Here is a 57,671-nt window from a genome sequence, read left to right as displayed (position 1 = left end):
AAATCTTGCTTGGAGATATTTAAAATCTCGCCGAAAAACAACTATTCGTAATTTAGAAGTCTGCTTTCCCGAATGGTCAGCCGAAAAAGTACAGCAACAAGCTAAGCAAGTTTTTGTAGATATGATGCTTGGTGTGTTTGAGACATTAAACGCATGGTATAAGCCTTACTGGTTTAAAAACCGTGTCACCATTGAAGGTTTAGAACACATTACCAATGCTCAAGCTCAGGGCAAAGGTGTTTTATTATTGGGTACTCACAGCACGCTTCTTGATGCTGGCGGCTATGTTTGTGCTCAGTATTTTGAACCAGATGTTGTCTATCGACCTCAAAATAACCCATTGCTCGATATGCTGATTTATCGTTGCCGTGGCACCATTTATAAAGCACAAATCGACCATGATGATATGCGTGGTTTAATTCGTCACCTTAAAGATGGCGATGCCATTTGGTATAGCCCCGATCAAGACTTTGGACTCAAGCAAGGGGTGATGGCACCATTCTTTGGCGTACCAGCGGCCACAGTAACTGCTCATCGTCGTTTACTAAAAATCTCTAAGGCAGTTGCCGTTCCTTTATATTTTTATCGTCACGGTGATGTACAGGACCCTAAATATCATATTTTGATTGAACCTGCGGTAGACAATATGCCAACTGAAGATGAAGTCGATGATGCAACTCGAGTTAATAAAATTATTGAAAATCAGCTTCGCATCGCACCGACTCAATATATGTGGTTCCATCGTCGTTTTAAGACACGTCCTGAGGGATATGAAGAGATTTATTAAGATAACGCTGTAATGATTTTAAATTGATGACAGACACAGCCTTAATTTAAAGTGAAATTCAAATACTATCCAATAGGCAGACCTTACTTTTTAAGGATAAAAAGTAAGCAAAAATCCTTTGTTCCGCTGATGTTACCTCCTTGTAACACAGCGAAACAGCGACATCCATGTCGCTAGCACGATAGTAAATTCCGGATAATGATTTAGTTTGAAATGATGTATCTATAGATGGTACATCTTTTATAAATGTATAAGGCAAAAAACAATGAAAGTGATGCAACTTCTCCCAGAACTCAATAGCGGTGGCGTAGAACGCGGCACACTAGAAATTGCACGTGCACTGGTTGCACAAGGCCATCAATCTCTGGTTGTGTCTAATGGCGGACGATTAGTGTCTCAACTTGAAGCTGAAGGTTCTATTCACTTAACGCTACCAATTCATAAAAAATCACTTTCAAGCTTGTGGCAAATTCGTTCTTTACGTCGGCTGATTGAACAGCATCAACCTGATATTGTTCATGTGCGCTCTCGTGTACCAGCTTGGCTTACTCACTTTGCCTTAAGAAAAATACCTGCAAACAAACGCCCTCACCTCATTAGCACTGTACATGGTTTCTATTCGGTTAATCGTTATAGTGCCATTATGACTCAAGCTGAAAAAGTGATTGCTGTTTCTGACAGCGTGGTTAAATACATCACTGACCATTATAAAAACTGTCCACCGCAAGATATTGTGCGGATTTATCGAGGCATTGACCCTGCCGCTTTTCCACATAATTACCAGCCCTCAGCACAGTGGTTTAACCAAGTTTTTAATGACTTTCCTGAGCTTGAAAATAAGTTTTTACTTTGCTTACCTGGTCGTATTACACGCTTAAAGGGGCATGAAAGTTTAATTGAACTGATGCAACAACTTCAGTCGCAATATCCTCAGCTACATGCGGTTGTTGTCGGTGGTGCTGATGCCAAAAAGCAAGCTTACTTAAGTGAATTGCAAAGTACTATTCAAAGTAAAGGGCTCGCAGATAAAATTACCTTCGTAGGTCATCGCTCAGATATTCGGGAATGGCTCGCTTTTAGCGATATTGTGCTCTCTCTATCCAATCAAGCCGAAACATTCGGTAGAACAGCCTTAGAAGCACTTTCAGTGGGTTCGCCAGTGGTTGGCTGGAACCGTGGCGGTGTTGCCGAGATTTTATCGAATGTATACCCCCAAGGTCTTGTTGAAGCAGAAAATGAAAAAGCATTAATCGAGACTGTGAAAAAGCATATTGAACAACCTCAAATCGTTGCTCCTGTCACTATGTTTAGCTTAAAAGATATGTGTGATCAAACACTAGAACTTTATCAACGCGTTTTGAAATAACCCAATAAAAAACCCGCGATATTCGCGGGTTTTTTTACAACTAAAAGAAAGCTATCTTATTTAAATGTTGCTTCATAAGCGGCAGCTTTTTCAGAGTCGTATTGTTTTTCCCATTTACTGATTACAAGTACAGCAAGTGCGTTACCAACAACGTTCAAAGCAGTACGAGCCATATCCATAATACGGTCAACACCAGCAATAAATGCTAAGCCTTCAAGCGGGATACCAACAGTATGTAAAGTTGCTAATAGGACAACAAATGATACGCCAGGAACACCAGCAATACCTTTAGAAGTAATCATCAAAGTAATAACCAAGATTACCTGTTGACCGATTGACATATCTATACCATAAAGCTGTGCAATAAAGATTGCTGCGATACTTTGGTAAAGTGTAGAACCGTCGAGGTTAAATGAATAACCTGTTGGGATCACAAAACTGGAAATTGCTTTTGGCGCACCGTAAGCTTCCATTTTTTGCATAATACGTGGTAAAACTGTTTCCGAGCTTGCTGTTGAGAATGCTAAAATCAATTCATCTTTTAAAATCTTAAACAAGATAAAGATGTTGATTCCAAACATTTTTGCGGTAATACCCAAAACCACAAAAGCAAAGAAAAAGATAGCGGCATAAACCAACACTACCAATTTAGCTAATGGAATGAGTGAAGTAAAACCGAAGTTAGCAACAGTTACTGCGATTAAACCAAACACACCCACAGGTGCATATTTCATGATGATGTGCGTTACACGGAACATCGTTTCTGAAACTGCATGAAACACATTTAACAATGGGTCTTTAGTAGTTGCTGGCAATGAAGACAGACCAATACCAAACAACACAGCAAAGAAAATCACAGGCAACATTTCACCGTGTGCCATAGAGTTAACAATATTGGTTGGAATCATGGACAAAATTGTCTGTACCAATCCATGTGACTGAGAACCAACTTCTTGAGCTGTATGCTGATATTGCGAAATATCAGTCGTCACTAACATCGCTTTATCTACACCAGCACCTGGTTGGAAAATATTTGCCGCAACCAAACCAACTAAAATAGCGATAGTCGTAATAATTTCAAAATAGAGAATGGTTTTAAAACCAAGTCGCCCTAAACTTTTCGTACTGCCAACACCTGCAATACCTAAAATCAAGGTAGAGAAAACAATTGGAATAACAATCATTTTAATCAGGCTAATAAAGATCTTACCGAGTGGGGCAAGAACATTATTCACAATACTGTCTCTGATTTCAGGCTGGTTATGTAAAACAGCCCCGACAACTATCCCTAGGATTAAAGCAATTAAAATTTGCCAAGCAAGGCTAAATTTAAAATTCTTCATAAGACAATCCTTATGCACCGCAAAGTATCAAATATGAGAGGGAGAAGACCACTAACTAAGAGTGAAACCTCAACATGCACACTAATTCCCAAACAGAAATTTAAATGTACAAACAAATCACAACCCGCCGATCCGGCGAAGTAAAAAACAATGCCTGTTGACGATCCAACATGTCAACGATCGGCACATTCTATTGAGATTTATTAATTAAACAACCCCAATTTATCTTTAAATAAATCAAAGCCTATATTTATTCCTTAATAAACTATAAAAACAAAAACTTAGATAAAAAAAATTTTATATCTTTTTTCACTAAAAATTGCGCAGATGTATATGAAAACATATGGAGGCTTAACGCGAATTAAATAGATTTTAAAAATAAGATAAACTTGGAAATATTTATGTGATTTGCAATAAATTTAATAAGGTATATAAAAATATCAACCCGAGTTCTGCGTCCTGCAAAACTCGGGTAAATGAGGTTGTGCTTTCAGGTTAATAATTATTTTTATCGTTTCCGTTCCAACATCTGATCCGTGATGCTATTCCATATCAGCGTTATGTATCCTTACGTGGGATTATCCATTCCCGGTTCCGTGTGCCGATGAATGTAGAATAAGGTTTTTATAACCCTCTGCCTATTCGCCCTAGACTCAAATCTTTGTACGATATTGCTTACATCACTTTTTATATTCTTTTTATTTATAAGGCTGTGCAATTTTATCAGTTACTACTTTTTCTTCAGCTTCAGCCTTTGCAATTCCTTCTTGGATGGCTCTTTGCGCCTCTTCTTCATCATCTTGAGTTTGTTCCAGTTCCTCTTGAATATGCTCAAATATTCGACCAGTCTGCAAAACCACATAGACAGGAAAATGATCAGATCCAATATGAGGTAAACGCTGCATCTTCACTAAACCGAAGTCTGTACTATGGAAAATATGGTCTAAAGACCAGCGCAATAAAGGATAGTCCGCATGAAAAGTATTAATAAAATGTCGCCCAACACGCGGGTCAAGCAATCCACTAATCCGTTGAAATAACCGTGTAGTACGTGACCAAGCTACATCGTTTAAATCTCCCATCACAATACAGCTTTCATCTAGATCTTTAATTTGGTCGCCCACAATTAAAAGTTCAGCATCGCGTAGAGTTGAATCCTTCGCCTCAGTTGGACTAGGTGGCTTAGGATGCAAACAATAGAGTTGAACTGGCATACCAGATCGTAAAGTCACAGTTGTATGAATAGAGGGAATTTCATCACTGAGAATAAATTTAACTTCAGTATTTGATAAAGGTAGACGGCTATATAAATGCATGCCGTAGAGGTTATCTAAGGGTACAGGAACGCGATAAGGATAGTCACTTTCAATCTCTCTTAAAGCATTTTCCCATGTCGTATCGCTTTCCAATGTAAGTAGTAAATCTGGTTTTAATGTCCTGATCTGTTCAAGCAATAAATGATACTTATCATTAGGAGTAAGGACATTCGATACGATTAATGAAATCTGCTTTTGTGGATCTAATTGAGACGTCTTCACCTGTTTAACCTGTTTTTTCCAAAACAAGGTATAGGGCAAAATCATTTTAAGCTGATAGGCAATGGCAGCAATGAGCGCAGCCAGCACGACTTCACGCCAGAGATTCCATTCGGTTGGCCAAAACAGCATTCCTATAAAAGCTAAAAGACCAACAAATAGAATCTGCAACCTAGGAAAATCGGCACCACGAAACCACCACTCATCACGAGGAATAAGTGACCAGAAACTTAACCAAATCACCAGACCAGCTAGAACTTCGATATAAATCATTGAATTTTCTCTTTTAAGATGATTTGTTTTTTAAAGTTTTTGTCATCTTTATCAATTTTGTATGTAACATAAACAAGATATTCTACTCAATAAAGATGGTGTTTTGTTTCTGTAACGCTTGCAGTTGTGGACACTTTTGATACACTCAACTCCCCCTAACAATTTTAACGCACCGAGGCAAAATGACATGAAAGTAGGTCTGGTCGGTTGGCGCGGGATGGTCGGTTCCGTCCTTATGCAACGTATGGTTGAAGAGAATGATTTTGCTCATATTGAGCCATTTTATTTCTCTACCAGTAATGCAGGTGGTGAAGCTCCTTCATTTGGTGGTAAGACTGCCCCAGCACTTATGGAAGCTACAGACATTAATAGTCTGAAGCAAATGGATGTCATTATTACCTGTCAAGGTGGTGACTATACGTCTGAAGTTTTCCCACAGTTAAAAGCGACTGGTTGGGATGGCTACTGGATTGACGCAGCTTCAACTTTACGTATGTCAGATGATGCGATCATCGTTCTTGACCCAGTAAACCTTAACGTTATTAAAGACGGCTTGGTTAACGGCACCAAAACTTTCGTAGGTGGTAACTGTACAGTATCGCTTATGTTGATGGGTGTAGGTTCACTTTTCCAAAATAATTTGGTGGAGTGGATGACTGCTATGACTTATCAAGCAGCATCAGGTGCTGGCGCACAAAACATGCGTGAGCTAATTACTGGTATGGGCTACTTATATAACAATACTAAAACATTGTTAGATGATCCTAAATCTGCAATTTTGGATATTGATCGTCAAGTTGCTGAGTTACAACGTGGTGAAGGTTTCCCATCTGCTAACTTTGGTGTGCCATTAGCGGGTTCATTAATTCCTTACATTGATAAGCAACTTGAAAACGGTCAATCAAAAGAAGAGTGGAAAGGTCAGGTTGAAACCAACAAGATCTTGGGTAACTCACAAATTGTTCCTATCGACGGCCACTGTGTCCGTATTGGTGCGATGCGTTGCCACTCTCAAGCGCTTACTATCAAGTTGAAAAAAGATGTGCCGCTTGATGAAATCGAAGATATGATTTGTACTTCAAGCCAATGGGCGAAAGTTGTACCAAACACTCGTGAAGCGTCTATGACTGACCTTACACCTGTTGCTGTAACTGGTACCTTAACTGTGCCTGTAGGTCGTCTACGTAAACTCAACATGGGTAAAGAATATCTAGGTGCATTTACAGTGGGTGACCAGTTACTCTGGGGTGCTGCTGAGCCTTTACGTCGTATGTTACGTATTTTAGTTGAATACAAAAGCTCATAATTTGATTTGAATTATTCAGTCAAAATAAAAAGCCGATCACATTAGATCGGCTTTTTCGTAACTGGTTTGTGAAAATTTTACAATTTATTTACATTTCATTATTGTATAATTTTGAATGACTTTACGACTTATTAGGTCATGGATTGAGATGACTGTTTATAACAAATTAAAAATTGCCATTTTCACCATTATGTCTTCGCCTTCTATTTATGCGATTACATTAGACCCTATACAAATTCAGTCCGCACCTGGCGATTTGTTATATGCCGAAATGAATTTTCAACAAGCTGACCCCAACGCTAATCTACAAGTCAGTCTAGCGACTCCTGAAGATTTAAGCGCGTTAGGCGTAACTCATCAGCCGCCCGGAAATCTTAATTTTTATACACGCCAAAACGGTCAAGGCTCAGGGGTTATTGTAATTACCTCATCTCGCCCTGTGATTGATCCTGAACTAAATATTGTAGTAAAAATTAGTGAAGGTTCTGCCACACGTTTGCAGCATATCAAAACCGTAATTAAGCCTTCTTCTATAAAAAAGACTGAAAATAACGAAAGTACTTTGTCACCTCAGTTTATTGTCAATGAAAAAGACATTGCTCTAAATCTGCCAGAAAGTACTAGATATGCATCACCAACTTCGGCCTCAACTACAAATAATTCAAATGATGAACACAGTCTTAGTATTAACGTTGGAACTGCTCCAGCAATAAACACAAATTCATCCAATACACTTAGTGCAAATCCTTCTACTCAGGTTGCTCAACAAGTTACAACAGCTACTACTCCAGATCAGACAGAAATTAAACCAACCAGCGCTAAGACAGCTACAAATAATTCACCAAAAACTCCGGTCAAAAATCTAACAGCGCAAAAGAAATCTGTATCTCAAAAAGCGCTTAACCAAAATCCTGCGAAGAAACAATCGTTAAGTTCCTACAAAGGACCAGCATCATCAGGTAAATATGTGGTACAGCGAAATGAGTCTTTATGGAGCATTGCTAATCGTATTGCCGCGAAAACAAAACAACCTGTTGCGAAAGTCATGCATGATATTCAAACACAAAACCGACATGCTTTTATTCAAGGTGATGTAAATCGTTTGCGTCAGGGAATCGCACTTAACCTAGCTCACTCTCCTGCAGCTAAACCTCATCAAAACAAGTCAAAAACAGATATCGCACATACTGCAAAATCAACTTCTGGCAAAGCAAAATACCGTTTACAACAAGCCGAAATGAGTATTGTGGCTGAAAACAGTCAAAATTCTACACATGGAAGTGCTAAAAAGAGCACACAACAAAGTCAAAACAATACTGAGTTAGCAGTAAAAGTTATGACAACAAGAGAAAAAACCGTTACATTACAAAGGAATGTAACCAAACTAAATCAAACTTTACGTTTAAAAGACCAACGTATTCAACTTCTGAATGCACGTTTGGCAGAGTTACAACAGCAGTTACAAGCACAGCAACAGACTCATAAGCAAAAGCATTAAGTTAAAACCAGAGTCAGCTCGCTTTATATTGCAAATATTTATTTTTTAAGGGGAAAGTAATGTTATATGTGATTCCATTCATCATATTGCTCGTGGTCGCTGTCATTTTAAAAAAACGCGAAAATAGCCAAAAGCAAGAGTCGAATTCCCCTAAAACAATAAATAGAAAAACCAATAAAAAAGCGAACTCTAAATCAAGTAAAAACTCGCGTGAAAAAACTAAAGTAAATGTAGTTGAAGAATCTATTCCCTCTACTCCACAAAGCAGTCCTGTTCCAGACGCTGTTCGTCAGAAGATTCAGCTACTTATTCAAGAAAAACAATTCTCAGCCGCTGAAGCTCAAGTCAATCAGGCGCTCAAAAAAGATAATACGCAACATGAACTTTATTTATTGCTACTTGAGATTCATATTGCACAAAAAGATGAGTTTGCAATAACTCAACTGATTAGCCATATTCGTAGCTTAGCGCTCAATGAAATAGCCATTCAAGCAGAAGCCAGACAAAAAGAATATGAGTCATCAAGACAACCAGATGCGATCGATTTTCCTCAAGCTCAAACATACCAAGAGCCAAAAAATACATCTGATGCAACAGCTCAGTTTGATCAATTAACAACAAGTTCTTCTGAAACTTCTTTTTTTGATGAATTGCAGCAAGACTATACCCCTGTAAAGCAAGAACCTGCTGTTGAAGTTGAACCTTTAGAGTTTAACTTTTCATTTGAGCAAACCACGACTACCGAAAGTACCAGCCAACCAACACACAAATCAGAGTTATCGCCATCTCAAGAAACAAATGAGCTAGCTGACCTAGAGTTTTCTTTTGACTTGGCACCTCTGCATGAATCTGAGGAAAAAAACCAGACAATAGCAGCACCAGCAGCTCAAGAGAACACCAATGCTTTGGATTTTAATCTTGAATTAACCCATGAAGATCCAGAAGTAAAACCTAATGAACAGATCTCATCATTAGATGAGCTTAAATTGGTAGAACAAGCGCCATTAGACTCGAATTCAATCGCACCTCTTGAGTTTTCGCTAGACGAGCCTGCATTAGTTACAGCACCAGAGATTGAAACTCAAAACCTTGTAGACTTAGTACGTGAAGAAACTACCCCAGATCAAACCAAAGATCCCCTTGTAGAAGCTTTTCCAGAATTAAAACAGTTAGATGAAAATGAACTTGATCTAAAACTAGCTGAGCAATACATCAAGTTAGGAGCCTACCCAGCAGCTCAAGCCTTATTGGCAAGCAATGAGCAAAAATTCAACACAGAACAACAACAACGCGCGAAAAACTTACTTAATCGCATAGCTTCTTAGAACTGTTCGATTTACCATAAGCAGTCAGAGATGACTGCTTTTTTATGCCTGCAAAAATATGAAAAAAATAGCCTTATTTTATATGGGTGGTACTTTTGGTTGCATTGGTGAACCTCTAGCTCCTATGCCTTATGAGCAATTCTTACCTCAACTTGAAAAAGTGATTCCCCCACACTTAACAGTTGACTGCTTTGCTGCACCCAATATTGTTGATAGCAGTGCATGCACGGCACCTGATTGGTTACGCCTGATTCAACGTATACAACAACTACAACTTGAAGGTTATCAGCATTTCGTTGTTATTCATGGTACAGACACGCTCAGTTATGCGGCTGCGACCCTAGCCCGCTTTTTGGGCCAAAGCTGTCATATTGTGATCACCGGTAGCCAATACCCGTTACTCAATATTCAAGGCGATAACACCCGTGAATTTACTGATGCAATTGAAAACTTATATCTTGCACTAGAACAAGTGATTGCTTTACCTGTGGGTGCTTATCTCGCATTCCACCATCAAGTATTCCACGCGCAGACTGCATTAAAAACGCATACGACTGAACTCGATGCATTTTCAGGGTTAAGTAGTGAAGCTGAGTTTACGCCTCAGCAAAATGAATTGATCGTACAAGATGCCCAAATTGAACGAGCTGCTTCCTTCCAGATTTTAAACTGGATGATGCAACCCATTGCAACACAGCACTTAGTACAGCAATTACGTCATTTACTTTCAGCCCCACCACACTTTTTAGTGTTACAAGGTTTTGGTACTGGCAATATTGCAGTAAACCAAGAATTACTTGCAACATTAGATGAGCTTTACACACGTGGCTGTGTTCCGATTCTTACCACTCAGGTGACATTCGGTGGTATTGATCAACGTTATGCGATTAGTGCATGGACCAAAACTGCAAAAATTGTCATCAGTGATGCACATAGCCATGCAGATCTCTATGCAAAAGCACTTCAAATCTATTTAAAATACCCAACCCCAGAACAATGGCTAAGCCATTGGAACGAAAATTTGCATTAAACAGAGGTAAAGCCATGCAACGTTATGCAGTCGGTATTGAATTTAGCGGAGTTCAATACCGAGGTTGGCAAACACAACAGCCAGGCGTTGCCAGCGTTCAGGAAACGATCGAGCGTGTACTGAGTAAAATTGCAGATGAGCCCATTGCACTTCACGGTGCGGGTCGTACTGATGCGGGAGTACATGCAACAAATATGGTGGCGCACTTTGACACGAACGCTATTCGTCCAGAAACGGGGTGGTTAAGAGGGGCAAATAGTCAACTACCTAAAGATATTTCCATTCAGTGGATTAAACTGATGGATGAAAATTTTCATGCCCGCTTTAAAGCGACTGCTCGACGTTACCGCTATATCATCTATAACGCACCGCATCGCCCAGCACTATTACACAAGCAAGTTACGCACATTTACCAAAAGCTAGACGTGCAAAAGATGATTAAAGCTGCTAGTAAATTTGAAGGAACGCATAACTTTGAAACTTTCCGTGCAGCAGCATGTCAATCAAACCAGCCTGTTCGACATGTAAAACATTGCCGTTTATTTGAACATGGACGCTATTTAGTTTTAGATATTCAAGCAGATGGTTTTTTACACCATATGGTGCGTAATATTGTCGGTTGCTTACTCGAAATTGGTCAAGGTATGTATGAGATTGATCATATCGATGCAATGTTTGCGGCGCAGGATCGTAAGGCGGCTGGGGTAACAGCCCCACCCGACGGTCTTTATTTTATTCAGTGTAATTATCCTGAACAGTTTGATTTGCCGCAGCCACCACTTGGGCCACATTGGCTAAACTTACCGGAGTAAGCTTAGCCAACTTTACATATACTTATCTAGCGATGCTGCTTACGCTTACGGTATTCCACAGGTGTTTCATTCGTCCAACGCTTAAATGCACGATAGAACGTACTTGGTTCAGAGAAACCTGTTAAATACACAATACGTTCAACACTCTCATTGGTATTTGCCAGAAGCTTTTTAGCCAAACGACAACGATAGTCAGAAAGTATTTGTTGAAAACTGGTATTTGCCTCACTGAGCTGAGTACGTAAGCGACGTGGAGTAATATTCAACTGAGCAGCAACCGTTTCTAGCGTCGTTTCTCCACTTTCAAGTGTTGAACCAATCGCACGGCGAACTTCGCCCACTAAATCATAGCGAGCCAATTCCTGTAGTTTTTCAATCGCGAGCTGCTCATGCAACTGCAATAACTCAGGCTCTGCTTGCCAAAGCTGAAAATCTAGAATAGCTGGATCAAAATATAAACGTGTCTCTTTCTGACCTAAGCTAACTGGGCAACCAAATACACGGAAATATTCATCCTCAGAAGCTCCTTCGCTAAAATTAAAATCGATGAAGATAGGATGAAATTGTCCTTCAGTAATGAACTTAAAAAATCTAAGCACGCCCGAAATTGCACATTCAGAGAAATGACGATTGACGAGATTGTCAGCACCAATCTGTTCACCATTGGTTAAATAACAACGTCCTTCTTCAACTACTAGTTTTGCATCAAATGCATCACTAATCAGTCGCTGATAAGCTAAGGCACGTTTTAAGCCTTCACCAAAGGTTTCACTACTAATAAATAGATGTTCAATCACCTGCCCTCGATACAAAGGCAAATGCTCACCTAAATGCAGACCGATGTCTGGATCTTTACTGACTTCCTGAGCGGCAGTCCAAAAGGCGTACTGTGCACTTAACGGTGTACGTGCATTGGTATCGACCTGATTTAAAGCAACTCCCGCTTTGGTTAATATTTCTTCTGTTGGCAAACCCGCACGACGAATCGCTTGGTAGCCAAAGCGTAATACAACTGATGCATCTGTTAGCTGACCCACGCAGTGCCCTTCCATGTAGATACTTCATTGATATTTAGGGCTGTTGACCTTTATGCAATTAACAGTCCCTAATAACTATGATTTTAGATTAGCGTTGATTGACCAAACTGACAACAGAATTACACTTCTTTTGTGAAAAAAATTACATCTTTTTTTATTAGTCATACTTTAACCAGATGCTTTAGCAGAAGTGTGTCTATCTTGTTTTTTTTAAAAAAATTGACTATAATTTGCGCCTTTCCAATTTGATCATCAGGTAGGCTATGGCCAATAAAGAGGAACTCATTGAGTTCGAAGGCGTTGTCACCGAAACGCTTCCTAATACGATGTTCCGTGTACGTCTTGAAAACGGTCACGAAGTTATTGCACACATTTCTGGTAAAATGCGTAAACACTATATTCGTATTCTTACTGGCGACAGTGTAAAAGTCGAAATGACTCCATATGACTTAACTAAAGGTCGTATTACGTACCGTGCTCGCTAATTAGTGAATGCAAAAAAGCCACTTTATGATGTGGCTTTTTTATTGCGTTATTTATTCACTTAAGCGACTGGTTTTACATCCCACCGTTTGGCATTCACGCAATCTTTCTTGCAGCCAATGGTTTCTTTCTTGCGTTGTCTGTAAACGACATTGCACGTCTACACTATTCCTATTTGAATCTGTACACTCGGCGTCACGTTGACGTATCCATGCAAGCTGAGACTTCTTAAGAATATTTTTCTGCGCGGTGTTTAACTTTACTCGCAGTGCTTGATAATTCTTATTCAAATCTGCATCAGCACTCGCATAAATTTTATTTGTACAGTAAATATCATCGTAAGTATTGCGGGCACTATCACAGTTATCTGCATAGACTGAAGTCATGCCAAAGCTGCATAAAAAAGCAAAAACTATTTTTCTCATACTATTCGTCCTTAAGTTTTCTATAAAATTATTATTAAAGTAGTTCGGAAGTAATTGATAAATCGAAAGACAAATTTACCTTCCATTTATCATAATCCTCCTTTTTTACTTTACAAGCTTGTAAATACAACCTATTGTTCTTTAATAATAAATATAATTTCATATAGTGAGAAAAATGAACATATATACCCGCTGCCAAATTGGCTTATTATCTTTCATCATTATTTGTCTTAACGGTTGTGCTAGCCACCCACGTCAATCCGTAGATTTACAGGAATATTTAAAAGGCTTTTTAGGAAAATCATCGGCGACCATTCAACAAGATATCAATCTACGTAGTCTTGGTTTTCAAGTCGCCAATACACCGCAAAAAACACCCAATCAGCTCATCTATACGATTTTGCGTCCTTTAAGCATTCCTATTCCGATGGTGAGTAATGTTGATATGAGAGGAAGCTCTATTCCTGTCCAATCAGGAAATCTGAGCGGCAATTCTTATGATATTAATTTCAATTGCAAAGTGATTTTCCAGCTTAAAAATGACATTGCCGAGTCAATTCAATATGAAGGTAAAGCCTGTTAAAACATAGGCATAAAAAAACGCAGCTCAACGCTGCGTTTTTTTATAATAAGCTTTTAAGCAAGAGCAGCTACAACAGCCTCACCCATTTCAGCCGTACCTACTTTTGTCATACCTTCAGACATAATATCTGCTGTACGCAAACCTTGATCAAGCACTTGACCTACTGCATCTTCAATTGCTTTTGCAGCAGCTTCTTCACGGAATGTGTAGCGAAGCATCATTGCAACTGAAAGAATAGTTGCTAATGGGTTTGCCACATTTTGACCCGCGATATCAGGTGCAGAACCATGGCAAGGCTCATACATACCTTTGCCATTTTCATCTAACGAAGCCGATGGCAACATGCCGATTGAACCTGTAAGCATTGCTGCTTCATCAGATAAGATGTCGCCAAACAAGTTACCCGTTACGATCACGTCAAACTGTTTCGGTGCACGTACAAGTTGCATTGCAGCGTTATCAACATACATATGTGAAAGCTGAATATTTGAATAATTTGCTTGCTGTAAATCAGTAACTGTTTGCTTCCAAAGCTCTGTAACTTCCAAAACGTTAGCTTTATCTACAGAACAAACCTTTCCACCACGTAAGCCTGCAAGTTCAAAAGCTACTTTTGCAATACGCTTAATTTCGCTTTCAGAATAAACGTCGGTGTTATAACCTTGCTTTTCACCGTTTTCGAGTTCACGGATACCACGTGGCTGACCGAAATAGATACCGCCAGTCAATTCACGAACAATTAAAATATCTAAGCCAGCAACAATTTCAGGCTTTAAGCTCGAAGCATCTGCTAATTGCGGATATAAAATCGCTGGGCGCAAGTTAGCAAACAAGTTAAGTTCACTACGAATTTTTAAAAGACCACGTTCAGGGCGAATAGAACGCTCAATGGTGTCCCATTTTGGTCCGCCTACCGCACCTAATAAAATTGCATCAGCTTTTTTTGCTTGTTCACTTGTTACTGCTGGGTACGGTTCACCATGCGCATCAATTGCCGCGCCGCCTAATAAGCCATGTTCCCAAGTTAACGATAAATTAAATTTTTCATTTACTGTATTTAATACTTTTTCTGCCGCCCCAACAATTTCAGGACCAATACCATCACCAGCTAAAATTAAAATCTGTTTAGACATGAACTTTTTCCATTTTCCAAAGACAAGCAGTGCTACAACTACCGCGGTGTTAGTTTTTTCTGCTCAAGGAATTCACCTAGTCCTGTTGTAACATCAAATGGTCGACAAAAACGGCGAATGACATGCCCATCTTGTTCTAAATCGACACATAATGGATCTGGTACAGAAACATTCAGCAAACTACCCGAACGGTTAGATTTGTCTCGGTACATTTTAAATGTATAGCGATGGTTAGCATTAAACTGGTGAATCACATGAAATGTTTCTGCACGATCCGGAGAGATCGGATAGAAACGAATCACCACTTCATATTGTTTAGCAGGCACTGATAAATATAAGCTGTTAGTTTGGCTAAGCACTGAACCTTGTAATCTCACAATCCCTTGATGAATTGCCTGATTACTAATTCTTCGTGTTTGCGCATCCACTACAGTAATATCATTTAGTCGTTCAAATTCACAACTCTTCGCGCCCGAACAATATATTGCTGCATTCTGCCCCAAATTTTCTTGTTCAGCCTGCTTAATGCGGACAGTATCCACTACATTGTAAGTGCTTTGACAAGCACTGAGTGTTATTGCGCACAGGCTCAACAAAAAGCTATGAGTAACGTTCCTCTTCATTGTTCAAGCCCAATCCTCATCTAGTGCATAATTCTAAGGTGTTTTTATGCTTTAGCATGTTAGCAAGAGTTTGAACGCTACGCCATGGCTATGTTTAAAATGTACCGAAAGGTTAATTCAACTCTTGGAATACCCAAGGACGAACTTGTTTAGTTTTTTCTTCATAAGCGCGAATTGCGTCCGCATTTTGAAGAGTTAAACCAATATCATCCAATCCATTTAACAAGCAGTGCTTACGAAATGGATCAACTTCAAATTTAAACGCTTCACCTGTTGGAGTACGTACTTCTTGAGCGGCTAAATCAATTGTTAATTGATATCCCTCATTAGCAGCACATTCTTTAAATAACTGCTCAACTGTTTCTTCTGGCAAAATGACAGGTAACATGCCATTTTTGAAACAGTTATTAAAGAAAATATCAGCAAAGCTTGGTGCAATAACCGTACGGAATCCATATTCATTTAATGCCCAAGGCGCATGCTCACGGCTTGAACCACAACCAAAGTTAGTACGAGCAATTAAAACTGTTGCTCCTTGATAACGAGGCTGGTTTAAAACGAAATCCGGATTTTTTGGACGTACTGAATTGTCTTGTCCTGGATAACCTTCATCTAAATAACGAAGTTCATCAAATAAATTATCGCCAAAACCAGTGCGTTTAATCGACTTTAAAAACTGTTTTGGAATAATTAAATCTGTATCAACATTGGCACGATCTAATGGTGCAACGATACCTTGTTCAACTGTATAAGCTTTCATGGTTTGCTCCAGATCGAATTAAAATGAACGAACATCAACGAAGTGACCAGCGATTGCAGCCGCTGCCGCCATTGCTGGGCTCACCAAGTGAGTACGACCACCATTGCCTTGACGGCCTTCAAAGTTACGGTTAGACGTCGATGCACAATGTTCACCTGGTTGTAACTTGTCTGCATTCATTGCTAAACACATTGAACAACCCGGCTCACGCCATTCAAAGCCAGCTTCCAAGAAGATTTTATCCAAGCCTTCTTTTTCAGCCTGTTGCTTAACTAAACCAGAACCCGGAACAATCATGGCTTGTTTAATGGTAGATGCCACTTTACGTCCCTTAACCACCTCAGCCGCAGCACGGATGTCTTCAATACGAGAGTTCGTACAAGAACCAATAAACACACGATCAAGCTGAATATCAGCTAATGCCTGACCTGCATTTAAACCCATATATTGATAAGCACGTGTCCAATCATTACGTTGTACGTCATCTTTCGCTTGTTCTAAAGTTGGCACAGCTTCAGTAACTGGAATAACCATTTCTGGTGAAGTTCCCCAAGATACTTGTGGTTCAATTTCTGCGCCATTTAACTCAACTACAGCATCAAACACAGCATCTTCATCTGAATGCAATGTGTTCCAGTAAGCAACTGCTTGTTCCCATTGCTCACCTTTTGGTGCATAGCTACGACCTTTCACGTATTCAATAGTTTTGTCATCAACAGCCACCATACCGACACGCGCACCTGCTTCAATCGCCATGTTACATACCGTCATACGTCCCTCAATCGACATATCACGGAAAACTTGACCACCGAACTCGATTGCATAGCCCGTACCGCCAGCGGTACCAATTTTACCGATAATCGCCAACACCACATCTTTTGGTGTTACGCCTTTACCCAATACGCCATCTACGCGAACCAACATATTTTTAGATTTTTTCTGAATCAAGCATTGTGTTGCTAAGACATGTTCAACTTCAGATGTTCCAATACCATGCGCCAAGCAACCAAAAGCACCGTGAGTGGCTGTATGTGAATCGCCACATACCACCGTCATGCCCGGTAAAGTTAAGCCCTGTTCAGGCCCAACTACATGCACAATCCCCTGACGAATATCATTAATACTAAATTCAACAATATTAAAGGCCTTACAGTTGTCATCTAAAGTTTGAACTTGAATACGAGATGTATCATCTTCAATACCAGCGATGCCTTGGTCACGTTCCTTTTTAGATGTTGGAACGTTGTGGTCTGGTGTAGCAACGTTTGCACTTAAACGCCATGGTTGACGATCCGCAAGTTGCAAACCTTCAAATGCTTGTGGACTTGTCACTTCATGCAATAAATGACGGTCAATGTATAGTAAACATGAGCCATCATCACGCTGTGAAACAACGTGGTCATCCCACAATTTGTCATATAAAGTTTTGCCTGCCATGTCGTCTTGCTCCATTGGACTGGGTAATTCTGATCTTTATTCGATTATAGCCAGAGTTTCACATAAATCTAATTTATCATTTTTATAAATTAGAAAACTTTTTGGAATAAATTATAACTTCCATAAGGTGCATCAAATTTAATAAATCGTTTTTGTTAATGATTATCATTTGCATAATCAATTTTTAATCTTATACTCTAATGCCTATACTAAAAATATCTAAAGTGGCTAAAGAGAATGATCATGGCTAATATCCAAAAATTCGTTATAAATAATCAACGTACCTTAAAGAAAACCTTAAGCTATTACATTATGCATATTACTGTCGCAATGCTAGTCGCATACTTTGTAACAGGTAATATCTGGATGGCTTTAACATTAAGTATGCTTGAACCAACCGTACAAGCTTTTGCTTTTTTCTTCCATGAAAAAGTTTGGGCTGCTAAAGATCGCCGCATATCAGCCTTAGCTGAAAAAGAAACAACAGCTTAGGCTAAGATTAGTGCGGTAATTCATAACTTTCTCACTCGTTTTGCTGCAAGCATGATACGATTTTGGCTCGGCAACTTTAGCCCCTCGATTTTTCTATTCCAAGTTGAGTTGTATTATGAATCTTGCAGCCTTTGAAGCTTTTGTAAAAGTTATGGAAACAGGGTCTATCTCTGTGGCAGCAGATCAGTTATTTATTACTCAACCTGCCGTTACCAAACGAATTCACAGTTTAGAAGAATATTTTGGCGTAAAACTATTTGAATCTGCAGGCCGAGGTGTTCAGGCAACTCATGCTGCACATTCATTACTTCCTAAAGTTAAAAACTGGTTAAATGAGCTGGGTGATATTCACCATACGCTGAGCCATGAACAAACTCAGGTACAAGGCCGCTTAAAAGTCGGTACGAGTCATCATATTGGTTTGCATCATTTACCTGCACCACTTAAGCATTTTGTTCAGCAATTTCCTCAGGTTACTTTAGATGTGCATTTTGTTGATTCAGAGCAAGCTCATGAACAAGTACTGGCTGGTGATCTAGAACTCGCATTTTTAACGCTTCCTCCTTCAGGAGATGAGCGTCTTAACTATATTACAATTTGGAATGATCCTTTAGTTTTTGTTGCGGCCCCTTTTCATCCGTTGGCACAAAAAAAGAATCTCACCTTACAAGATTTAATTGAATATCCAAGCTTATTACCCGCTGCACAAACTTATACTGCTCAAATCACTTTAGCTGAGTTTGAAAAACAAGGACTTAAACCCAAAATTACCATGAGCAATAACCCTCTTGAGTCTATTCGCATGTTGGTGTCAATTGGTTTGGGTTGGTCAGTTTTACCAAAAACTCTGTTGAATCAGGATATGCAGCAGCTTGATTTGAATGTTGAGATGAATCGTCAATTAGGTATGGTTTGGCATCCTGCACGCACTCAATCTAGAGCCATGCAGGAGTTGATTAAAATGATGCAGGATGCATAAAAGACTCTCATCTAAGCATCTACTCGAATTTAATTTATCCAAGCTTTAAGAGGCTTCTAATTTGTTGCACCATTTGGTTTTCATCAAGCATATGATGGGGAATCGTCATCGTTAATAGCTGATCTGATCGAAAATGGCGGTCTACTTCAAGCATAACGTGAGTTTGATTAGGTTCAGCAACGAAAGAAACTTCAACCTCATTAAATCCGCTAAACATATGTGAAGAGACAAATTCAAGCTCTTGGTAACAACCAATCGTTGATCTAAAATTTCGCGCAGTCAGCTGCCCTTTTTCTACATCTACTGTCGATAAAACAAAGCCACATCGCTGCATAGCCTGTAGAAACATTTGCATGGCTGGAGTTGGCAGAACCTTTAGATAATCACGATCAGTTGCATCTAATCCCCAATCAACATCCATATGGGTTTGAATCCAAACACGTGCACCATTTCTTCGACAAGCAACCTCAGTAATCGGTGTCTCAAATGGTAGTTGAATACTAAAAGGGAAAGAATGCGCTTGATGTGCTGGCAAAAGGAATCGAGAGTTCACTAACCACTCTTGTAAAACTAAAGGTTGGTTAAACTCATGATCACCGGATTCGACTTCTGCCATCGTCACTAATTGCAAATAAAGACCATTAATCTCTTTATCAGATGCTCCACCTTTAAAGCTAATTTCTCCATGCAATGTGCTGCCTGCTTGCAAGCTTGGGTTCTGTAAAACAGTTTCTACCGTCACACCTTGAAGACCCAAACCAGACATAATTTTACTAAACATTTTTTCTCTAACCTTTCGAATTATTTCCTGTCATCTGTAGCAGCATATTTATTATTAAAGTGCATCATCTCCAGCGAGCTGAATCTTACCATCTGCAACTTCATTCATAAATTGGTCATAGTCATTTAGATTACGTTCTGCATATTCTTCTGCATACGTTTGTAATACTTCTACTATCGTATTACCTTCGCCAAGATATCCCATAAGTACATCTGCATTTCCAGATTTAGCGTGGGCATGAGCTAAGGCTAAACCACAACTTTCGGCATACTCATAGAAATACTCATCATCCATGTCACTAAGATCAACCGAAATTTTCATATCACGTAACTGACGTACATGAAAATGTTGATTTGATATGGAAGAGAATCCAAGAAATATATCACTTGCGGCCTGCATGAGCTGCTGACCATGCACTACACGCTCACCTTCGTGATTTACCTTGTCTACAAATAGCGGGCTGAGAATTGATGGATTCGCTTCTTTCATTTGTAAAATTAACGGTTCCCGATCTGCATCTTGAAATAATGCAATCGCTGATCGTGTACCAACACTTCCAACACCCACTACTTTCAAAGCTACATCTGTACGTTGATAACGATCAAAAAGCACTTGGCGATCATATTTCAAAGAATCACGGTATTTTTGAAAAAATACATCAACATCTTTACCAAATGGCTCATCCATACTTGGATGCCATAATAACGGCGCATCATCCACAAAATGACGAAACCCTGTATCTTGATCTTGCTGGGTAAGCTTTGGCAAAACAGAGTACGCAGTTCTTTTCTGTGCTGAATCGAGATGCTTCTCGCGTTTCTTTCTTAGTTTTCGACACTCAGTATTTTCTAATAATGTACTGGCATCAACTTTTTCATACCAAACTTGGAGTGGTGAAAGTTCTGTAATTTCTAATAAGTGCTGACGATAACTATTCAGCATTATTTTAATTGCTTTTAATCCGACTTTCTCTGCAAGATGAATATCACGCGCCGCGATCACAAAACTGGTTGCTAAGCGCTTTACATCCCATTCAAACGAGGCAACTAAAGTTTCGTCAAAATCATTAATTCCAAATAACAAATTACGTTCTGGACTTGCAAAACCACCAAAATTACTTAAATGACAATCACCACAAATCTGTTGAAATAAGCCTGAATTTGTCTGCTCCCACGCTTGGTCAAATAGCATCAAAGAAGGCATGCCACGATAAAATGTAAATGGAGAAACACTCATCCGTTTTGCACGAATCGGCTTGAGCTTTTCTAAACGTCCTTGGTTACTCCAATCATAGACCGTTAAAGCAGTTGTACCTTTTGGTCGTTCAGAAAGCTTTGATAGCTGTTCACGTGGAACTTTTTTACGTTGAGCCTTACCTAATTTGAAACCTTCGCTTTTATTAAGTAATTTCCCCTGATAGCTATGACGTGTTAAATCAATACTTTCATCATTCCAAAGTTGTTTTGGTAATTTAATTTGTGCTGTTTTTGACATTATTTCCTCATTTTTAAATTAAATTTTTTTATATTCTGAAATCTTTGCCAAGATAGAATTTATTTTATTAATCATAGCAATATCTGTTTTTAGCTAAGATTTATAAGAGATATTAAAAAATGATTTTAAATATAATTAAGAGTTGGAAGACCTCAAAACTTTTTAAACTGTTCTTCCAACTCCACAATTTTAAATCGACCAGTCCTGAATGTCCCAATTGTGTTCTTGGGCCAGCTTTTCAAGGCGATCATCAGGGTTTACTGCAATCGCATGAGTTGCATATTCAAGTAAAAAACGGTCATTAATTGAATCGGAATACGCCCAAGACTCAGACACGTTACGGCCTTCCAACCATGCATCTAGACGTGCAAGTTTGCCTTTTTGATAACACGCTAAACCAGCAACTTTACCCGTATATTTTCCGTCAGCCACTTCAGCATTGGTTGCTAAAATTTCGGTAATCCCAAATTCACGGAAAATCGGCGCAGTAATAAAATCACTCGTTGCCGTAATACCCACAATAGTATGGCCTAAATCTTGATGTTTTTTGATTGCATCAAAACCTTTTGGACGCATTTGCGGACGAATGACTTTTTGCATGAACAATTGGTGGAGCTCAGTTAAGTAGTCATTGTCATGCTGCGTTAAAAATCCGAAAACAAATTCATTATAAGCATATGGGTCAAGTTGCCCTGCTTTGTAATCTTCATAAAATTTATCATTCATCTGACGATGATGAACCGGATCAACCAAACCTTCATTGACTAAAAATTCACCCCAAGAATGGTCTGAATCGGTATTTAACAAGGTATGGTCTAAATCAAACAACGCCAGTTTCATGAAAATTCTCGTTTAAACTGAAATTTAAGAAAAAAAATGTAAATCTATCTCCGCTAGTCGATAGAAATTCGTTAAGATCGTAGCAATTTAAACATTTTACTTTGATCTTTTCGAGCTGGACATAAAAAAGTGTTTGTCCCCGCGATTAAAGTCAACGATATAGACAATATTTAGGTAGCCAAATGATCGATTCAGAAGGTTTCCGACCGAATGTCGGGATCATTTTGGCAAACGATGATGGACAGGTTTTATGGGCAAAGCGCATTGGTCACAATGCTTGGCAATTTCCACAAGGAGGCATCCAGTTTGGAGAAACCCCTGAACAGGCACTTTTTCGAGAACTGAGAGAAGAAATCGGCTTATTGCCCGAACATGTCCAGATTATTGCGCAAACCAAAGGATGGCTGCGTTATCGTTTGCCACATCGGTACATTCGGTCAGACTCTGACCCCGTATGTATCGGACAGAAACAAAAATGGTTTTTACTGAAGTTAACTGCACCTGCAAAAAATATTCAGTTAAACCTCTCCGACCCGCCCGAATTCGATGAATGGCAGTGGGTTAGCTATTGGTATCCTCTTGGACAAGTGGTGAACTTCAAGCGTGATGTTTATCGTAAAGCCATGGTGGAGTTGTGTACACAGTTGCCGATGCAACAATTACCCTAAAAATCATTTATCTAGCAAATGATTTTTATTAAAAGTGCTGTTATAAATACATTCATAGTCTAAAAAAATACTGGAGTATACATCCATGTCAAACATGCAACTCGACACTCTACGGCGCATTGTCCAAGAGGTTAATGCGTCCGTCAGTTTGCATGAATCATTAGACATCATGGTTAATCAGGTTGCTGAGGCCATGAAAGTGGATGTTTGCTCTATTTATTTACTCGATGAACGCAATCAGCGTTATGTATTAATGGCCTCTAAAGGCTTAAATCCAGAATCTGTAGGCCATGTTTCTTTACAACTCGGTGAAGGCTTGGTCGGTCTGGTCGGGCAACGCGAAGAAATCGTTAACCTTGACAATGCGCCAAAACATGAGCGGTTCTTGTATTTACCTGAAACAGGCGAAGAAATTTATAACTCTTTCCTCGGCGTACCAGTCATGTATCGTCGTAAGGTTATGGGCGTTTTGGTTGTCCAAAATAAACTTCCTCAAGATTTTAGTGAAGCTGCCGAGTCCTTTTTAGTTACACTGTGTGCTCAGCTTTCTGGCGTTATTGCTCATGCTCATGCAGTGGGTAATATTGACGTATTTCGTAAGCCGAGTAATGGACCTGCCTACAAAACCTTTCAAGGCGCTTCAGGTGCAGGCGGTGTTGCTTTAGGTCGCGCTATTATTTTATATCCACCTGCCGATTTGGGTTCTGTGCCTGATCGTGAAGCAGAAGATATTAGCGATGAACTTCGAATTTTAGATCAAGCCATTTCATCAGTACGTTCAGAGATTCGTTCTCTGGATGAAAAAATGCATGATTCTTTAATGGCTGAGGAACGCGCTTTATTTAGTGTTTTCTTAAGAATGCTAGATGAAAATGCATTACCAGCAGAAATTAAAGAACTTATCCGTGATGGACATTGGGCACAAGGTGCAGTACGTCGTGTCATTGAAAAACACACTGCCCTATTTGCACAGATGGAAGATGACTATCTTCGTGAACGAGTTTCCGACCTTAAAGATTTAGGGCGACGTATTTTAGCCTCTTTGCAAGAAGAAGACTCTAGCCATCGTGACCTGAGTCCAGACAGTATTTTAATTGGTGAAGAGATTAGTACTGCGGCACTTGTAGAGTTGCCAGTAGACAATATTGCAGCGATTGTGACATCCGAAGGTGCAGCCAACTCACATATGGTGATTGTTGCTCGTGCATTAGGTATTCCAACTGTAGTTGGTGTAACTGAACTACCAGTGAACACACTTGATGATGCAGAAATGATTGTGGATGCCTATCAGGGCCGTGTTTTTGTAAACCCTCCACGTCGTTTACGCCAACGCTATAAAGAAATCCAAAAAGAAGATGAGCAAATCGCAAAAGATCTCAAACAATACGAGACCAAAGAAGCGATTACTCCAGATGGTGTGTCTGTTCAGCTCTATGTAAATACAGGCCTCATGATTGACGTAGTACGCGGAGTACAACGTGGTGCTCAAGGTGTCGGTCTATACCGAAGTGAAATTCCATTCATGTTACGGGAACGTTTCCCAGGTGAAGAAGAACAACGCGCAATCTACCGTCAACAGTTGAGTCACTTTGCCAACAAACCTGTGGTGATGCGAACACTGGATATTGGTGCCGATAAAGACTTGCCTTATTTCAGTATTGAAGAAGAAAACTCGGCATTAGGTTGGCGTGGTATTCGTTTCACGCTTGATCATCCCGAGATTTTTTCTTCGCAAATTCGCGCCATGCTCAAAGCCAGTATTGGTTTAAATAATTTGCATATTTTATTGCCAATGGTCACTACAGTCAGTGAAGTCGAAGAAGTACTTTATTTACTTGAGCGTGACTGGATTGCTGTGCAAGAAGAAGAGCAAGTTAAAATTACCAAACCAAAAATTGGAATTATGGTTGAGGTGCCGAGCGTACTGCTACAAATTGATGAGTTTGCTGAACTCGTCGATTTCTTCTCGGTCGGTTCAAATGACTTAACACAGTATTTACTTGCAGTTGACCGTAATAATCCACATGTGGCTAACGTTTACTCACACTTCCATCCATCCATTCTACGTGCGCTAACTCGCTTAGTTAAAGAATGCCATGAATATAAAAAACCTATCAGTATTTGTGGTGAAATGGCAGGTGATCCATTATCAGCAATCCTGCTCATGGCAATGGGCTTTAATACCCTTTCAATGAGCTCGAGTAATATTTTGCGTGTACGAAAAGCAATTTGTCATGTACCAATGACAGATGCACAAAAATTGCTGGATGATGTCATGAAAATGAATAATCCACTCATCGTGAAAAGTTGGCTTGAGTACTATTTTAAAACTCACGGTTTAGCTGATATGGTTAAATCGAATCGAATCGTAAATGTTTAATATATAAACAATAAAGGAGAGCAATGCTCTCCTTTATTCCTTTGAGCTCGCTTCTACTACAATTAAATATAAAAATTTCATCTCACCATTGCTCCCCCATCTTAATCTTTTAAATAAACGTACAATCGGTTTTTTAAATCAATATTGACAGTTTAATCCATTTGAAAAATAAGACTCCTACTCCTAGTATATTTACAGAGCGTTATTAAAAGATCTTACGTTGTTCCAACAATTGAAGAGGTAATTCTATGCATCGTTATTTACAAGTTTCATCTTATTTTTCCTCTTGTTTTTTAACCTTCATGCAGTAAATTGGAGGAATAACAAGTAAAGGAATCTGATGCATTATTAAATAAAATATAATGGCCGACATCTCAGTGAAAAGACTTTTAAACGGTTTCTCTCACCATTTGTTCTCCCATTTCTTTATTTAGTAAACATGAGTTTTTAAACCAGAAGTCCAGGAAAATGAGCCCTAACATTTTTACGAAGAGCTCAATAATTATTACCCAGAGAGAATATAACCATGTCAGATGAATCAAAATGCCCTTTTTCAGGCCCTAAATCAAAACCAGAAGTAACGGTCGGTGGTGGCACGCCTAGTTTACACTGGTGGCCAAAACAACTACGCGTCGACCTACTCAATCAACATTCAGAACGCTCTAACCCACTCGGTAAAGAATTTAATTACCGTCAAGAATTTAAAAAACTCGACTACTACACCCTCAAAGCTGATATCAAAAATGTATTAAACGATTCTCAAGATTGGTGGCCAGCCGACTGGGGAAATTATACAGGCTTATTTATTCGTTTAGCGTGGCATGCTGCCGGTACATATCGTATGGGCGATGGCCGTGGTGGTGCTGGTCGTGGTCAGCAACGTTTTGCGCCATTAAATAGTTGGCCTGACAATGCAAGCTTAGATAAAGCACGCCGCTTGCTATGGCCAGTTAAACAAAAATACGGTCAAAAAATATCATGGGCAGATTTATTTATTCTTGCTGGAAACATCGCACTTGAATCTTCGGGTTTCCGCACCTTCGGTTTTGGTGCAGGTCGTGAAGATGTTTGGGAACCAGACAACGACGTAAACTGGGGCGATGAAAAAGAATGGTTAGCTCATCGCAACTCTGAAGCATTGGAAGGCAGCAATCTAGCTGCAACCGAAATGGGTCTAATTTATGTAAACCCTGAAGGCCCACAAGCCAGCGGTGACCCTAAATCAGCTGCACCATTTATTCGCGCGACTTTCGGCAATATGGCAATGGATGATGAAGAAATTGTTGCCTTAATCGCGGGCGGTCATACTTTAGGTAAGACCCATGGTGCTGCCTCTGCTGACCATGTTCAGGCTGATCCTGAGGGAGCATCAATTGAACAAATGGGCTTTGGCTGGTCAAACAGTTTTGGCACTGGTGTTGGTAAAGATGCGATCACTTCAGGTTTAGAAGTGATTTGGTCACAAACACCAACACAATGGAGCAACTACTTCTTTGAAAACCTATTCAAATACGAGTGGGTACAAGAGCGCTCACCTGCTGGTGCAATTCAATGGGTAGCAGCAGATGCTGAGGCAATCATTCCAGATCCATTCGACCCATCAGTTAAACGTAAGCCAACAATGCTTACTACAGATTTGACCTTACGTTTTGATCCTGAGTTTGAAAAGATCTCTCGTCGTTTCCTTAACGATCCACAAGCCTTTGCCAATGCTTTTGCTCGCGCTTGGTTCAAGTTAACTCACCGTGATATGGGTCCAAAAGCACGTTATTTAGGTCCTGAGGTTCCGGCTGAAGATTTAATTTGGCAAGACCCATTACCTGCTGCTAGTGCTATACCGTCTACTGCCAGTATTGATGATGCAAAAGCAAAAATTGTTGCATTAGGACTATCTGCTGGTGAGCTAGTTTCCCTTGGTTGGGCTTCGGCATCAACTTTCCGTGGTGGAGACAAGCGTGGCGGTGCAAACGGAGCACGTATTGCTTTATCACCACAACGTGAATGGGACGTAAATAAAAAAGCAGTTGAGACTTTAACTAAAATTGAAGAACTCAAAGCTTCTACTCAATTATCATTAGCTGATTTAATCGTGCTTGCAGGTAACGTTGGTGTAGAGCAAGCTGCTCAAGCGGCAGGTTTCAATATTAGCGTTCCATTTGCCCCTGGTCGTGTTGATGCATTACAAAGTCAAACTGATGTCGAATCTTTCCAATTATTGCTCGGCCTTGCTGATGGTTTTAGAAACTGGAAAAAAGAAGGAGTCAGCGCAACAACTGAGGCATTATTAATTGATAAAGCACAACAACTGACTTTGACTGCACCAGAGTTAACTGCATTGATTGGTGGCTTACGTGTACTGGGCACCAACTGGGATGGCTCACAACACGGTGTATTCACTCAGCAAGTTGGTGTACTCAGCACAGACTTCTTTACGAACTTACTCGACATGTCTACTGCATGGGCACCTGTTGACTCAACAAGCGAAGTCTTTGAAGGCAAAGATCGTAAAACAGGCGCAGTAAAATTTACCGCAACACGTAATGATTTAGTCTTCGGTTCAAACTCAATCTTACGTGCATTAGCCGAAGTTTATGCTCAGGCAGATGGTAAAGAAAAATTTGTTCAAGACTTTGTTGCTGCATGGACTAAAGTCATGAATCTTGATCGTTTTGACTTAGCTTAATTTAAGCCAAAATGGTAAAAAGCCAGTTCAATTTGAACTGGCTTTTTTAATATCAAGCATCGTTTTTTAAACAGTCAGTTTGTGTCCTTCCCGAATGCAATAAAAAGGATTTGCAAGCTTTGAAGAAGCTTTAATTGCCTGTGCTTGAGCATGCTCTGGGTCTTCTCGGTCTTCATCAGTCAACTGGAAAGTTCGATAATGAATCGCAATAGAACGATGAGCCTGTAAATCGAAGTGCGCATGTAGCGCATCTTGCGGGTTCATATGAACATAGCTCATCAATTCACGTGGCTCATACGCACCTATTGGAAGTAAAGCTACTCGCGGTGCGCCATAACGGGCATGTATTTGCTTAAAATGACCCGCATAACCGGTATCACCCGCAAAGAAACAATGACCTGTTTTAGCCACAACCGAAAAGCCGCCCCAAAGTGCCTTATTCTGGTCGCGTAAACCACGGCCTGAACCATGCTGTGCAGGTGTATAGATTATTCTTAATTCGTGATAAGGAATTTCTTGCCACCAATCCATCTCAATGACATGAAACTCTTTAGGTAGATAAAAACCATTCCCGAGTCCAGTGTAAATTGGCATTGCGAATTTTTTATGTAGCCATTCAAGTGTCGCCAAGTCCATATGGTCATAATGATTATGGCTGAGCAAAACTCCATGAATCGTCGGTAATTGTTCTAGTGCAAAACCTGCTGGGCATACACGGCGTGGGCCACGCCCTTGTGAAGGACTTGCATAATCACACCACACTGGGTCGGTAATAAAGTTATAAGGACCAATCTGAACCAATACCGTTGCATGCCCAACAAACCAAACTTGCCAATCATCCAGATCTGCATGAGGTCGATTTTGCGGCAAAGCTACAGCCGTATTTACACGGGTTTCATATTCATTTTGAATATCCACTTTCCATGTAAAAGACTCACGCGTAACCAACCAACGCAATAACTCTTTTGAGCCACGAGCAGGTGATTTAGGTTGTTGATTATAAAAACGTGTATCCGTTTCATGCCCAGACTCGGGATGACAAAAAGGAGGTTTTATCCATGTATGCGTCCAACAGGACTGAGTCGGCAATTGATATGTTAATGTCGGCTTGTCTTTCATGGGCTTTTCTATGTTTTAGCATCAGCAGAATGGATGTGATCAGGTTTCTATCTTAACGATTAAAACAAATTAAGCTATGGCACTTACACTTATTTATCATATAAATATCCATTTTATCGTGGTCATAGCCAACCTAAGTTAAATTAGAGTGCCATAAAAAACACTTAGATGTGTTGAGTTTATGCGTCAGTAATTACCATTCTTACTAAGACTTCTTGTATAACATAACAATTAGAAGATGACGAAAAGCCGCCATAGAACCTGTCTATTTCATCTTTGTCACCCGTAATTTTTAACTTAAGATTCTTCTGTGCAATAAAAACAATATATTTGGTAACAATTACATTTGGGTAGATCTTAGCGACCTCTAGGTTATAAATTTATTTTATTATTCTAGTTTTTGCATAATATGAGAATTTCTTAAATGAATATTTAAATCCTTTAGAAAATTCTTTGATTAATTAAAAATAATGTATTTATTATTTAATTATTAATATATTTTATGAATTATTAGAGCTTATATTCCTATATTAAATCTTTAATGAAAATTAAAATTCCATTTATTTTATAAATACCTAAATCACCTTCACGCTATATCTATTTATGCTTTATACTTCACTTAAATCATAGTAAGACATTTTTTGGATTAGTCTTATGGAACTACGCCATCTCCGATATTTCATTACCGTTGCTGAAGAATTAAATTTTAGTAAAGCCGCTCTTAAACTTTTTACCGCACAGCCCTCTCTTAGCCAACAAATTAAAGATTTAGAAGAAGACGTTGGTGTACGACTTTTAAACCGCACAAAACGCAAAGTTGAGTTAACAGAAGAAGGCGAAGTATTTTTAGAACATGCTCGACTCACCCTCGCTCAGGCTGAAAAAGCGGTCGCTATGGCACGACAAGTTTCTAAGGCTAAACAGCAATTGTTACGTATCGGTTTCGTTCCCATCGCAGAAATGAAAATTTTCCCTTATGTGCTTCCTAATCTGCGACTACAATACCCAGACCTTACTATTGAACTATCTAATTTAAACAATACTGAACAGCTTAAAGCCTTAAAAAAAGGAGAGCTGGACATTACGTTTACCCGTGAAAATACAGATAGTGATGAAATACAAAGCCAATTTGTTTTAACTGAACCCCTGATTTTCTTACTTCCTAAAAATCATCCACTTGCTCAATATGATCGAATCCCAGTCCATGCCTTACAAGGTATTGACTTTATCATTCCGGCAGCCGAACAATCACAAACCTTACATAACACCATTTTAGATTTCGCTAAAACTCATAACATCGAACTGAATATTGTTCAAAAAGCAGACAGTATATTATTCAATATTAACTCTCTTGGTTCTGGATTAGGCTGTACAATTTTACCTGCCTATGTTGCGCCTTTAGGCATCAAAAATACGATAGTTCGTCCACTTGATGTCGACTTACCAACACTTGATTTATTCGTAAACTATCGTAAAAACTCACAGTCTTTAGGCGTTCAAAAATTCATTGACCAGCTCACGAAAGTATTTCATTTAGATAAAAACTTAAACCACGCTTAATTATTACGAATAATTTTATTATTAAGCGCATGATTAATAAGATCATCTTTATAAAAAAGTATAAATAAATATTCCTTTTATTTATTTTATACTTTTTATAAACAGTTTAATCCACGGTAATGTCCTATTTTACCTAATAGGTAAAATTAAATATCTCATGAATATAAATGAAAAGAATTGAAATAAAATCTATATAAAACCATATATTATTTTCACCATTTAATAAAAAATAATATATTTCCCGTATAATAAAGGAGACTAGGAAAATGGTTGGCGTATTTCAACATCTAGGACGTAGTGTACAAAACCGCCCACATTTCTTTATTGCTTTATTCATAGGTATTGTCACAGCCGGTATTTTGACATGGTTAACATCATGGAAGTGGTCAACTATTTTATTAGTCAGCTGGAATGCTTCCGTTAGCATATATTTACTACATGTTTGGCAACTCATGAAAAGTGCCGACCATTCACAAATGCAACAGCAAGCTAAAAAACAAGATGAAAGCAAATGGGTCATTATGCTGATTGTTTTATTAGCATTAATCATGTGTTTGGTTGCTATTTTAATTCAACTGTCACAACTCCCTTCCGACAGTTCTGCAAAGTTAGGTCATGTGGCTTTAGCTTTACTCACCATTGTGTCTGCATGGCTTTTTATGCATACCGTTTTTGCTCTACATTATGCCCATGATTTTTATATGGCTCTATCTAGAAATGAGGAAAATGGAGGGTTAGATTTCCCTGGTACAAAACAGCCAACTTATCCTGATTTTCTATATTTTAGTTATATTATTGGTACTTCTGCTCAAACTGCGGATGTGTCGATTACCAACAAGCACATGCGTCTTTTAAACTTATTTCACGCTGTGTTGTCTTTTGGATTTAATACCACCATTTTAGCGATCTGCATTAACGTTGCTGCTGGCTTTCTTACCAATTAAAATCTTTATTTGAAAATAAAAAAGCCACCCTTTTGGGTGACTTTTAAGAATATTAGGTTTACAGCAGTTGCCCCATAGTACTTTGTTTTAAGCCTTCACGCTGTTTGATCGTTTCAACATAACGGGTAATAGCAGGATGTGATTCAATCGCATTCATTTTTAACTGCCATAAAAGCATTGCTCCCACACTTACATCTGCTGCGGTAAATTGCTCACCACATACATACGGATTCGCTTCACTCAATCCCTGAACTAAAGCTTGATAAGCATCGTTGTAATCGCCATAGCCAACAAACATTTTTTGCTCAGGTGATACTTCTATGCCTAAAGCTTTATCAACACCTGCAGCTTCCCAAGGGCCCGCCATCACAAATAACCAACGATAGTACAAACCACGTTTCGGATCATTCAAGGCTGGTGCCAAACCTTTATCACTAAACTTATCAGCCAAATAAGCACAGATTGCACCCAACTCATAAATCACGACATCGCCATCTACCAATACCGGTACTTTTCCAAAAGGATTAAGTTTTAGATATTCAGGCGATTTCATCTCGGTCTTATATGCGACTTCAATTCGTTCACATTCAACACCCAACTCGACCAAAAGCCAGTCAATAACTACACCACGTGACTCTTTGTTAGTATAAAGTTTAAGGCTCATTCTTATTGCTCCTTGTTTATCGTAGTTCCTAGTTTACAAATAACTTTTGTCAGTTTTTGTCAGTAGTCCTTTGCATTTCTTGTTTCCACCATCTTTGAAACAGATGTTTTTTAAATTCAGGATATATTTCCTCACTCATTTGCAAGTCATGGATACGATCTATCCGAAAATGGCGAAATGCCTGCCGTAATTCACACCAAGCAGCAAGTACAACTTTGTCATGTAAATACCCTAAAGCAAAAGGCCAAAGTGAACGTTTACTTAACCGTTTTTGTTCATCGCAATAATCGACTTTTATTTTTACTTGTTTACGAATCGCTAAACGTACTTGTTCTACTAAAGCTTCATCAACCGGATGCCAGTAATGTGTAACGCCTAGCGTCATGTCATCGATCAAATATTTCCGGTGCTCGGGTAGAACTGCATAAAGTTTAGAGTAGATTGAAACGGCTGCCGATTTCATTGCCTGATCTGGAACGTCTTTCAACCACTCTAAAGCTAAAAATAGAGCTTCGGCTTCATTCTCATTAAAAGTAACCGTTGGTAATAAGATGTCTTCTTTAAGCTGAAAACCCAAGCCTGCTGAGGCATCAATTCTTACACCTTGCTCACGTAAGCTATCAATATCTCGATAGACACTTCGAACACTAATGTTTAAGCTTTCAGCCAAGACTTGTGCTGTGATTGGGTAACGGGCTTCACGGAGCTGTTGTAAAAGATTTAATAGACGAATTGAACGGCTCATTTTTCTCTTCTTATTGTTTTGTTATTCAGCTTAAAAAAAGAGGGAACGTATTCCCTCTTTAATACTATTTCAATTTAAGCGACATCTACAGTAGGTAACTGAGTATACCCTCTCAAAAAGCTGTGAAGCTCTTGTACATCTTTAGCAATCGTTAAAGGTTGAAACTTTTGCAGAACTTCAACCGAATGTACGCCATAGCCTACTCCAATACGCGGCATCCCTAAACGCTGTGCCATCTCAAGATCATAGCTGCTGTCACCAATCATAACCGCTTGCTCAACATTCACACCAGTTACAGTCAATATTTCCTGCAGCATGAGCGGATCTGGTTTTGAACGTGTTTCGTTGGCTGCCCGAGTCACATCAAAAAGATGAGTACTTTGTGTTTTTGCGATTACACGGTCTAACCCACGGCGGTTTTTACCCGTTGCAACTGCAAGCTTTAAACCTTGGGCTTTTAAATCATGGAGTAGTTCAGAAATACCTTCAAACCATGCGTCACTAGTCGAGTTCGCAATATAGTGATCGCCATATGCCTTTAAGATCGAGTCATGCAATTCTGGCGCTTCTGGAAATAAGGTCTGCATCACCTCAGGCAAGCCTAACCCAATAATACTTTTTGCAGCTTCATCGCTTAGAGACAATTCATGTTGCTCTGCTGCATGTTGTAGGCTCGCAACAATCTGGCCAACAGAGTTATATAAAGTTCCGTCCCAGTCAAAAATTACTAATTCGGTTTTCAGACTCATTTTGCTACTCTCAAAGCCTTTAATAACTGGGTCATGTCTTCCGGTAACGGCGCTTCAATCGGTGGATAACCCGGAATATCTAAACGCATCGCGTGTAAACATAAACGTCGTGCCTGCGGACCTGTGTACTCAGTGGTATGTCCATATTTATCATCACCCAACAACGGATGTCCAATACTTAAACCATGTACACGAATTTGATGGGTACGACCTGATAACGGCGATGCATGAACCAAAGTGGCATTTTTAAAACGCTCTGCAACAACCCATTCGGTTTTACTCGGTTTACCTTCTTTAGACACACGTACACGACGCTCGCCATTGGCTAACTCATAACGAAATAAAGGGGCATCAATGAGTTGTTTATCGAGACTCACCTGACCTTTTACAATTGCCGCATAAGTCTTACGAATTTTGTGCTCACGCAACATATCTTGTAGCAGCTTTAAAGTACTACGTTTTTTGCTAATCATGACCAGACCAGAGGTATCACGGTCAATGCGGTGAATTAGTTCTAAATATTTTTTACCTGTCGCTGCGCGTAAAGCCTCAATCAAACCATACGCCACACCACTACCGCCATGTACAGCAATACCTGATGGTTTATTGATGACTAACAGTCCTTCATCTTCATAGACCACACGGCTAAGTAGGCTCTGTGCTACACCATCACTCACAGGAGCAGCTGTTTCATCCTTTTGTTCATAGCGAATAGGTGCAACACGAATCTGATCTCCAATCTCTAATTTGGTCTCAGCTTTAATACGTTTTTTGTTTACACGAACCTGACCTTCACGAATCAAACGATAAATACGACTCTTAGGTACACCCTTTAAACGCGAAAACAGGAAATTATCAATTCGCTGTCCTGCTTGATGTTCATCCACCTCAAACCAAGTGACACTTTGCCATTGCTGTGTAGAATTCATACTAATATTTAAACCTGAAATTTTGCTAAATTTGATTAATAAATGACCGATTAGCTTAGTTTTTTCACAAGAAATCTAAGCTTAGCCCATAGGCAGATGCTGCAAGGTTTGATATAGTCAGCGCACGGATACCGCCGTAAGTGAACATCTAATAGGGAATTTCCCTGATTGAAACCTCAATCAAAATGATGCTTTCATCACCAGCTCGGATTGGTCCTAAAGAATTATGCCGACGCCGAAGGCTTATTATATCGGCAAAATGACAAACTGTTGCGTTTAATTCAGTTTGTTCAAAAAAATATGTTACCAACTCTAGTTGGTTATGGAACGTAAACTGATACACATCAGACAAATCGCTCCTTAATGTTGCCTTCAGGCTAAAGCGTTGATGCATTGGAACTGCCGAAAGCACCGATACGATGAGCATTCCGTATCAAACTTCCAAAAAGAAGTCACTTCGCGCCCAATGACAGTGAAAGTCATTAACCAATGCACCGCTCACCCGCCAGTGAAGCACTAAGGAAGTCCGATTTAAAGGTTGAAGCAGTATTGCCTACATCACAGACGAGAATCGAAGCTAAGGCTAAATGTAGCCGGTAACAGATGACTCAGACCACAAATATTTTGAGATCTGGGAAATGATCCGTCATGTTCGATGTTCGTTCAGAACCTTTAAGTTTGTGCGATATGTTTGTGTGGGTCACTATTAGGTGTCACACCCATGAAACGTATGTTGATTAATGCAACTCACGCAGAAGAAGTCCGCGTTGCACTTATCACTGGTAATCGTCTTTACGATTTTGATTTAGAGAATCGTACCCGAGAACAGAAAAAATCCAATATCTATAAAGGCCATGTAACCCGCGTAGAACCATCTTTAGAAGCTGTTTTTGTTGAATACGGCGCAGGCCGTCAAGGCTTCTTGTCTATGCGCGAAATTGCTAACAGTTATTTCCAAGCAGACCCACGACAAACTTCAAACATTCGTGAACTTATCACTGAAGGTACTGAATTACTTGTTCAAGTCGAAAAAGAAGAACGTGGCAATAAAGGTGCAGCTCTTTCTACCTTTATTTCACTTGCAGGACGTTATTTGGTTCTTATGCCAAACAACCCGAAAGGTGGCGGTATTAGTCGTCAAATTTCAGGTTCTGTACGTGAAGAGCTAAAAGAGATTCTAGCTTCTTTAAATTTACCACGTGGTATGAGCGTTATTGTACGTACCGCTGGTATTGGCCGTACCCAAGAAGAATTACAGTTAGACTTACAGCATTTGCTTGACCTTTGGGCACAAATCCAAGGCACAGCAAGCTCTGGTCCTTCTCCAATGCTGGTTCATCAAGAAGCTGGTGTTGTTACTCGCGCTATCCGCGATTATTTACGTGATGATGTTGCAGAAATTTTAATTGATAGCGAACAGGCTTATAACGAAGCTTATAACTTTGTTAAAGCAGTGATGCCTCGTCAATTAGACAAACTTAAAACTTATACTTTAAACGAGCCATTGTTTGCTCATTTTGGTATTGAAAGTCAAATTCAAACTGCTTATGAACGTGAAGTAAAACTTCCTTCTGGCGGTTCAATCGTGATTGACCAGACCGAAGCTTTAGTTTCAATCGACATTAACTCTGCGAAATCGACTCGTGGACATGACGTTGAAGAAACTGCGCTTAATACTAATTTAGAAGCAGCAGAAGAAATTGCTCGCCAACTTCGTCTTCGTGACATTGGTGGTTTAGTTGTAATCGACTTCATTGATATGACTAAAGAGCGCAACCAACGTATGGTTGAAGCAAAACTTCGTGAAGCAACTCAAAGCGATCGCGCACGTATTCAGTTTGGCCAACTTTCTCGTTTTGGCTTAATGGAAATGAGCCGTCAACGCTTACGTCCATCTCTTGAAGAAGCAACAGGTTATGTGTGCCCACGCTGTCATGGTACAGGCATGGTTCGTGACTTACGCTCACTTTCGCTTTCTATTATGCGTAAAGTAGAAGAGATCGCGCTTCGTGAACGTCATGGTGAAGTTCAGGTTGAAGTTCCAGTTGAAATTGCAGCCTTCTTGCTTAATGAAAAACGCCATAGTTTGGTGTATTTAGAGCAAACTTCTAGTGTTCGTGTGACTGTTTTGCCTCACCCGCACTTAGAAACACCTCACTACGAAATTCAGTACAATCCAGATGGATTTGCCCCATCTAGCTACGAACGTACTGAAGCAACTCGTTCAAGTGAAAAAGAGTTAGGTTATGAATCTTCTGAATGGCATTTAGAAGAAGCTGATCATGGCCATACTCATGCAGCCCCTGCTGCCAATAACGCAGCTAATCAAAAGAAAGTAAATCAAGCGGCTCAACCTGCTGCTCAGGCAAGCGCTCAAAAAGCAGCAAGCCCATGTGCATGGTTAGAAAACCTTTTTGTTCAAAAACAAGCTCAAACAGTTGATCAATCTCGCTCAGCACAAAATGCTGCTGCTGCAATTGAACAAATGGTGAATACAGGCGCTGTTAGCCGTGGGCAGTTTGGACAAGTTGTAGCACCAGCTGTTGCTGAAGTTACTTCGGCTCCATCTAACAATGCTTATATTTCTCAATCTCCTGTTAAGCAGGAAGCACGTGAGAATGTTGAAAAAGACGATAAAGTACAACAGCAGCGTCCAAACAACAAAAAACGTAAGCACAAAGAGCAACGTGAACAACATCAGCACCACCACAATCAAGAACCACAGCAACAACAGGTTCATGAAGAGGTTGTACAGTTATCACGCCAAGAGCAACGTGAATTAAAACGTCAACAAAAGCGTCAACAGCAAGACCAGCCGCATGCACAACATCAAAATGATGGGCAACAAGCTGAACATGCTGTACCACGTCGTGACCGTAATAACCAACAACGTCCAAACCGTCCGAATCGCCACCGCGATCCAAGCGTATTAAATGAAAATCAAAATACGCCGGCACCAGCAGTTGTTGATGAAAAACAAATTAAGGTTGATTTGATTGATGCTCCACAGCATGAAGTCATGAATACAGCCTTAGTCATCAATGTTGATCAAGCACAAAGCGAAATTATTGCTTTAACGCCTGAGCAACCTATTGAACGCCCTGAAAAAGCACCTGTTGTTGAAGCTACTCAAGAACCAGCTCCAGCACCAGTTGTGGCAGTGGAAGAGACGGTAACTGCTGAAGCAGAAGTTCCTCAACCAAAGGCTGAGAAAACTCAACCGCAAATTCAACGTGCAAGTAATGATCCTCGTATGCGTCGCCGTGAACAACGCAATGCAAAACGTGCTAAAGCTGCTGCACCATCAATTGCCCCATCGCAAATTCCAACGTTGGCGCAATATACAATTGGTAGCTTGATCCGTCATGTTTACGGTGAAGACTGCACAGTACTGATTGAACAGTTTGGTTTAGTTCCAACATTCAATCGTGCATTGCAAAAATTTGCAGAGCAATACGCAAGTACTCTAGTGACTGAAGTCGCAACTGAAGCTGAAGACAAAAAGCCTGTTACTCGTGATGCCGAGCTTCCAAGCAATAAGCCTTCACAAGAAGCAGAACCTGCGCCAGTACTTCCATTGACGCCACCAAAAGAAGCGACACCACGAGTTGCTAATGATCCGCGTGAACGCCGTCGTTTAGCGAAACTTGCAGCTGAACAAGCTTTTGAGCAAGTTAAACAACATTCTGCACCAGAAGAAGCTGCCCCTGTAGCTGAGACTGTGCAAGAAGCCGTTGTTGCTCCTACTGCTGAAACACAAGCACCTGTTGAATCAAAACAACAACCGCTTGAGCTTGATCAGCAAGTTGAAGTAGTAGCTAATGTAGAAGAGACACCAGCTGAACCTGTAGTAGAGGCTCCGGTTGCAAAACAGCCAAAAGCAGCTGCAAAAGCCAAAGCAGCTACAGAACAAGCTGTAGAGCCAACTGAAGCTCCTGCCGAGAGTGAATCAGAAGATTCTAAAGCTGATAAGGACAAACCAAGTCGTCCTCGTCGCCCTCGCGGCCGTCCACCAAAGAAAGCAAATCCTGTAGCTGAGTAAATCATTTGCTCAATTGCAGCTAATTTAAACAAACCTAGTCATTTCGATGACTAGGTTTTTTTTGTTATTTTTAACCAATTAGGTTGATTGCACTAGAAGAAAAGTTTTAAAAGCATGGTGAACCATGAAAAATACTGTACTTTTGCCAACGCAACCTTTTTTGGATTGATCGAAAAATAAATAGGATTGATATGAGCCAGACAACACAGACCGATATCATTACGCTTGGGGATGTTGCCACTAGACTTCCTAGCTTCATTCCCAAAGTACCCCATATCCTGAATGGTCTTAAACAGGCTTATTTAAGAACAGCAAATACACCAACTGGATTAGGTGTAGCTTTTGAGAAAGCTGTTAAGCGAAATCCGAAAGGTATTGCTTTATTATTTGAAGATCAAAGTTACTCATATGAAGCTTTAAATGAATGGGCTAACCAGATTTCTCACTATTATTTATCTCTCGGCGCACGTAAAGGTGATGTGATTGCCGTAATGGTTGAGAACCGTTCTGAGCTTATTGCCACTATTGTGGGCTTAGCTAAAATTGGGGTAACGATTGCGCTTGTAAATACATCTCAAGTCGGTAAAGTTCTCGCTCATAGTATCAATCTTGTAAAACCAATTGCAGTCATTGCGGGTGAAGAAGTTCGTGCTGCAATTGATGAAATTCGTCAAGACTTAAACGTTCCTAAAGACCGTTTTCACTGGTTTGCAGATCAGACTACTCGTCAAGATGCAGGAACGGCACCTCAAGGTTATGCCAATCTTGCAATAGAAATTGATCAATTCCCGAAATTCAATCCATCGACCACACACTCTGTTCATGGTAATGATGGTCTGTTTTATATTTATACTTCGGGAACAACAGGATTACCAAAAGCAGTTATTTTTAAACATAGTCGCTGGACACTCGCATATGGCACTTATGGCCACATTTTAAACCTTGGCCCAAATGATGTGATGTATGTCACTTTACCGCTGTACCATGCAACAGGTGTGGTGGTGTGCTGGTGTGGAGTGATTGCAGGAAGCTCTACGCTTGCCATTCGACGTAAATATTCAACCAGTGCTTTCTGGAAAGATGTTCAGAAGTTTAATGCGTCTGCAATCGGTTATGTAGGTGAACTTTGCCGTTACTTAATGGATGCTCCAACTACAGAGCTTGACCGTGCTCACCGTGTAACCAAAATGATTGGTAACGGCATGCGTCCGAACATCTGGGATAAATTCAAACAGCGTTTTGGTGTTGAAGAAGTTCTTGAACTTTATGCTTCAAGTGAAGGCAATGTCGGCTTTAGTAATATTTTCAACTTTGATAATACGGTAGGCTTCTCCCCTATGCCGTATGCAGTCATTCAATTTGATAAAGAAAAGAATGAGCCTGTACGCGATAAAAATGGCTGGTGCAAAAAAGTTAAAGCAGGTGAAGTCGGTTTATTGGTAGGTAAAATTACCAGTCGCTCTCCATTTGATGGCTATACTGACCCAGAAAAGAACAAATCTGTGATTCTGCAAGATGTCTTTAAAAAAGGTGACTCATATTTCAACACAGGTGATCTTGTTCGTAATATTGGTTTCCGTCACGCTCAGTTTGTTGACCGCTTAGGTGATACCTTCCGCTGGAAAGGCGAAAATGTATCTACCACAGAAGTTGAAAACATGGTGTGTGAATATGACAAGATCGCTGAAGCTGTGGTTTATGGCGTAGAAATTCCAAATACCAATGGTCGTGCAGGTATGGCAGCAATCACACTTGCTGATGGTGCTGAATTAAATGACACTGACTTAACAGAAATGGTGACTGTATTTAAAAAATGCTTACCTGCTTATGCGGTACCAGTGTTTTTACGTATACAGGCTAAAGTTGAAACCACAGGTACTTTTAAGTACCAAAAGAATAAATTGAAGGAAGATGCATTTAATCCAAGCAAAACTTCTGAACGTTTACTCGCTTTATTGCCTGGTGAAAGCAGTTACTGTGACATCACAACTGAAATTTTTGACAACATTCAGGCATATAAATACCGTTTTTAGTTCATTTTTTAGCTAAACAAGAGGAAATCGTGCTTTTTATAGGCAATCATGCAAATGTTTTTAAATTTCCTCTTGTGTTAGTTGAATAACTTGCTAAAATACGCGACATCAAAACGATACGGGTCGTTAGCTCAGTTGGTAGAGCAGCGGACTTTTAATCCGTTGGTCCCGCGTTCGAGTCGCGGACGACCCACCACTTATCTGTTTTGAACCTATTTGGGTCGTTAGCTCAGTTGGTAGAGCAGCGGACTTTTAATCCGTTGGTCCCGCGTTCGAGTCGCGGACGACCCACCAAATTCTAAAAAGCCTCTCAGTTCGAGAGGCTTTTTTTATTGTTAATGTATTTTAGTTTTATGACTAAAAGATGACGATGCACTTCTTATATAGAACATCCCTAGCCCATTCCATAAAGATTTCCAAACGTTTAGGAATATAACTCCGGTTCGGATATAAAATATTAAGTGGAAGCGATTGAGCAGTATAGGCGCTTAGTACTTCAACTAAAGTTCCCTGCTCGATTTTATCCTGAACATCGTAGTATGGAAGTTGAATAATTCCCAAACCTGCAATAGCCGCTGCAATATAGGCTTCCGTATTATTCACGCTTAAAGCACTATCCATCATCACAGCTCCATCTTGATATGAAAATACGCCCTGTTTTTCTCCTACGGCTCCCGCATAGTTAATGAGTTTGTGTTGAGATAGATCTTCTAATTGTTCAGGAATACCGTACTGTTCTAAATAGTCAGCACTTGCACAGTTCACCATAATCAAGTTACCAACGAACTTCGCAATTAAACTACTATTATCTAGCTGCCCCACCCGAACAACACAATCGATTCCTTTCTCGATTAAGTCAGTGATGTCATCAGAGCTATGAAGTTGTAAATGGATATCTGGATAGCGACTATAAAAATCGGGAAGTTCAGGAATAATCACTTGGTGTACGATTCGGCTGGGCATTGAAATTTTTAGCGTGCCACGGTAATGCTGCTTTTGTGCCTGTATAAGCTGTTCGAGCTGTTCATAATCAAATAATAGATTTTGACACTCAGGTAATATTCGTTGTCCATCTTGAGTGAGACTTACTTTACGCGTAGTACGATGAAATAAGCGTACTCCATAGTGAGTTTCTAACTGTTGAATAGCACTCGTTACTGTCGAGCGAGGTAAATCAAGCTGATTTGCCACTTCACTAAAGCTTTGTCGTTTAGCGACTTCTGTAAAAATAAAAAATTGCTGCAACCGATCCATTTAATTGTTCGTATTTTTTGAATAGTTAAACCAAACTAGCATAATTGATCAAAAATTACCGCCAATCTAGACTAAAAACACATTAAAACAAGTCATCATAGGAACAACCATCATGACAACTCATACTCTGAAAGATAAAGTTGTACTGATTACGGGCGGTGCAAAAAACTTAGGTGGACTGATTAGCCGCAGGTTTGCAGAACAAGGCGCAAAAATTGCAATTCACTACAATAGCGCTGAAACTCAAGCAGATGCAGAACAGACACTTGCAGATGTAACAGCATTCGGTGTAGATGCCGTTTTAATTCAGGCAGACCTAACGGATATTGATAATATCGAAAAGCTATTCTTAGACACTAAGCAGCATTTTGGCGGAATTGATATTGCCATTAATACAGTTGGAAAGGTTTTAAAGAAATCTTTTTTAGATACCACAGAACAAGAGTTTGATAGCATGAGCGATATCAACTCAAAAATTGCCTATTTCTTTATTCAATCGGCAGGTCGTCATTTAAATGACGGCGGCAAGATTTGTTCAATCGTGACTTCTCTTCTTGCAGCCTACACTGGACTCTATTCAACCTATGAAGGTTTAAAAGCACCTGTTGAGCATTACACACGTGCTGCATCAAAAGAATTTGGTGATCGTCAGATTTCTGTGACTGCTGTTGCACCTGGGCCTATGGATACACCTTTCTTTTATGGTCAGGAATCTGCCGAAGCAGTGGCTTACCATAAATCAGCTTCAGCTTTAGGTGGACTCACCAAAATTGAAGATATTGAACCTCTAGTTCGCTTTTTGGTAACTGATGGTTGGTGGATTACAGGACAGACTATTTTTGCAAACGGCGGCTATACCACTCGCTAAAATAAAAAAAGCCGCATCTGATGACGCGGCTTTTAGTTTGTTTAATTATAAAAACTCTTCAAGCACTGAGTTTAAGAAAATATGGCCTTGCTCCGTACAGGCTAAACGGGAAACATCATCTACCAGTAGTTTTCTAGCTCGTAGAGAAGTGAGTACTTCATTTAAGTGACCCAGGCTTAAACCTGTACGCTGCTCATATAACTCAGCTTTTACACCATCATTTAGACGTAAAGCATTCATCATAAACTCAAAAGGTAGCTCTTCTGCCTCAATCTTTTTCATTTGCAAATGTTCGGCTGGAACCTTAGCCAAATAGTCTTTTGGCAAACGAGTCTTTTGGAAACGATATACACCATCTGGTCGGATTACTTTGCCATGTGCCCCTGCACCAATCGCAAGGTAATCACCAAATTCCCAATAATTTAAATTATGAGCTGAAGGCTGCTCTTTACGCCAAGCCGACACTTCATAATTTATAAAACCATTGGCTTTTAGATAAGCTTCACCCTGCTCTTGAATATCTTCTAACACCTCATCTTGAGGTAAAACGGGCTGCGTACGGAAGAATATGGTGTTTGGCTCAATAGTCAGTTGATACCAACTGATATGTGTCGCGCCATGCTCTACAGCCATCTTTAAATCATAAAGTGCTTGCTCTAGCGTTTGCTCAGGTAGGCCATGCATTAAATCGACATTAACTCGCTTAAAGCCTGCTTGTCGTGCCTGCTCAATTGCATCCATAGCATTGTTGACTGAATGAATACGCCCAAGCTTTTGCAAGTGCTCTGTATTAAAAGTCTGCACACCAATCGATAAACGGTTAATACCTGCTTCTAAATAGCCTGCAAACGGATCATGTTCTAGTGTTCCGGGATTTGCCTCTAGGGTGATTTCACAGCCATCTTCAAATTTGAGCAATGACTTAAGCTGTTCAAACAGCCACGCATAGCCTTTAGCAGAAATAAGTGAAGGCGTTCCACCACCAATAAATACACTATGAATTGAACGTCCCTGAGCCATCTCAACTTGAGTTTCAAAGTCGGCCACCAACGCCTTTAAATAGGTTTGCTCGAGTTCTGCCGAAAGCGCTCCATCTGGTACGGCATGCGAGTTAAAGTCACAATATGGACATTTACGCACGCACCAAGGCATATGGATATATAAAGATAAAGGAACAGAAGCAGGATTTAATACGGCCAAGGAGCAGGTCCAATTTACACAATATTTCTATTTTAACATGACTGCATCAATGGGCTTATGAAAACATACCTTAATTGCTTTAGACTGTTTTTAAACATACTTAAATATTGATAAAAATGATGAAATTCTCTAGTCAACTTTTCCTGATCTTACCTCTAGCTATGGGAATCGGTGTTGCCATGGCTTTTCAGACTGCAATCAATGCTCAACTGCGCGAGCAACTACACTCACCGTTGCAAGCAGCTTTATTATCATTTTTCATAGGTACTATTGTTTTAGCCGTTATGGTTTTTTTCCAAAGTGCCGAAAAGCCCTCTTTAAGTGAAATATCAAATATTCCATGGCTTCTTTGGACAGGAGGATTCCTTGGGGTTTATGCAATTAGCATGAGCATTTATACTGCACCTAAACTTGGTTTTTTAACCTTTACAGGGCTAGTCGTTTTTGGGCAATTGCTCATTTCAATGTTGCTTGACCATTTTGGTTGGTTAGGTACAGAAAAGACACCTGTTACATGGCAACGGTTTCTGGGTGGCGTGATCATCTTTGTCGGTGTGTTACTCACTTTGCAACGTTAGCTTCATTTTTATATTTAAAAAGAGTACCTTTTGTGTCGAATGTCACATCTTTTCGGTCTGAATTAAAACAACTCTTCCACTTAATGCTACCGATTTTAATTACACAGTTTGCTCAAGCGGGATTTGGGTTAATTGACACTATTATGGCTGGGCATTTATCTGCAACCGATTTAGCAGCAATTGCGGTAGGTGTGGGCTTATGGATCCCAGTCATGCTCCTGTTCAGTGGCATTATGATTGCAACTACACCTTTGGTCGCTGAAGCAAAGGGCGCAAGAAATACAGAACAAATTCCTGTCATTGTTCGTCAATCCTTATGGGTCGCCATCATTTTAGGCGTAATGGCTATGCTCATTTTGCAGCTTATGCCGTTTTTCTTACATGTGTTTGGCGTACCAAAAAGCTTACAGCCTAAAGCAAGTTTATTTTTACATGCGATTGGTTTAGGCATGCCAGCTGTGACCATGTACGCAGCCCTACGCGGTTATTCTGAGGCTTTAGGCCATCCACGTCCTGTAACGGTCATTAGTTTACTGGCCTTAGTGGTTTTAATCCCTTTAAACATGATTTTTATGCATGGATTAGGGCCAATACCTGCATTAGGTAGCGCAGGCTGTGGTTTTGCAACCTCCATTTTACAGTGGCTCATGCTAATTACTTTAGCTGGCTATATTTATAAAGCTTCGGCTTACCGTAACACGTCTATTTTTAGCAGATTCGATAAAATTAACCTGACTTGGGTAAAAAGAATCTTACAGCTTGGCCTACCCATCGGTTTAGCCGTGTTCTTTGAAGTCAGTATTTTTAGTACAGGTGCATTGGTACTTAGCCCACTAGGTGAAGTCTTTATTGCAGCGCATCAAGTTGCAATTTCAGTTACCTCTGTGCTGTTTATGATCCCGCTTTCACTTGCGATTGCCCTGACCATTCGTGTGGGAACCTATTATGGTGAAAAGAACTGGGCTTCGATGTACCAAGTCCAAAAGATTGGTCTAAGCACGGCAATATTTTTTGCCTTATTGACCATGTCTTTTATTGCTCTAGGTCGTGAACAAATTGTCTCGGTTTATACTCAAGATATAGATGTAGTTCCTGTTGCCATGTATTTACTCTGGTTTGCAATGGGTTATCAGCTGATGGATGCATTGCAAGTGAGTGCCGCAGGCTGTTTAAGAGGGATGCAAGATACGCAAGCACCGATGTGGATTACACTCATGGCATATTGGGTGATTGCTTTTCCTATCGGACTTTATTTAGCACGTTATACCCATTGGGGTGTAGCTGGCGTATGGTTAGGCTTAATTATTGGTTTAAGCATTGCTTGTGTTTTATTACTTTCAAGGCTTTATTTAAATACAAAACGTTTAAGCAAAACCTAATAAAAAAGCCGATTATTCATCGGCTTTTTTATTTTATGCAGACTTGGCTCGCGGGCTTGCTCCAATTTGCCAGACAAAGGGCAAATCGGTACGGTTTACTTCCCAATCTCCAATCACCTTTTCTTTATAGATGAGCGGATTATGTGAAGACACCGTTCGAGCATTACGCCAGAAACGGTCGAGTTGTTTGACCTGACTACTTGCTGACGCGCCCAAAGCATTAAATAATTGGCTGGTTAAGTCGAGTACCAAATTAGAAATCACCACCTGTCCTTGCGCCGACTCAAGCTCTGCATCTACATTAAACTGATGTTCTTTCACCTCTAACTCACTAAAGTGACTTTCATAAGCCTTCTGCAATGCTTCAGCTGTTTTAATCGTAATTGCTAGACTTCCGTAAGCTTGAGCAGAGGCTTTACCCACCACCTGTAAAACTTGTGGGTCATGACGAACAATGTCTCCATTACCATGACTAAAAATACGTTTTCTCTCACGAATCTCCTGACTAAAAGTTTCTACTGCCGCATGTGCAATACCCGTTAAAGTTGCAAGATGGACGACTTGATAAAAAGCAGTTTGATATTTAAAACGCTGGTCAAATGGAATAAGGTGCGAAGCCGGCAAGTGAACCTGATGTACTTTTAAAGTACCGCTACCCGTCGTCTTTTGACCAAAGCCATCCCAATCATCAATCACACTCACGCCTGTTTCATGGCGATAAATAGCAGCAATCACATGGCGGTCATTTACTTCATCGTAAGCAAATAAATCGATCCAGTCAGCAAAGATACTTCCCGTTGAATAGTACTTTTCACCATTCACTACCAAGTTGCCCGAAGCATCTTTGGTTACTCGTGTAACGACATCACCGATTTGCACATTTCCAACTTCGGTCCATGCATTCCCAACTAAATCACCTTGTACAAAACGCTGAAACCAAACCTCTTGTGAGTGCTCTTTATGGGCAACTAAGCGGTCTTCAACAAAAGCGAAGTGTCCACGCAAAGCTTGCACAATATTCGAGTCTGCTTGTGCTAACTCTGCTAAAAGCTGGAAAAGTTGCGGTAATGACACCCCATCTCCACCATATTTAACCGGAACACGTACCGCACCTAACTTGAGTTCTTTTAACCACTGAATCGGTTCAAAAGGCAAGATTCGTTCTTTTTCTCGCTGAATTGCACCTTGGGCAATTTTTTCAAAAACTGGGCGAAATCTACTTGCGACCTTTTCATAATCGGCGCCTACAGATAGTTCTTCTAATTCAATTTGGGTAATCGTCATCTTTATTCTCCTAATCTTATTTTTTCTTCACTTTAGCTCCATGCATGACGAGGTGGATGGATGCCATTGAGGTAGTAATTACCGACAATGTGATATTTCCAACGCACTGGATCATGCAAGGTATGAGTACGCGCATTACGCCAATGGCGGTCCAGATTAAGCTCAGACAAGGTTGACCGTGTTCCAGACAACTCAAAAAGCTTATTCGCTGCTAAAATCGCAACTTCTGTAGTGAGTACTTTTGCTTCAGCAACCAGTAATGTGGCTTGGTTTACATGCTCTTCTGTCGTGTCGGCAATCGCTTGATCAATCGCATCTCCTGCTAAATCTAATACCGCTTCTGCCGCACGAAGTTTTATTTTTAAATCACCAATGTTTGCAATCGTATAGGGATCATCACTCGCTTTTTCCAAACCTGAATCGACCCATGCACGACTATGATTTTTGACATAGTGAATTGTTTCTTCAATTGCGCCACGTGCAATACCAGCATCAACAGCAGCTTGAATAAATTGTGAAATTGCACCTGCTGGGGTAGGACGCTCAAAAGCCTGATAAATCGGAATTAGATATTCTTCACGTACTGGAACTTGATTAAGTTCAACGGTTCCACTGGCCGTGGTTCTTTGCCCGAAACCAGACCAGTCATTAATAATATTCACCCCTGAAGTTTCCCGAGGAACTAGCGCCGCATAAGGTTGCCCCTCTTCATTTACAGCGACAATAGGAACCCAATGCGCAAGCAATGCACCTGTTGCAAAAAACTTCTTGCCATTAATTTCATAACCGTGCTCGGTCTTTCGTAATGTGGTAGTGAGGTCAGCCACCGTTTTGCTATGTTTTTCTGAAAAGGCATTGCCAAAACGAATCCCTCTCAACACTAAGTTAAAGAAAAATTGTTGTTGTTCTGGGCCTGCATCAAGGCGTAAATGTTCAATAAAAGCCAAGTGATTTTGAGGAAGCTGTGCAAGAGATGGGTCAACACTCGCAATTGTTTTGATGACCTCAGCCAAGGTTCGATATTTAACTTGGGCACCACCAAATTGCTTGGGAACCGTAATAGCCCATAAGCCACTTTGTGAGAACTGTTGAATTTCGTTTAGAGGTAAACGGCGCTCTTTGTCTCGCTCAGATGCTTCTTGTGCAAACTCTTGAGCAAGTTGTTTGGCAAGCTCAATTGCCTCTTCATCAGAACGAATAATATGCGCATCTTTTGACTGCTCAAACACAGATAAAGGAACCGCCTGAGACCGCCCATGGGCCGAACTTAAACTTGTCATAACTTTTGTTATCTCTATTTTTATTTAACCTGTCATTCACATTACCACCAAAAAAACAGGCACTTTATAGATATTAAAGCTTTGTTTATGAAATGGATTTTCACAAGCTTTTCATATTTTTTACTATAAAAATAACATTTTGTTTTTCGAAAAATTTCTTACATGAGATAAACAATTTCATATAGGCTTTTTAAGCTTTGTCACCTATGATCAAAACTAGGCAATATTATGTTGTAGTCAATGAGGTATCGAAGATATGGCAAAGAATGCAAGTTCACCCGGCAAACGATTTATGAAACTTGCAGGAATGACCGCGAGCATTGCAACGAAAACCGTTTCTAACTCGATTCGAAACTTGACCGCAGATGAAGAACAAAAGCTGGCTTCAAAAACCAAGTTATTTCAGGATATTGGTTTGCAAATTGCCGACACCTTAGGCGAAATGAAAGGTGCCGTCATGAAGGTCGGCCAAATTGCATCACAATATAAAGATATTTTCCCACCCGAGGTCGCTAAAGCAATTTCTAAGTTACAGCGCCAAGCTCCACCTATGCCCTTTGCTGCTATTCAACAACAAGTTGAACGTGAGCTTGGAAAGCCGCTGAATGTTGCCTTTAAATCTTTTGATCAAGAACCTTTTGCAGCTGCTTCAATTGGACAAGTTCACAAAGCTGTCTTGCCAAGTGGCGAGCAAGTTGTTGTTAAAGTGCAATATCCGGGTGTTGATGAAGCCTGTGAAAGTGACTTAAAACAAGTACGTTTGGCACTTCGTTTAATGGGTGTGCTTAAAATTGATAAAAAGCTACAAGATCAGCTTTTTGCAGAGATTCAAGATAGTCTGTCAGCAGAGCTTAACTATGAAATCGAGGCTCAAAACCTTGAAGTTTTCAAAACATTTCATAGCCAATTAGATGACAAAATTATCATCCCGACTGTTTATAAAGATTACTCTTCAAGACGTATTTTAACCTTGAGTCTCGAACAAGGTGACAGCATTGAAACTGCCAGCGCTTGGCCTATCGAAATTCGAAATACCATTGGACGCCGCTTGATTCGTGCTTTAGGTCAGGAAATGTTCTTTTTAAAACGTTTTCACTGTGACCCTCATCCGGGTAACTTTGCTTTCCGCCAAGATGGCAGTGTCATTATTTATGACTATGGCAGTGTTAAAACGCTTTCAAATGAAATCGTGCAGCACTTTAAACGCTTAGTAAATGCAGCTCGCCATGAAAATATCGATTTGATCGAAACAGAATTATTTGAACTACATTCACTTGCTGAAAAAGGCAAATTCCCGAGTGATCTATATAAACTCTGGATTGAAGTATTGTTACGTCCGCTTACCACCACTTATAATTTTGCAGAGAACTCATCACATCATGATGGCATGTTACTTGTGAAAAAATCTTTGAAGTATTGGGATGTCTTTAAACCATCACCAGATACTTTAATGGTCAACAGAACCATTTCAGGACATTACTGGAACCTGATTCACTTAAAAGTTCATGACAATCTAAACGATCTATTTGAAGAGCTTGTTCCACCTTCTAACTAACTTAATTTACTGATCAGTGTAGCCTTTTATGGGTTACATTGACTTTTTAATTGTTATGTTATAACATTTCTTTAATCAAAAATAATTTAGGACAATCTCTCATGCGTAAAGATATTCATCCTGCTTATCAACAAGTGTTATTTCATGACACCAATGCAGACGTGTACTTCTTAATTGGTAGTACTCTTCAGTCTAAACAAACCAAAGAGTATCAAGGGAAAGTCTACCCTTATGTCACTCTTGATATTTCAAGTGCATCACACCCTTTCTACACAGGTGAAGTACGTCAAGCAAGTAACGAAGGCCGTGTAGCAAGCTTCAATAAACGTTTCGCTCGCTTTACTCGTAAGAGTTAATCTTGCGTTAAGATTTGACCAATACACTTAAATCATTGGAAGCCTAAGACTATCTCCTCCACTTAGGCTTCTTTTTTTATGTGTATTTTTCATCATTTATAAACTGTGTATAAAAGAAAACTTATCCACAAGTTGTCTAAAAACACTTCTGATTTTTTTCAATAACTCCTCAATTTTTATAATTGCCAAGCTTTCAAAGCATGTATTCAATGCTATGCTTAAGCCCCATTTGATAGGAAGTTTAAGATTATGGCACAAGAGTTACTTGCCCAATTACAAGCAGGCACAGCAAAATTTTCAGACGTTTTAGCTCATATTGAAGCACGTTACCAACATACTCCAACGGCTTTTCAAAATGGTGCACAGCATAACGCTGCTACTGAAAATCAAGGCAGTGCAAAAGTTTTCTCTTTTGCCAAGTTACAAGGGTTAGACCAAGCACAAACTTTAAGTTTATTTGCAGAGCACTACGCATCTGTATTAGCTACCCCAGAGGGAACTGACCACCCAAATATTCGTCAGTTTATGCAAAATGGTTGGGATGGTGTGAAGTTTGAAGGTCAAGCTTTAACTGAAAAGTAATAGATTTAAATAAATAATAGAAACGACTTAATTTTTATTATGAGCATTGCCTTAAATGGAAGTGATATCCAAATGATGGATTGTATAGGCTAAGCTTACTTTTCAAGGATGAAAAGTAACAAAAATCCTTTGTTGCGCTGATGCTACATCCATGTAGCACAGCGAAACGACGGCATCCATGCCGTCTGTCACGATAGTAAATGCCTTATTTTTCTTAATTATTTTATTAGCCCCTTACATTCGATACGCGATAACGTCATTCGCAGCCTGCGTGGTGTCAATAAAAGATCGTTTTTGCAAAGCATAAGATAAATGGATTCAGTGAACAGGTTCTGCGAATGACAGATGCCTTTGGTTACTTTGGGCAAAACCAAAGTAACTTAATTAGCTGCTTCCATTAGATAACTCAACGATAAGACTCCGTCGTGAAAATCCTACCCAACACTCAACTTCGATGAGCTCTCACAACTTGAAATCATGGTCAATTCTTAAATATAAAAACTCAATGCCCCGCTACCCAATGATAAGTCGCTAACCCCAAACACGTAAAAATTAATGATCCAATTAAATGGATGGAAATCCCCAATATCGCCATACCCAACTTACCACTTTGTAATAAAGTGACGATCTCAATCGAGAACGTTGAAAAGGTAGTTAAAGCACCACAAAAACCAGTAATCACAAAAAGCTTATAGTTCGGACTTAAATCACTTTGAGCAAAATAGGCAACTGCAAAACCAATAATAAAACCACCGACCAAATTAACAGTGACGGTACCCAGTGGAATTTGCGGGTAAATCGGGTTAAGTTTTAAACCTAAAAACCAACGCAACCATGCCCCTAGAACTGAGCCTAAAGCAATTGAAAGTAGAGAGTAATACATAGGACCACCCCTTTAGATAGACGCTAAAAGAGCAAAAAATAATGAAGGGAAATATGACACAGCGTACTCCAAAAATAAGCAGAGTACGCAATAACCTACGTACCCAGCGATATAAATACATGAGGGTAACGTAGGCATCATTAGCCAATACGGCGGTTTTTCAAGGGAAGAATGCCATCTCCCTGTTTTAAGTATATTAGATCATCTTGAATTTGATTTAAACATACTTTTTAAAATCATGGACGTTCATCGTATTGCGGTAAATTGTCACAAATACTTTCCCATTCAGCCTTAGAAGCAGCAAATATATGCATTGTCGGCTTTTTGTCTAGTGGTGTATCAAGTGTCCCAATTCTTAAGCGATATAATTCAGGCTGAGCATCACGCGAGCTAATAAGCGGTGAACCACATTCGCTACAAAACCAACGATATACCCCGTTCACAGCAAATTTTTTGACAAGGTCTTCACCTTGGGTAATTTTAAAATCTGTACTTTTAACAGGAGCGTTCGTTGCAAATGCTGTTCCATTGGCTTTTCGGCAGCGTTGACAGTGACATTGAATAATATCTCCGATATCGCCTTTAATTTCATAGCGAATACCTTGACATAAACAACTTCCTTGATAAACTGATGATGCTTGAGACATGTTCTCGTAAATCCTATTATTATTGATCGCTCAAAAATAACACTTTTCACATATCAAACATAGCACCAAATTATCCTGTTATTTCTCTAAGAATGAATGCACACCTTCACCAGCCGCTCGCCCTGTAGCAAAGCATGCTGTAAGTAAATATCCACCCGTAGGAGCATCCCAATCGAGCATTTCACCACAGCAAAAAACACCTGAGGTTTGTGTAAGCTCTAAGCTTTGACTTAATGCATTCTGCTTAACACCACCAGCACAGCTAATCGCTTCTTCAATGGGTCTAAACCCCTCTAGCTTAATTTGAAGCGCTTTGATGCGCTGAGCCATAGCCTCTGGTTGGTTCCATAGTGCTTTATCAACAACTTCTCGAATTAAGTTAATTTTGGCCGTGTCTAAGCCTGCTTTACGCCAGATATTAGTGAGCGATTGTTTTTTACCAGCCTGCAATTTTTTAATTAACTGTGAGAACTCTACATCAGGCAATAAATCTAAAAACAAATTTAAGCTTTGCCCTTGTTTTTGTTGTTCTCTTAAGGCACGTCCAAGTTTATAAATAACACCACTTTCTAAACCATAGTGAGTAATCACAATATCGCCATGAGTAATCTGGCTAGGATCAACCCATGCATTGATACGTTTTAAAGGTTCACCAAAACAGCTTTCCATAAAAGCTGACCAAGTGTGAAGTACACCTGCATTACTTGGCTGGAAAGGTTCAATATTGGATTGATCCATCCATTGCTGCCAAGCACCATCACTACCTAATTGTGACCAAGACACAGCACCACAAGCCAATACTACTGCATCGTATTGCTGGGTAAAGGTTTCAGTGCTTTGATTATTTTGGTTTTCTAAAGTTACCGTTGTGCCTTGCAAATTAATACAACGATGACGATAAAAGAATTTAACATGCTGTTCTGCCAAACGTTTTAGCCAAGCACGTAATAGAGGTGCCGCTTTCATTTCGACAGGAAAAATACGACCTGAAGTACCCACATAAGATTCAATTCCCAGATTTTCCATCCAGTTTTGAATCCAGACTGCATCCCACTTTTCAACCCACGGTTTGAGCCATTCTGCATGGTCATAGCGCTCAATAAACTGCGCTAATGGTTCAGCATGCGAGATGTTTAACCCCGTTTTACCTGCCATCAGAAACTTACGTGCAGCTGAAGGCTTTTGCTCGTATACATCAATCTCATAAGCATATTGGCTCAGTACCTCAGCTGCCATTAAACCAGCCGGCCCCGTACCAATAATGGCAACCCGCTTATTCGCCATGCACTTGACCTTGTAATGGGGTAAACCCATCAAAACGTGTGCTGTAACCTTCAGGTTTAGTGATCACAAGCTGTTGGCAAAGTTCTCCACGTTCCAAATACTTAATTTCAAAATGAGTACGTGCAGATGTTTGAGCAATTTTTTCTTTTTGGTAAGGCAGCTTCCAGACATTAATTAATTGTTGTTCAGCTTCTTCAATATATTCAGGAATATTACTTGCCAAAGTAATGGTTCCACCTGTTTGCAGACGAGAGATTAAGAACTCAAAAAATGGCATATTCAACCAGCGCTGTGCTGGATTATGGGGTTCTGGGTTTGGATAGAGAATAAAGAAATGTTCAACTTGAGCAGGATGTAGTGCATGTACCACCCACGGTAAAGCATCTGCATGTACAGGAATTAAATTATCTCTTGGTTCCAGACCATGCTGTTTTTGCATTGCCAAGAATTTTTCTCGGGTTCGTTCAATTGCATACAATGTGTGCTGCGGCTGTTGCCCGCTAAAAAGCAAAGCATGTTTACCCTTGCCCGCTCCAATTTCTACACAAATCGGGGTATTTTCAATTGGGGTAAAATCGCGAGGCGCTTGCATACGTTGTGCTTGAAATTGACGAATCTGCATAATCACATCAAACTAAATAAAAATCGGCATAAGTCTAACAAGTCACCTGACTTTTGCCTAATCTATTTCTCTTCACTTTGAGGATATCGCTTTATGCCACGTACATTCCCCTGCCCACGTTGTGGTGAACCAAGTGTTTGGGAAGGTAATGAATTTCGTCCATTTTGCTCTGAACGCTGTAAATTAATTGATTTAGGTGCTTGGGCAAATGATGAGTATAGACTGCCTACCCAAGATGCGCCTCAGCATAACAAGGGTAGTCAAAATGAAGATGATTACGAGGATTAACCTGCTTTACCCGCGACAAACGGGTTAAATTGTTTTTCATAGCCAATGGTACTCATCGGACCATGTCCCGAAATAAACTGAGTATCATCTGGCAAACTAAAACACTCTCGTTTAATCGATTCAATCAACTGATCATGGTTTCCACGTGGGAAGTCTGTTCGCCCAATCGAACCTTTAAACAGAACATCGCCTGTCCAAAGTAAGCCATGGTTTTTATTATAGAAAACCACATGACCTGGCGTATGCCCCGGTGCAAAGCGTACTTCAAATTCATCTTCGCCCAGTTTTAGTACTTCACCACCTTCAAGCCATTGATCGACTTTGACAGGTTGTGGAATTGGAAAGCCATAACGTGCTGATACTTCCTGAATCATGTCTAGCCAGAACTGATCTTCTTTGTGTGGACCAATAACAGGAACGCTCCATTCTTTGGCAAGCTCGCCTACTGCTCCTGCATGATCTAAATGCCCATGAGTTAGCCACAGAGCCTTCACTTTTAGACCTAAGGCTTCAACTTCTTTTTTCAAAACAGCAGCATCACCACCCGCATCAATCAAAACTGCTTCTTTCGTTTCACTGTCCCAAACAAGGGAACAGTTTTGAGCAAATGCAGTAACTGGAACAATTTTGACTTGCAGCATAAGAACCTCTGGCTAAAACGCAATTAACGGTGGGCTAAGGTATAAGTAAGGGCATCAAGATTAGCCTGAACTAACCCTGCAAGCAAATCAATATGAGCCTGATCACTATTTAAAGCAGGAATGTAAGAATAGCTTCCGCCACCCGACTCTTGAAACAACTCAGCATTTTGTATAGCTAACTCTTCAAGTGTTTCCAAGCAATCAGCAGAAAAAGCTGGACTTAATACCTGTACTGACTTAACGCCTTGCTTCGCCCAATCTTGTAAAAGTTGGTCTGTATATGGTTTAACCCACTCTTGTTTTCCAAAACGTGACTGAAAGCTAATCGCCCATTCATCATCTTTCAAATGTAAGGCTTCAGCTACTAACTTTGCTGTGATGCGACAACGGTCTGCATACGGGTCGCCTTTGTCTGCATAAGGCTGTGGAATACCATGAAATGACATCAACAGTTTTTCAGGCTTACCATGTTGCTCTTGATAAGCTAAAACACTTTCTGCCAATGCCTGAATAAACATTGGATGCTGATAGTAGTCTTTAATAATCGTTAAACCCGGCAAGTTCCGCTGAGCTGGAATCCACTTGGCAAATGCATCATATAACGGCGCTGTAGACGTTGCGGAATATTGAGGAAATAAAGGCAATAAAATGACATGCTCTTGCGGGTTAGTCGCCAATTTTTCTAAAACTGCGTCAATACCCGGATTACCGTAGGTCATCGCCGGTATCACGGTTAAATCAAACTGATTATTTTCTCGCTGCAAATAAGCCTCAATACGTTGAGTTTGCTCAAACACAATTTCACGCATCGGCGAATCTTTTGACCATACCGAAGCATAAGCATGTGCTACCCTTTTTGGGCGAAAAGGTAAAACAAACAGATTTAAAATAATCCACCAAATGAATTTCGGTATTTCAATTACACGTGAATCAGATAAAAACTGCTTTAGAAAACGGCGAACCGCAGGAACAGTGGCCTCATCCGGTGTACCTAAATTCGCTAAAATGACTGTGACTTTCGGTTTTTGTTCAAACGACATGTGTAAATGCCTTTCAATTCATCTTATGTCACTAATGTAACAGCTTTTATTGTCATATATAAATTGAATCGCTCTAAGCTTTTAATCGAATGCCCCGATGATTCCATTTATAGCTAAGTAATAACTTTTGAGCTTTAGCTGTGACTTTCCATAAGCTATAGGATTGTTCAGTCTGAATTGGAAGAATCCAGCCCTGTGACTGCATTTGCTTTTTAATCCGAAATAATGCCTTATGGTTAATCTGAGCGCAGGCAACAGCATGAGCACGAGGTAACTCCTGACGAGCATCTTCTAGGCCAGCCTGATTCAAATATTCATTTAAACATGTCCCAAAATTCTCTTCTGGTGTCGCTGTTTCAAACTGCTTTGCCAATATGCTTAACAACTGCGACCAAGTCATTTGTCGTTGTCGTTTAAGCTCTTTAAAATTCCCATCCTGAAATGCTTGAATTTGATATTCAAATGCAAAAACGTCTTGGGGAGCAACTTCGTTTACTTGAGCTGATGATTCTGCTAATTGTTGTTCTAACTGTAAAATTTTACTTTTTAATAACTTAATTTCATCTTCTAAGTGATGAGCCTGATGAGCAGGAACCCAACCTTGTCCTATATGCTGTTCAACCATTAAAGGCATATTTAAACGGACAGCCAGCTCTAGTTCACGTGGAGTTTTAAAGTAAAAAATATGATTTACATCAAGTAGTAACTTTTTTCTAAATGCGAGAAATTTATCTTTAAGCTGTGGATGTGTTTCTTGTAAACGTATTTCACGACTTTCGGGCTGCTCATGCATGAACACAATAATAGGTTTAGCCTGACTTAACGCATATTCATACTCTAAAGATAAATAACTCACACCAGAAATCGACTGCTCTCCATACTGGCTGCCTAAAAGTAGGATTACATAATCACATTCATCAATTTGTCGACGTGCAAGTGTAGTGGTGAGGGGTGTTCGATGTTCTAATCCCCAAGCAAAGAAACCCATCCCTACCAAGGTTTGAGACAGAATCATCCGCTCTGGCTGCATGTCGCGGCCAGATGTTGAAATAAAAATCTGATAGCGTGTATC

At 39.9% G+C, this 57,671-nt stretch carries 52 protein-coding genes, 2 tRNA genes and 1 riboswitch (2 of these 55 running past the window's edge); of the genes, 27 read left to right on the top strand and 27 right to left on the bottom strand.

The features are described from left to right. Positions 1–787, top strand: partial view of an LpxL/LpxP family Kdo(2)-lipid IV(A) lauroyl/palmitoleoyl acyltransferase gene (gene lpxL / locus MKL51_RS01565; RefSeq protein ID WP_005066053.1) — the 3' portion only. The gene continues 149 nt to the left of window position 1, outside the view; 787 of the gene's 936 nt are visible here — the last part of the coding sequence; the start codon falls outside the window, past its left edge; it ends in the stop codon at positions 785–787. 265 nt (positions 788–1,052) lie between these two features. Further along, positions 1,053–2,153, top strand: a complete 1,101-nt coding sequence (locus MKL51_RS01560) for a glycosyltransferase family 4 protein (RefSeq protein WP_005079192.1) — start codon at positions 1,053–1,055, stop codon at positions 2,151–2,153. Between the two features lie 56 nt (positions 2,154–2,209). On the opposite strand, the gene gltP is transcribed toward MKL51_RS01560, so the two are convergent. Both gltP and MKL51_RS01550 read right to left on the bottom strand, forming a co-directional pair. Further along, entirely contained in the window at positions 2,210–3,496 is a 1,287-nt protein-coding gene (gltP, locus tag MKL51_RS01555; RefSeq protein WP_005079193.1) for a glutamate/aspartate:proton symporter GltP, read from the bottom strand. 698 nt (positions 3,497–4,194) lie between these two features. Then, positions 4,195–5,304 carry an endonuclease/exonuclease/phosphatase family protein gene (locus tag MKL51_RS01550; protein WP_005079194.1) on the bottom strand — a complete coding sequence of 370 codons (1,110 nt, stop codon included), beginning with the start codon at positions 5,302–5,304 and terminating at the stop codon, positions 4,195–4,197. A gap of 187 nt (positions 5,305–5,491) precedes the next feature. On the opposite strand from MKL51_RS01550, the gene asd reads away from it, so the two are divergent. The 5 genes from asd (at position 5,492) to truA (ending at position 11,275) form a co-directional block, all read left to right on the top strand. Continuing rightward, entirely contained in the window at positions 5,492–6,610 is a 1,119-nt protein-coding gene (gene asd / locus MKL51_RS01545; protein WP_005079195.1) for an aspartate-semialdehyde dehydrogenase, read from the top strand. A 148-nt stretch (positions 6,611–6,758) separates the two neighbouring features. Then, positions 6,759–8,108: a type IV pilus assembly protein FimV gene (locus tag MKL51_RS01540; protein WP_005079196.1), complete on the top strand. Its 1,350-nt coding sequence runs from the start codon at positions 6,759–6,761 to the stop codon at positions 8,106–8,108. Between the two features lie 59 nt (positions 8,109–8,167). Then, positions 8,168–9,433, top strand: coding sequence for a hypothetical protein (locus MKL51_RS01535; protein ID WP_005079197.1), 1,266 nt, complete (start codon positions 8,168–8,170; stop codon positions 9,431–9,433). A 58-nt stretch (positions 9,434–9,491) separates the two neighbouring features. Beyond that, entirely contained in the window at positions 9,492–10,463 is a 972-nt protein-coding gene (locus MKL51_RS01530; protein WP_016805986.1) for an asparaginase, read from the top strand. 14 nt (positions 10,464–10,477) lie between these two features. Next, a complete protein-coding gene (gene truA, locus MKL51_RS01525; RefSeq protein ID WP_005079200.1) occupies positions 10,478–11,275 on the top strand; it encodes a tRNA pseudouridine(38-40) synthase TruA in 798 nt (265 codons plus the stop codon). A 26-nt stretch (positions 11,276–11,301) separates the two neighbouring features. Here the strand turns inward: truA and MKL51_RS01520 are convergent, their stop codons facing one another. Continuing rightward, the gene (locus MKL51_RS01520; protein ID WP_005066032.1) at positions 11,302–12,312 is read right to left on the bottom strand and encodes an AraC family transcriptional regulator; all 1,011 of its coding nucleotides are present in this window, start codon (positions 12,310–12,312) and stop codon (positions 11,302–11,304) included. Positions 12,313–12,575: 263 nt separating this feature from the next. On the opposite strand from MKL51_RS01520, the gene infA reads away from it, so the two are divergent. Then, a complete protein-coding gene (gene infA / locus MKL51_RS01515) occupies positions 12,576–12,797 on the top strand; it encodes a translation initiation factor IF-1 (RefSeq protein WP_001284370.1) in 222 nt (73 codons plus the stop codon). A gap of 51 nt (positions 12,798–12,848) precedes the next feature. On the opposite strand, the gene MKL51_RS01510 is transcribed toward infA, so the two are convergent. Beyond that, complete coding sequence (locus MKL51_RS01510) at positions 12,849–13,220, bottom strand: lysozyme inhibitor LprI family protein (protein ID WP_005079207.1); 372 nt, start codon at positions 13,218–13,220, stop codon at positions 12,849–12,851. A 175-nt stretch (positions 13,221–13,395) separates the two neighbouring features. On the opposite strand from MKL51_RS01510, the gene MKL51_RS01505 reads away from it, so the two are divergent. After that, a complete protein-coding gene (locus tag MKL51_RS01505; protein ID WP_005079209.1) occupies positions 13,396–13,803 on the top strand; it encodes a hypothetical protein in 408 nt (135 codons plus the stop codon). A gap of 53 nt (positions 13,804–13,856) precedes the next feature. Here the strand turns inward: MKL51_RS01505 and leuB are convergent, their stop codons facing one another. From leuB to leuC, 4 genes are all read right to left on the bottom strand, one after another. Continuing rightward, the gene (gene leuB, locus MKL51_RS01500) at positions 13,857–14,936 is read right to left on the bottom strand and encodes a 3-isopropylmalate dehydrogenase (RefSeq protein WP_002114882.1); all 1,080 of its coding nucleotides are present in this window, start codon (positions 14,934–14,936) and stop codon (positions 13,857–13,859) included. Between the two features lie 38 nt (positions 14,937–14,974). Beyond that, positions 14,975–15,559 carry a hypothetical protein gene (locus MKL51_RS01495; RefSeq protein ID WP_005066026.1) on the bottom strand — a complete coding sequence of 195 codons (585 nt, stop codon included), beginning with the start codon at positions 15,557–15,559 and terminating at the stop codon, positions 14,975–14,977. Positions 15,560–15,671: 112 nt separating this feature from the next. Further along, positions 15,672–16,319, bottom strand: a complete 648-nt coding sequence (gene leuD, locus MKL51_RS01490) for a 3-isopropylmalate dehydratase small subunit (protein WP_002114814.1) — start codon at positions 16,317–16,319, stop codon at positions 15,672–15,674. 18 nt (positions 16,320–16,337) lie between these two features. Then, the gene (gene leuC / locus MKL51_RS01485; protein WP_002115007.1) at positions 16,338–17,756 is read right to left on the bottom strand and encodes a 3-isopropylmalate dehydratase large subunit; all 1,419 of its coding nucleotides are present in this window, start codon (positions 17,754–17,756) and stop codon (positions 16,338–16,340) included. 237 nt (positions 17,757–17,993) lie between these two features. Between leuC and MKL51_RS01480 the strand changes: the two genes are divergently transcribed. Continuing rightward, positions 17,994–18,248: a DUF2061 domain-containing protein gene (locus MKL51_RS01480; RefSeq protein ID WP_005804193.1), complete on the top strand. Its 255-nt coding sequence runs from the start codon at positions 17,994–17,996 to the stop codon at positions 18,246–18,248. A 115-nt stretch (positions 18,249–18,363) separates the two neighbouring features. Beyond that, positions 18,364–19,227 carry a LysR family transcriptional regulator gene (locus MKL51_RS01475; RefSeq protein ID WP_005066023.1) on the top strand — a complete coding sequence of 288 codons (864 nt, stop codon included), beginning with the start codon at positions 18,364–18,366 and terminating at the stop codon, positions 19,225–19,227. A gap of 34 nt (positions 19,228–19,261) precedes the next feature. Here the strand turns inward: MKL51_RS01475 and MKL51_RS01470 are convergent, their stop codons facing one another. From MKL51_RS01470 to MKL51_RS01460, 3 genes are all read right to left on the bottom strand, one after another. Next, the gene (locus tag MKL51_RS01470) at positions 19,262–20,008 is read right to left on the bottom strand and encodes a sporulation protein (protein ID WP_005079213.1); all 747 of its coding nucleotides are present in this window, start codon (positions 20,006–20,008) and stop codon (positions 19,262–19,264) included. A gap of 54 nt (positions 20,009–20,062) precedes the next feature. Continuing rightward, complete coding sequence (locus tag MKL51_RS01465; RefSeq protein WP_005079215.1) at positions 20,063–21,502, bottom strand: DUF2252 domain-containing protein; 1,440 nt, start codon at positions 21,500–21,502, stop codon at positions 20,063–20,065. Between the two features lie 189 nt (positions 21,503–21,691). After that, positions 21,692–22,342, bottom strand: a complete 651-nt coding sequence (locus tag MKL51_RS01460) for an HAD family hydrolase (RefSeq protein WP_002115098.1) — start codon at positions 22,340–22,342, stop codon at positions 21,692–21,694. A 182-nt stretch (positions 22,343–22,524) separates the two neighbouring features. Here MKL51_RS01460 and MKL51_RS01455 point away from each other — a divergent pair, with 182 nt between their 5' ends. From MKL51_RS01455 to katG, 3 genes are all read left to right on the top strand, one after another. After that, on the top strand, positions 22,525–23,010 hold the full coding sequence (locus tag MKL51_RS01455; protein ID WP_000567255.1) for an RNA pyrophosphohydrolase: 486 nt from the start codon (positions 22,525–22,527) through the stop codon (positions 23,008–23,010). An 85-nt stretch (positions 23,011–23,095) separates the two neighbouring features. Further along, entirely contained in the window at positions 23,096–25,390 is a 2,295-nt protein-coding gene (ptsP, locus tag MKL51_RS01450; RefSeq protein WP_005066019.1) for a phosphoenolpyruvate--protein phosphotransferase, read from the top strand. A gap of 526 nt (positions 25,391–25,916) precedes the next feature. Continuing rightward, positions 25,917–28,073, top strand: a complete 2,157-nt coding sequence (gene katG, locus MKL51_RS01445) for a catalase/peroxidase HPI (RefSeq protein ID WP_032005644.1) — start codon at positions 25,917–25,919, stop codon at positions 28,071–28,073. Between the two features lie 66 nt (positions 28,074–28,139). Here katG and MKL51_RS01440 read toward each other — a convergent pair whose 3' ends face one another. After that, a complete protein-coding gene (locus tag MKL51_RS01440) occupies positions 28,140–29,192 on the bottom strand; it encodes an MBL fold metallo-hydrolase (RefSeq protein WP_107908863.1) in 1,053 nt (350 codons plus the stop codon). A 654-nt stretch (positions 29,193–29,846) separates the two neighbouring features. On the opposite strand from MKL51_RS01440, the gene hcaR reads away from it, so the two are divergent. Together hcaR and MKL51_RS01430 are read left to right on the top strand one after the other, a co-directional pair. Beyond that, positions 29,847–30,752 carry a DNA-binding transcriptional regulator HcaR gene (gene hcaR / locus MKL51_RS01435; RefSeq protein WP_005079222.1) on the top strand — a complete coding sequence of 302 codons (906 nt, stop codon included), beginning with the start codon at positions 29,847–29,849 and terminating at the stop codon, positions 30,750–30,752. Between the two features lie 266 nt (positions 30,753–31,018). Further along, positions 31,019–31,696, top strand: coding sequence for a DUF1345 domain-containing protein (locus MKL51_RS01430; RefSeq protein ID WP_005079228.1), 678 nt, complete (start codon positions 31,019–31,021; stop codon positions 31,694–31,696). Between the two features lie 58 nt (positions 31,697–31,754). Here the strand turns inward: MKL51_RS01430 and MKL51_RS01425 are convergent, their stop codons facing one another. From MKL51_RS01425 to MKL51_RS01410, 4 genes are all read right to left on the bottom strand, one after another. Beyond that, complete coding sequence (locus MKL51_RS01425) at positions 31,755–32,360, bottom strand: glutathione S-transferase family protein (RefSeq protein WP_005079230.1); 606 nt, start codon at positions 32,358–32,360, stop codon at positions 31,755–31,757. Positions 32,361–32,409: 49 nt separating this feature from the next. After that, on the bottom strand, positions 32,410–33,105 hold the full coding sequence (locus MKL51_RS01420) for a helix-turn-helix transcriptional regulator (RefSeq protein ID WP_107908865.1): 696 nt from the start codon (positions 33,103–33,105) through the stop codon (positions 32,410–32,412). A 74-nt stretch (positions 33,106–33,179) separates the two neighbouring features. After that, positions 33,180–33,854 (bottom strand): HAD-IA family hydrolase, encoded by a 675-nt coding sequence (locus tag MKL51_RS01415; protein ID WP_005079234.1) that lies wholly within the window; start codon positions 33,852–33,854, stop codon positions 33,180–33,182. Further along, positions 33,851–34,783: an RluA family pseudouridine synthase gene (locus tag MKL51_RS01410; protein WP_005079237.1), complete on the bottom strand. Its 933-nt coding sequence runs from the start codon at positions 34,781–34,783 to the stop codon at positions 33,851–33,853. The genes MKL51_RS01415 and MKL51_RS01410 overlap by 4 nt, the downstream gene beginning before the upstream one ends. Positions 34,784–35,504: 721 nt before the next feature. Here MKL51_RS01410 and MKL51_RS01405 point away from each other — a divergent pair. The 4 genes from MKL51_RS01405 (at position 35,505) to MKL51_RS01390 (ending at position 41,152) form a co-directional block, all read left to right on the top strand. Continuing rightward, positions 35,505–38,825: an Rne/Rng family ribonuclease gene (locus MKL51_RS01405; protein ID WP_005079240.1), complete on the top strand. Its 3,321-nt coding sequence runs from the start codon at positions 35,505–35,507 to the stop codon at positions 38,823–38,825. Between the two features lie 191 nt (positions 38,826–39,016). Beyond that, complete coding sequence (locus MKL51_RS01400; RefSeq protein WP_005079242.1) at positions 39,017–40,858, top strand: long-chain-acyl-CoA synthetase; 1,842 nt, start codon at positions 39,017–39,019, stop codon at positions 40,856–40,858. Between the two features lie 120 nt (positions 40,859–40,978). After that, positions 40,979–41,054 (top strand) — tRNA-Lys (locus tag MKL51_RS01395). A 22-nt stretch (positions 41,055–41,076) separates the two neighbouring features. After that, positions 41,077–41,152, top strand: a tRNA-Lys gene (locus tag MKL51_RS01390). A gap of 63 nt (positions 41,153–41,215) precedes the next feature. Here the strand turns inward: MKL51_RS01390 and MKL51_RS01385 are convergent. Beyond that, positions 41,216–42,112 carry a LysR family transcriptional regulator gene (locus tag MKL51_RS01385; protein ID WP_005079244.1) on the bottom strand — a complete coding sequence of 299 codons (897 nt, stop codon included), beginning with the start codon at positions 42,110–42,112 and terminating at the stop codon, positions 41,216–41,218. 112 nt (positions 42,113–42,224) lie between these two features. Here MKL51_RS01385 and MKL51_RS01380 point away from each other — a divergent pair, with 112 nt between their 5' ends. Further along, the gene (locus tag MKL51_RS01380; RefSeq protein ID WP_005079248.1) at positions 42,225–42,980 is read left to right on the top strand and encodes an SDR family oxidoreductase; all 756 of its coding nucleotides are present in this window, start codon (positions 42,225–42,227) and stop codon (positions 42,978–42,980) included. 45 nt (positions 42,981–43,025) lie between these two features. Here MKL51_RS01380 and hemW read toward each other — a convergent pair whose 3' ends face one another. Then, positions 43,026–44,180 carry a radical SAM family heme chaperone HemW gene (gene hemW / locus MKL51_RS01375; protein WP_005079251.1) on the bottom strand — a complete coding sequence of 385 codons (1,155 nt, stop codon included), beginning with the start codon at positions 44,178–44,180 and terminating at the stop codon, positions 43,026–43,028. A 116-nt stretch (positions 44,181–44,296) separates the two neighbouring features. On the opposite strand from hemW, the gene MKL51_RS01370 reads away from it, so the two are divergent. Together MKL51_RS01370 and abeM are read left to right on the top strand one after the other, a co-directional pair. Further along, complete coding sequence (locus MKL51_RS01370; protein ID WP_005065993.1) at positions 44,297–44,758, top strand: DMT family transporter; 462 nt, start codon at positions 44,297–44,299, stop codon at positions 44,756–44,758. Between the two features lie 32 nt (positions 44,759–44,790). Further along, positions 44,791–46,137 (top strand): multidrug efflux MATE transporter AbeM, encoded by a 1,347-nt coding sequence (gene abeM / locus MKL51_RS01365; RefSeq protein ID WP_005079254.1) that lies wholly within the window; start codon positions 44,791–44,793, stop codon positions 46,135–46,137. 33 nt (positions 46,138–46,170) lie between these two features. Here the strand turns inward: abeM and MKL51_RS01360 are convergent, their stop codons facing one another. Together MKL51_RS01360 and MKL51_RS01355 are read right to left on the bottom strand one after the other, a co-directional pair. Continuing rightward, a complete protein-coding gene (locus MKL51_RS01360) occupies positions 46,171–47,421 on the bottom strand; it encodes an acyl-CoA dehydrogenase family protein (RefSeq protein ID WP_002115020.1) in 1,251 nt (416 codons plus the stop codon). A 32-nt stretch (positions 47,422–47,453) separates the two neighbouring features. Continuing rightward, positions 47,454–48,701 carry an SfnB family sulfur acquisition oxidoreductase gene (locus MKL51_RS01355; protein ID WP_002114788.1) on the bottom strand — a complete coding sequence of 416 codons (1,248 nt, stop codon included), beginning with the start codon at positions 48,699–48,701 and terminating at the stop codon, positions 47,454–47,456. A gap of 256 nt (positions 48,702–48,957) precedes the next feature. Between MKL51_RS01355 and MKL51_RS01350 the strand changes: the two genes are divergently transcribed. From MKL51_RS01350 to MKL51_RS01340, 3 genes are all read left to right on the top strand, one after another. Then, positions 48,958–50,256, top strand: a complete 1,299-nt coding sequence (locus MKL51_RS01350) for an ABC1 kinase family protein (protein WP_002115159.1) — start codon at positions 48,958–48,960, stop codon at positions 50,254–50,256. A 101-nt stretch (positions 50,257–50,357) separates the two neighbouring features. Beyond that, the gene (locus MKL51_RS01345) at positions 50,358–50,612 is read left to right on the top strand and encodes a type B 50S ribosomal protein L31 (RefSeq protein ID WP_005079257.1); all 255 of its coding nucleotides are present in this window, start codon (positions 50,358–50,360) and stop codon (positions 50,610–50,612) included. A gap of 249 nt (positions 50,613–50,861) precedes the next feature. Continuing rightward, positions 50,862–51,194 (top strand): HopJ type III effector protein, encoded by a 333-nt coding sequence (locus tag MKL51_RS01340; protein WP_005079259.1) that lies wholly within the window; start codon positions 50,862–50,864, stop codon positions 51,192–51,194. Positions 51,195–51,696: 502 nt separating this feature from the next. Here MKL51_RS01340 and crcB read toward each other — a convergent pair. The 4 genes from crcB to MKL51_RS01320 all read right to left on the bottom strand — a co-directional run bounded on the left by crcB (position 51,697) and on the right by MKL51_RS01320 (position 54,636). Beyond that, positions 51,697–52,077, bottom strand: coding sequence for a fluoride efflux transporter CrcB (gene crcB / locus MKL51_RS01335; RefSeq protein ID WP_002115071.1), 381 nt, complete (start codon positions 52,075–52,077; stop codon positions 51,697–51,699). A gap of 124 nt (positions 52,078–52,201) precedes the next feature. Beyond that, positions 52,202–52,268: riboswitch (Fluoride riboswitch) on the bottom strand. A 45-nt stretch (positions 52,269–52,313) separates the two neighbouring features. Continuing rightward, entirely contained in the window at positions 52,314–52,724 is a 411-nt protein-coding gene (locus tag MKL51_RS01330; protein ID WP_005079262.1) for a GFA family protein, read from the bottom strand. A 78-nt stretch (positions 52,725–52,802) separates the two neighbouring features. Next, positions 52,803–54,008 carry a TIGR03862 family flavoprotein gene (locus MKL51_RS01325; RefSeq protein ID WP_032005648.1) on the bottom strand — a complete coding sequence of 402 codons (1,206 nt, stop codon included), beginning with the start codon at positions 54,006–54,008 and terminating at the stop codon, positions 52,803–52,805. Then, on the bottom strand, positions 53,998–54,636 hold the full coding sequence (locus tag MKL51_RS01320; RefSeq protein ID WP_080632758.1) for an SAM-dependent methyltransferase: 639 nt from the start codon (positions 54,634–54,636) through the stop codon (positions 53,998–54,000). The genes MKL51_RS01325 and MKL51_RS01320 overlap by 11 nt, the downstream gene beginning before the upstream one ends. 87 nt (positions 54,637–54,723) lie before the next feature. Here MKL51_RS01320 and MKL51_RS01315 point away from each other — a divergent pair, with 87 nt between their 5' ends. Continuing rightward, complete coding sequence (locus MKL51_RS01315; protein WP_002114956.1) at positions 54,724–54,918, top strand: DNA gyrase inhibitor YacG; 195 nt, start codon at positions 54,724–54,726, stop codon at positions 54,916–54,918. On the opposite strand, the gene MKL51_RS01310 is transcribed toward MKL51_RS01315, so the two are convergent. From MKL51_RS01310 to MKL51_RS01300, 3 genes are all read right to left on the bottom strand, one after another. Next, the gene (locus tag MKL51_RS01310) at positions 54,915–55,559 is read right to left on the bottom strand and encodes an MBL fold metallo-hydrolase (RefSeq protein WP_005045031.1); all 645 of its coding nucleotides are present in this window, start codon (positions 55,557–55,559) and stop codon (positions 54,915–54,917) included. The genes MKL51_RS01315 and MKL51_RS01310 overlap by 4 nt on opposite strands. A gap of 23 nt (positions 55,560–55,582) precedes the next feature. Beyond that, a complete protein-coding gene (gene hemH / locus MKL51_RS01305) occupies positions 55,583–56,599 on the bottom strand; it encodes a ferrochelatase (protein WP_005079270.1) in 1,017 nt (338 codons plus the stop codon). Positions 56,600–56,672: 73 nt separating this feature from the next. Beyond that, positions 56,673–57,671 carry the 3' portion of a DUF4062 domain-containing protein gene (locus MKL51_RS01300; protein WP_016806053.1) on the bottom strand. 6 nt of this gene lie beyond the right edge of the window, so the window shows 999 of its 1,005 coding nt (coding positions 7–1,005); its start codon lies beyond the right edge, outside the window; its stop codon occupies positions 56,673–56,675.

The organism is Acinetobacter sp. AOR18_HL (genome assembly GCF_027855145.1).
Classification (GTDB): domain Bacteria; phylum Pseudomonadota; class Gammaproteobacteria; order Pseudomonadales; family Moraxellaceae; genus Acinetobacter; species Acinetobacter pittii.
Note: the sequence above shows the minus strand (reverse complement) of the source record. Positions and strands in the feature narration are given on the sequence as shown.

What these genes read in the sequence shown, in the direction of transcription:
- MKL51_RS01560 (WP_005079192.1), top strand. Translation starts at nt 1,053, where the DNA reads ATGAAAGTGATGCAACTTCTCCCAGAACTCAATAGCGGTGGCGTAGAA.
- gltP (WP_005079193.1), bottom strand. Translation starts at nt 3,496, where the DNA reads ATGAAGAATTTTAAATTTAGCCTTGCTTGGCAAATTTTAATTGCTTTA.
- MKL51_RS01550 (WP_005079194.1), bottom strand. Translation starts at nt 5,304, where the DNA reads ATGATTTATATCGAAGTTCTAGCTGGTCTGGTGATTTGGTTAAGTTTC.
- asd (WP_005079195.1), top strand. Translation starts at nt 5,492, where the DNA reads ATGAAAGTAGGTCTGGTCGGTTGGCGCGGGATGGTCGGTTCCGTCCTT.
- MKL51_RS01540 (WP_005079196.1), top strand. Translation starts at nt 6,759, where the DNA reads ATGACTGTTTATAACAAATTAAAAATTGCCATTTTCACCATTATGTCT.
- MKL51_RS01535 (WP_005079197.1), top strand. Translation starts at nt 8,168, where the DNA reads ATGTTATATGTGATTCCATTCATCATATTGCTCGTGGTCGCTGTCATT.
- MKL51_RS01530 (WP_016805986.1), top strand. Translation starts at nt 9,492, where the DNA reads ATGAAAAAAATAGCCTTATTTTATATGGGTGGTACTTTTGGTTGCATT.
- truA (WP_005079200.1), top strand. Translation starts at nt 10,478, where the DNA reads ATGCAACGTTATGCAGTCGGTATTGAATTTAGCGGAGTTCAATACCGA.
- infA (WP_001284370.1), top strand. Translation starts at nt 12,576, where the DNA reads ATGGCCAATAAAGAGGAACTCATTGAGTTCGAAGGCGTTGTCACCGAA.
- MKL51_RS01510 (WP_005079207.1), bottom strand. Translation starts at nt 13,220, where the DNA reads ATGAGAAAAATAGTTTTTGCTTTTTTATGCAGCTTTGGCATGACTTCA.
- MKL51_RS01505 (WP_005079209.1), top strand. Translation starts at nt 13,396, where the DNA reads ATGAACATATATACCCGCTGCCAAATTGGCTTATTATCTTTCATCATT.
- leuB (WP_002114882.1), bottom strand. Translation starts at nt 14,936, where the DNA reads ATGTCTAAACAGATTTTAATTTTAGCTGGTGATGGTATTGGTCCTGAA.
- MKL51_RS01495 (WP_005066026.1), bottom strand. Translation starts at nt 15,559, where the DNA reads ATGAAGAGGAACGTTACTCATAGCTTTTTGTTGAGCCTGTGCGCAATA.
- leuD (WP_002114814.1), bottom strand. Translation starts at nt 16,319, where the DNA reads ATGAAAGCTTATACAGTTGAACAAGGTATCGTTGCACCATTAGATCGT.
- leuC (WP_002115007.1), bottom strand. Translation starts at nt 17,756, where the DNA reads ATGGCAGGCAAAACTTTATATGACAAATTGTGGGATGACCACGTTGTT.
- MKL51_RS01480 (WP_005804193.1), top strand. Translation starts at nt 17,994, where the DNA reads ATGATCATGGCTAATATCCAAAAATTCGTTATAAATAATCAACGTACC.
- MKL51_RS01475 (WP_005066023.1), top strand. Translation starts at nt 18,364, where the DNA reads ATGAATCTTGCAGCCTTTGAAGCTTTTGTAAAAGTTATGGAAACAGGG.
- MKL51_RS01470 (WP_005079213.1), bottom strand. Translation starts at nt 20,008, where the DNA reads ATGTTTAGTAAAATTATGTCTGGTTTGGGTCTTCAAGGTGTGACGGTA.
- MKL51_RS01465 (WP_005079215.1), bottom strand. Translation starts at nt 21,502, where the DNA reads ATGTCAAAAACAGCACAAATTAAATTACCAAAACAACTTTGGAATGAT.
- MKL51_RS01460 (WP_002115098.1), bottom strand. Translation starts at nt 22,342, where the DNA reads ATGAAACTGGCGTTGTTTGATTTAGACCATACCTTGTTAAATACCGAT.
- MKL51_RS01455 (WP_000567255.1), top strand. Translation starts at nt 22,525, where the DNA reads ATGATCGATTCAGAAGGTTTCCGACCGAATGTCGGGATCATTTTGGCA.
- ptsP (WP_005066019.1), top strand. Translation starts at nt 23,096, where the DNA reads ATGTCAAACATGCAACTCGACACTCTACGGCGCATTGTCCAAGAGGTT.
- katG (WP_032005644.1), top strand. Translation starts at nt 25,917, where the DNA reads ATGTCAGATGAATCAAAATGCCCTTTTTCAGGCCCTAAATCAAAACCA.
- MKL51_RS01440 (WP_107908863.1), bottom strand. Translation starts at nt 29,192, where the DNA reads ATGAAAGACAAGCCGACATTAACATATCAATTGCCGACTCAGTCCTGT.
- hcaR (WP_005079222.1), top strand. Translation starts at nt 29,847, where the DNA reads ATGGAACTACGCCATCTCCGATATTTCATTACCGTTGCTGAAGAATTA.
- MKL51_RS01430 (WP_005079228.1), top strand. Translation starts at nt 31,019, where the DNA reads ATGGTTGGCGTATTTCAACATCTAGGACGTAGTGTACAAAACCGCCCA.
- MKL51_RS01425 (WP_005079230.1), bottom strand. Translation starts at nt 32,360, where the DNA reads ATGAGCCTTAAACTTTATACTAACAAAGAGTCACGTGGTGTAGTTATT.
- MKL51_RS01420 (WP_107908865.1), bottom strand. Translation starts at nt 33,105, where the DNA reads ATGAGCCGTTCAATTCGTCTATTAAATCTTTTACAACAGCTCCGTGAA.
- MKL51_RS01415 (WP_005079234.1), bottom strand. Translation starts at nt 33,854, where the DNA reads ATGAGTCTGAAAACCGAATTAGTAATTTTTGACTGGGACGGAACTTTA.
- MKL51_RS01410 (WP_005079237.1), bottom strand. Translation starts at nt 34,783, where the DNA reads ATGAATTCTACACAGCAATGGCAAAGTGTCACTTGGTTTGAGGTGGAT.
- MKL51_RS01405 (WP_005079240.1), top strand. Translation starts at nt 35,505, where the DNA reads ATGAAACGTATGTTGATTAATGCAACTCACGCAGAAGAAGTCCGCGTT.
- MKL51_RS01400 (WP_005079242.1), top strand. Translation starts at nt 39,017, where the DNA reads ATGAGCCAGACAACACAGACCGATATCATTACGCTTGGGGATGTTGCC.
- MKL51_RS01385 (WP_005079244.1), bottom strand. Translation starts at nt 42,112, where the DNA reads ATGGATCGGTTGCAGCAATTTTTTATTTTTACAGAAGTCGCTAAACGA.
- MKL51_RS01380 (WP_005079248.1), top strand. Translation starts at nt 42,225, where the DNA reads ATGACAACTCATACTCTGAAAGATAAAGTTGTACTGATTACGGGCGGT.
- MKL51_RS01370 (WP_005065993.1), top strand. Translation starts at nt 44,297, where the DNA reads ATGATGAAATTCTCTAGTCAACTTTTCCTGATCTTACCTCTAGCTATG.
- MKL51_RS01360 (WP_002115020.1), bottom strand. Translation starts at nt 47,421, where the DNA reads ATGACGATTACCCAAATTGAATTAGAAGAACTATCTGTAGGCGCCGAT.
- MKL51_RS01355 (WP_002114788.1), bottom strand. Translation starts at nt 48,701, where the DNA reads ATGACAAGTTTAAGTTCGGCCCATGGGCGGTCTCAGGCGGTTCCTTTA.
- MKL51_RS01350 (WP_002115159.1), top strand. Translation starts at nt 48,958, where the DNA reads ATGGCAAAGAATGCAAGTTCACCCGGCAAACGATTTATGAAACTTGCA.
- MKL51_RS01345 (WP_005079257.1), top strand. Translation starts at nt 50,358, where the DNA reads ATGCGTAAAGATATTCATCCTGCTTATCAACAAGTGTTATTTCATGAC.
- MKL51_RS01340 (WP_005079259.1), top strand. Translation starts at nt 50,862, where the DNA reads ATGGCACAAGAGTTACTTGCCCAATTACAAGCAGGCACAGCAAAATTT.
- crcB (WP_002115071.1), bottom strand. Translation starts at nt 52,077, where the DNA reads ATGTATTACTCTCTACTTTCAATTGCTTTAGGCTCAGTTCTAGGGGCA.
- MKL51_RS01330 (WP_005079262.1), bottom strand. Translation starts at nt 52,724, where the DNA reads ATGTCTCAAGCATCATCAGTTTATCAAGGAAGTTGTTTATGTCAAGGT.
- MKL51_RS01325 (WP_032005648.1), bottom strand. Translation starts at nt 54,008, where the DNA reads ATGGCGAATAAGCGGGTTGCCATTATTGGTACGGGGCCGGCTGGTTTA.
- MKL51_RS01315 (WP_002114956.1), top strand. Translation starts at nt 54,724, where the DNA reads ATGCCACGTACATTCCCCTGCCCACGTTGTGGTGAACCAAGTGTTTGG.
- MKL51_RS01310 (WP_005045031.1), bottom strand. Translation starts at nt 55,559, where the DNA reads ATGCTGCAAGTCAAAATTGTTCCAGTTACTGCATTTGCTCAAAACTGT.
- hemH (WP_005079270.1), bottom strand. Translation starts at nt 56,599, where the DNA reads ATGTCGTTTGAACAAAAACCGAAAGTCACAGTCATTTTAGCGAATTTA.